Origin of the sequence: Sphingomonas sp. 22R3R2A-7, from assembly GCF_036856055.1 — a bacterium.
GTDB lineage: Bacteria > Pseudomonadota > Alphaproteobacteria > Sphingomonadales > Sphingomonadaceae > Sphingomonas.
Window position 1 is genome coordinate 519,076 of record NZ_JASPFR010000001.1, and the last position, 57,671, is coordinate 576,746.

Consider the following 57,671-nt stretch of genomic DNA (forward strand, 5'->3'; position numbering starts at 1 on the left):
GGCTGGAGGCGCGGACGCCGATCGTCGGGAAGACGACGGGCGACCTCACGCGCGAACTTGCCGCGATGGGCGGGCGACTGATGCTCGAGGTGCTTGGCGATCTCGACGCGCACCCGGCGCGCGTACAGCCCGACGCGGGCGTCACCTACGCGGCCAAGATCGACAAGGCCGAGGCGCGGATCGATTTCACGAAACACGCGGCCGAGGTCGAGCGGCTGATCCGCGCGATGAACCCGGCACCGGGGGCGTGGTTCGAGTACAAGGGCGAGCGCGTGAAGGTGCTGGCCGCCGACGTGCTGCCCTTCACCTTCCCGGGCAGCGAGGGGATGACGGTCAATGGCGAGCTGACGATCGCATGCGGCGACGGCGCGATCCGGCCGACGATCGTCCAGCGCGCGGGGCGCGGCGTGACGTCGGCGACGGAACTGATCCGCGGCTTCGCGATCCCCTCGGGTACGCAGCTTTGACGCGGTTCGCGCTGACGGTGGAATTCGACGGGCGGCCGTTCATGGGGTGGCAGCGGCAGAAGCACGGGCCGAGTGTCCAGGCGGCGCTCGAGGCGGCCGTGCTGAAGATGACCGGCGAGACCGCGTCAGTGCAGGCGGCGGGTCGGACCGATGCCGGCGTCCACGGAATGGCGATGCGCGCGCATGTCGACATCGCGAAGCCCGTCGCGGCGTTCCGGCTGATGGAGGCGCTGAACGCGCTGGTGCGGCCCGCGCCGGTGTCGGTGCTGGAGTGCGAGGTCGTCGACGACGACTGGCATGCGCGGTTTTCGTGCATCGGGCGGTCGTACGAGTACCGAATCGTCAACCGCCGCTCGCCGCTGACGTTCGAGGCGGGGCTGGCGTGGCAGGTGCCGCAGCCGCTCGATGCGGACGCGATGGCGGCGGCGGCGGCCGCGCTGGTCGGGCGGCATGATTTCACGACGTTTCGCTCGGCGCATTGCCAGGCGGACAGCCCGGTGCGGACGCTCGACCGGCTCGAGGTGGTGCGCGACGGCGAGCGGCTGTTCATCCACGCGGCGGCGCGGTCGTTCCTGCATCACCAGGTGCGGTCGATGGTCGGGTGCCTCGCGCTGGTGGGCATGGGACGCTGGGCGGTCGACGATGTGGCGAAGGCGCTGGCGGCGAGGGATCGGGCGATGCTGGGGCTGAATGCACCGCCCGACGGGTTGTACTTCGTGACGGCCGTGTATCCGCCGCCGTCATCGCGGACCTGATCCGGGACCCTGGGTCACGCAGCGCTGCTCCCGTTACCCTAAGTCCCGACTTTCATCCGGATGACGCGGGCGTCAGGACGGCTGAGCGTCGCGGACGAACTTTGCTGCGAGTTCGACATGCGTCGACCAGCGAAACTGGCCGACCGGCTGGATCCAGTCGATCCGCCACCCCGCCGTGCACAGGTCCTTCGCGTCACGCGCGAAGCTCGCCGGGTTGCACGACACGTACATGATGACGGGCGTCTTGGACTCGGCAAGCGCCGCCATCTGCTCGCGCGCGCCCGACCGCGGCGGGTCGATGACGACCGCGTCGAACCGGTCGAGCTCGGCGGTCGTCAGCGGGCGGCGGTACAGGTCGCGGTGCTCGGGATAGACCGGACGCTGCAACCGGTGCGCGGCCGCTTTCAGCGACGATAGCGCATCGCGTGCGCCCTCGGCGGCATAGACCTTGGCGGGGATCGCGAGCGTGAAGGTGCCGAGCCCCGCGAACAGGTCGGCGACCGTGGCGGGCTTGCCGATCGCCTCGAGCACGGCATTGGTCAGCGCAGCCTCGCCATCGGGAGTCGCCTGAAGGAACGACGCGGGCGGCAGCGGCACGGGGACGCCGCCGAGCGTGATCGTGACCGCGTCGGGCTCCCAGCGTGTCTCGGGCCCAAGGCCGTCGTCGAACGCGACACGCGCGACTTTGTGCGTCTCGCAGAACCGGGTGAGCGCTTCGGCGGCGGCGAGGCCTTCGGGCGCGAAGCCGGTGATGAGGATATCCGCGCCCTGGTCGGCGAGCGTCAGGTGGATGTCGGCGCGGCGGCGGAAGTTGAGCCGCCTGAGCAGCTGGCGGAGCGGCTCGACGAGTGCGAACAAGCGCGGATCGAGGATCCAGCATTCCTTGATGTCGACGATCGTGTGCGCCTTCTCGGCAGTAAAGCCGAGCGTGATCCTGCCCCCTTGGCCTCGGCATGAAGCGTTGCGCGGCGGCGACTGCGTTCGGGCGAGACGTGCGGCGTGCGCAGCGGGGCCGACAGCCCCTGCCCGTCGAGCGCGGAGGCGATCCGGTCGGTGACGAACTCGGCATAGCTCTGGTCGTCGAGATGCTGAAGCTGGCAGCCGCCGCAGGTCGGGAAATGGACGCAGGGCGGCGTCTGGTGGTGGACCCCGTGCGTCACCGTGCCATCGGGTGCGAGCGTGTCGCCGGGCGCGGTCAGCGCGGCATGGCGGCCGTCCGCGGTGATGCCGTCCCCGCGCGCGGCAACGCGGATGATGAGGTCGGGGGCGATGTCGGGCGTGATGTCGGAGGTCATGCCGACGCTCTGGCCGACCGGAGCGCATCCGCCAAGTCATCGGCGATAAATGCCGGTCCCGACCGGCGTGCAGCATTGCCATGCAACCACACCCCGGCACAGGCGGCGGCGAACGGATCGAGCCGTGCCGCCATCATCGCGGCGATCGCGCCGGCGAGCACGTCGCCCGTCCCCGCAGTCGAGAGCCAGTCGCTCGCACCGTGCGCGATCCGGACGCGGCCGTCAGGCGCGGCAACGACGGTGTCCGCGCCCTTGAAAACGACGACCGCGTCCGCGCGGACCGCGGCATCGCGCGCGCGCGTGATCTTGTCCGCATCGGATCCGCCGAAGAGCGCGTCGAACTCGCCCGCATGCGGCGTCAGGATGACGGGAAGCCCGAGTGCCGCGATCCGCTCGGGGTCGAGCAGGCGGAGCGCGTCGCCGTCGATGACGAGCGGGTGGCCTGCAGCGAGCGCCGCGTCGAGCCTGGCGCGCGCGCGATCGTCGCGGCCGAGCCCCGGGCCGATGACGACCGCGCCGATCCGGTCATTGGCGAGCGCGGCGTCGGTCAGTGGCGCGCGGACGAGCGCGTGCGGCGCGCCTGTGGTGTCGCCGAGCAGCGTCACATAGCCGGCGCCCGCGCGCATCGCGGCGTGGGCCGCCAGTTCCGCTGCGCCCGGCATGCCACCCGCGACGACCGCCACCATGCCGCGCGTATATTTGTGACAATCGGGGCCCGGCGCCGCGAGCACGGGCGGTGCGAGGACCGCGGCCTGGCTGGTGACCGGGACGCCGATGTCGAGCAGGCGGATCGTCCCGCAATAGCGCGCGGCGGGCTGGAGCAAATGCGCGGGCTTCACCGCACCGAGCGCGAGCGTGAGATCGAAGACGGGGGGCGTGCTGAGCGCGGTGCCCGTGTCGGTGGCGAGGCCGCTCGGCAGGTCGATCGCGATGCTGAGACCCGCGGCGTCGGCCAACACGCGAAGCTGCGCCGCCGCGACATCCAGCGGACGCGTCAGGCCGGTACCGAACAGCGCGTCGACGAGCACGGGGGCGGGTCTGGCATCGGCGAGTGTTTCGACGGGGCCGCACCACCCTGCTCTTGCCGCCTTCGCCGCATCGGTCCGGGGCTCGGACAGCGCCGCGACGCGGACCGTTGCGCCCAGGTCCGCGAGCACGCGCGCGGCGACATAGCCGTCGCCGCCATTGTTGCCGGGGCCGCACAGGATGAGAATGGCGTTCGCCCCCGCGAGGCGACGGACCGCGTGCGCGATGCGCGTGCCCGCACGGTCCATCAGCGTGTCGACCGAGACGCCGGTTGCGATCACCGCCTCCTCGGCCGCGCGCATCTCGGCAGCGGTCAGGACGGGCTGGCCCTCGATCGGAATCATGAGCCGGTCGCCCCCGCGCGGACCGTTGCCGGGAGACGGTAGCGCTCGGTACCCAGCGCGACATCGATGCTCCCCGCCCCGGGCACCGTGACACGCGCCTGCTCGGCCCCGTCGGCGGCGACGACACCGCGGCCGTCCGCCGTGACGCGCAACCGGCGAAACCCGCCACCGGGGTGACGGATGGTCAGGACGATGCCGTCAGGCCCCGCAGCCTGTTCAATCGTGCAATCGGCCACGAGCGCGGCGTTGCCCTTAGCACACGGGATATGCATCGCCGCCTGCGCGTCGTCGCGACGCTGCGCCGTCTCCGAAGCGCCCGGCTGCTCCTGCCCGCAAGATGCGAGCGGGAGCGAAAGAACAGCCACAAAATACTGCGATCGTTTAGATATCCGCGTAGACATGGGTTTCGGCTGCGGCTCCGGGGTGCGTGACCGCACCCTTGTACGCCGGACCGACGGTCTTGGCATAGCGCCAGAGTGCGCCAGAACCATAATCGGTCGGGCGCGGGACCCAGGCGGCACGACGCGCGGCCATCACGTCCTCGGGAACGTCGAGGTCGATCGTCCCCGCCTCCGCATCGATATGGATGATGTCGCCGTCCTCGACGAGCGCGATCGGGCCGCCATCGGCCGCCTCGGGGCCGACATGACCGATGCAGAACCCGCGAGTCCCGCCCGAAAAGCGCCCGTCGGTGATCAGCGCGACGCTCTCGCCCATGCCGAGACCGTAGAGCGCCGCGGTGGTCGACAGCATCTCGCGCATACCAGGGCCGCCCTTGGGCCCTTCGTAGCGGATGACGATGACCTCGCCCTCGTTGATCTCGCGGGCCTCGACCGCGGCGAACGTATCCTCCTCGCAGTCGAACACGCGCGCAGGGCCCGAGAACTGGAGGCGGTGCATCCCCGCGACCTTCACGATCGCACCATCGGGGGCGAGACTGCCGCGCAGGCCGACGACGCCACCCGTCGGGGTCAGCGGGGTGTTGATGTCGTAGATGACCTTCTGGTCGGGATTCCACGTCACCTGATCGATATTCTCGCCGAGCGTCTTGCCCGTGACCGTCATGCAACTGCCATCGAGAAAGCCGCCGCTGAGCATCGTCTTCATGAGCATGTAGACGCCGCCGGCCTCGTACATGTCCTTCGCGACATATTTGCCGCCGGGTTTGAGGTCGGCGATGTACGGGGTCGTCTTGAAGATCTCGGCGACGTCGAACAGGTCGAACTCGATCCCGGCTTCGGATGCCATCGCGGGCAGATGCAGCGCGGCGTTGGTCGAGCCACCCGTTGCGGCGACGACGCGCGCGGCGTTGATGAACGCCTCACGCGTGCAGATGTCGCGCGGGCGGATATTGTCCGCCAGACATTCCATGACCTGCGCACCCGCGGCCACCGCGATCTGTTCACGCGTCGTGTACGGTGCGGGCACCATGTTGCTGTTTGGAATGGATAAACCGATCGCCTCTGCGACGCAGGCCATCGTGTTGGCGGTATACTGGCCGCCGCACGCACCGTGACCGGGGCAGGCGACCTTCTCGAGCGCGTGGACTTCGGACAGCGGGCACGCACCCGCCGCATATTTGCCGACGATCTCGAACACGTCGACGACGGTGACGTCGCGCTCCTGATAGCGGCCGGGCAGGATCGAGCCGCCATAGACGAACACCGACGGGATGTTGAGGCGGAGCATCGCCATCATCATGCCGGGCAGCGACTTGTCGCAGCCGGCGAAACCGACGAGCGCGTCGTAGCAATGGCCGCGGACCGACAGCTCGACCGAGTCGGCGATGACTTCGCGGCTGACGAGGCTCGCCTTCATCCCCTGATGGCCCATCGCGATGCCGTCGGTGACGGTGATCGTGTTGAAGCGGCGCGGCATGCCGCCACCCTGGATCACGCCCGCCTGTGCGGCATCGGCCTGCGCGTCGAGCGTGGTGTTGCAGGGTGCGGAGTTGTTGCCGGCGGACGCGAGTGCGACGAACGGCCGGGCGATGTCCTCCTCGGGAATCCCCATCGCATAGTAATAACTGCGGTGCGGGGCGCGTTCGGGACCAACGGAGACGTGACGGCTCGGCAGGCGCGATTTATCGAATGTACGGGTCATGGCGACCGCCTATGTCGCGGGAAGGGGCATTCGCGCAAGAGAGTTGCGTCGATTTTTGACGCGAGCACGCAAAACTGTCCCGCCCTCGCAGAACGCAGCGGGGCTCATTCGCGCGAAACACGGGTCACGGTAGTATTAACTCTGGGTCCTGACTTTCGTCAGGATGACGGCGTCACAGTGCCTCGAGGGCCTTTGCCACGCCGTCCATCGTGAAGGGCTTCTGCAGGCGGGGGCGGTCGCGGAATTCGGGGGCGACGCCGTCGTCACCGCCGCCGGTGGCGAAGACGAACGGCACGCCCTGCGCCGCGAGCGCCTCGGCAACCGCGGTGCTCTTTTCCCCACCGCGCAAATTGACGTCGAGGATCGCGCCGTCGACGCCGCCCTGCGCGATTCGCGACAGGGCATCGGCGACCGTGTCGACCGACCCGGCCACCGCCTTGTCCAAGACCTCTAGAAAATCCTCGAGCATCATGGCGATCAAGGGTTCATCCTCGACGATGAGGATTTGCTGGGGAACGTTCATCGCACCGCCTTAGGCGGGATTGTTACAGTCTGCCAACACCTTGTTGCTTAACGTCCGGCAAGTACGTCGCGCGCCGCCTCGGCGAGCTGCTGCACGGAGAACGGCTTGGGGAGAAATTCGACATTGTCGAGGTCGATCGACTTGCGAAGCTGTTCCTCGGCATAGCCCGACATGAAGACGATCGGCAGGTCGGGATATTTCTCGCGCGCGTGGCGGACCATCGTCGGTCCGTCCATCGTCGGCATGACGACGTCGGTGATGAGCAGGTCGGGACGGCCGTTGCGCGCCATCACCTCGAGCGCGATCTCGCCATTCTCCGCCGTCAGCACACTGTACCCCTGCCGCGTGAGCGCACGCTCGGCGACCGCACGGACCATGTCCTCGTCCTCGACCAGCAGGATCGTCCCCGTGCCCCAGAGATCCGCGGGCTTGGCGGCGGGTTTGGGGAGCGTGAGCCGCGGCGCGGCAGGCGCGGCATGGACGGGCAGGAAGATGCTGAACGTTGCCCCCTGCCCCGGCTTCGATTCGGCGAAGATATACCCGCCAGACTGTTTGACGATACCGTACACCGTCGAGAGCCCGAGCCCGGTTCCCTTGCCGAACTCCTTGGTCGTGAAGAACGGCTCGAAGATCTTGGGCAATACGTCTGGCGGGATGCCGGCGCCGGTGTCCTGGACGATCAGCGCGGTATAGTCGGCGATCGGCAGGATGTCGGATGCCATCTGGCGGACCTCGGTCGAGGATACGCCGCGCGTGGTGATCGTGAGCGTCCCGCCGCCGCGGGGGTTGGCGGACAGGATCGCGTCGCGCGCGTTGACCGCGAGATTGACGACGACCTGTTCGAGCTGCCCCGGATCGGCGCGCACCGGTCCCAGATTGCGCCCGTGCATCATGTCGAGACGGACGGTCTCGCCCATCAGGCGCTTGAGCAAGTTGGAGACTTCGGAGACGACATCGGGAAGCTGGAGGATCTGCGGGCGCAGCGTCTGCTGACGGCTGAACGCGAGCAGCTGGCGCGTGAGCCCGGCCGCGCGATCTCGAATTGGTGCGGATCTGCTGGATGTCGTCATAATCGCTGTCGCCGGGCGAATGGCGCATCAGCATCAGGTCACAGTGCCCGATGATCGCGGTCAGGATGTTGTTGAAATCATGCGCGACACCGCCCGCCAGCTGGCCGACCGCCTGCATCTTGGTCGCCTGTGCAACCTCGCGCTTGAGACGCGATTCCTCCGAATTGTCCTTGAGGCTGAGCAGGACCGCGGCGTCGCCGAGCCCGCGCGCGCCGGCGATGGTGAGCGCGACGGGTTCGTCGGGGTGATCCTTGAGGCGAACCGCCATGTCGGTCGAATGCGTGACCCCGCCCGCGAACCGGCGGATCGCGTCGGCGACCGCGGCCTTGTCCTCGCGCACGACCAGATCGCCCGGATAGAGCGGCGGGACCGTGCCGTTGATGCCCGCGGCGCGCAGGAACGAGTCGTTCATCTGGATGAAGCGGCCGTCGCGGTCGACCAGCGCCATGCCAAACGGCATCAGGCTGACGAGATTGCTGACATGCGCCGACGCGCTGGCGCCGATCGCGGGAGCGTTCTCCTCCTCGTCGAGCAGCATGACGAGGACGGGGGCGTCGTCGCCCTCGATGAACGGGACCTGCAGGACGCGCAGCGGCGTGCCGATCAGCCCCTCATGCGCGAACCGGACGAGCCCCCGGCTATCGGTGACGAGGAACCGCGCGAAGTCCTTGCCCTCGATCAGGTCCTGCCCGTCGCCGAGCGCGCGCGCGCGGAGCACGCGATTGGTCGCGCGGATCCGGCCGTCCGCGGTGATGAGCGCGACCATGATCCCGCTGCTGCCGAGGCGATCACCGGTCGGCCCCGCGATCAGCCGCTCGACGGTCTGCGCAAGGTCGTATTCGGGCGCGGTCAGGAACCGCCAGACGAGCATGTCGGCCTCGTCGCCCGCGCGCGTGACCTCGGCCGACACGCGCAGGCCGTTGGCGACGAGCCGTTCGGCGATCGCGCGACCGTCGCGCCACGCGGTGCGGCCCGCGTCACCGAGCGCGGCGACGCCCGCGTCGTCGAGCGGCAGCCCGGGGGTGTCGGGAACCCGGCGAACAGCGCGTCATAGGCGTCGTTGGCGCAGACCAAGCGGCCGGCACGGTCGGTCACCGCGACCGCGTCGCTGCTCGCCTGCGCGATCGCCCGGGTGAAGTCCCAGTCGATCGCGCGCGGGTCGCTGCGGCGTTCGGGCGACAGCGCGTGCCACGCCCAAATCGCGCCGACGACGAGGATCGCCGCGCCGAGAAATCCTGCCGCGACCAGCATGTTGCCGATCAGGAACAGCACGAGCCCGGCCGCCCCCAGACCGACGATACCGGCGATCAGCCCCGCCGTACGAAGCGGCGATACGGGGGTGTTGAGCGGAAGCGAAACCATGCGCGGGTCTTCCGCCGTTCCGGGGTTCAGCGTCAAGCGCGATGTCCGCTCCCGCGCGTCACCAGATGCGGACCCGCTGATCCGGCGTCAGGTACAGCTTCTGCCCAGGCTTGGGCTGATAGGCCGCGTACCACGGGTCGAGATTGCGGACGACCGCGGCGCGCTGCTGCGAGGGCGAGTGCGGATCGGTAAGCAGCCGCTGGCGCAGATTGGCCTCGCGGTAGTTGCGCCGCCAGACCTGCGCCCAGCCGAGATAGAAACGCTGGTCCGCGCTGAACCCGCCGATGGCGGGCGGCGTCCGGCCGCCGAGCGACGTCATATACGCATCGTGCGCGACCGTCAGCCCGGCGAGATCGGCGATGTTCTCGCCCATCGTCAGCTGGCCCTTCACATGCAGTCCGGGAAGCGGCTCATACGCGTCATATTGCGCGCCGAGCTTGCCCGTCAGCGCGGTGAAGCGCGCGACGTCCTGCGGCGTCCACCAGTCGGTCAGCTGTCCCTTCGAATCATATTTCGAGCCCTGATCGTCGAAATGATGGCTCAGTTCGTGACCGATCACCGCGCCGATGCCGCCATAATTGACCGCCGGATCCGCCTTGGGATCGAAGAAGGGCGGCTGGAGGATCGCGGCGGGGAAGACGATCTCGACCATGCCGAAATTGGCATAGGCGTTGACCGTCATCGGCGTCATGCCCCATTCCCAGCGCTGGAGCGGCTTGCCGAGCTTGGCGACGTTGTCGCGGTGCTGCCACTCGTTCGCACGCCAGGCGTTGCCGAACGCGTCGCCCGCGGTGATCGTCAGCGACGAATAATCCTTCCAGCGGCTCGGATAGCCGATCTTGGGGGTGAACGCGGCGAGCTTGGCATGCGCCTTGACCTTGGTCTCGGGCGCCATCCAGTCGAGCTTGTCGATCCGTGCGTCCATCGCGGCGATGACGTTGCGGACCAGGCTGTCCGCGGCCGCCTTGGTCTCGGGCGGGAAGTATTTCGCGACGTAGATCTTGCTGACCTCGTCGTCGAGCGCACCGCTGGTGAACTGTACGCCGCGCTTCCACCGCGCCTCCTGCTCGGGCGTGCCGCCGAGGACGGTGCCGTAGAATGCGAACTGCTCGGCATCGAACGCCTTCGGCAGCACATCGGCATAATTGTCGAGCGAGCGCAGGATCAGCAGGTCCTTGAGGACGCCGATCGGCGCGGATGCGACGAGCTTGGCGATGCCGGTGATCGCGGAGGGCTGCGCGACGATGACGGTCGGGACGGGCGTGCCGATGCCCTTGAAATAGCCGGCGAAGTCGAAGCCGGGCGCCTTGGCGGCAAGATCGGCGACGGTCATCTTGTTGTAGGTCTTGGTCGCATCGCGGCTGTCGACGCGCGTCCAGCTGACCCTGGCGATCTCGGTCTCGAACGCGAGCAGCGCCGCGGCGCGCGCCTGTGCATCAGGTTCACCGGCGAGCGTCAGCATCTTGGCGATATGCGCCTGGTACGCGGCACGCGCCTCGACGAGCTTGGCGTCGGTGCTGAGGTAATAATCGCGGTCGGGCATGCCGAGCCCCGACTGGCCGAGCGACAGCGCGTACTGCTCAGGGCTCTTGTCGTCCTGCCCGACGCCGCTACCGAACGGCCCGCCGATCCCGGCGCGGTCCGCCTCGGCGAGCAAGGCGGGATAGCCTGCCCGGTCCTTGAGCGCGGCGATCCGGCCGAGCCATGGACGGATCGGCGCGAGCCCCTTCGCCTCGATCGCACCGGTGTCGAGGAACGTCGCATAGGCGCGCCCGATCTTGGACTGCGGATCCTTCGCAGCCGTGTCGAGGATACCGCGCGTGCGCGACTCCGACAGGTCGGACAGCAGATTGAACGAGCCGTAGTTCGACTTGTCCGCCGGGATCGGCGTCGCCTTCGCCCAGCCGCCATTGGCATAGGCATAGAAATCGTCGCCCGGCGCGACCGTCCGGTCCATGCCCTGCTCGTCGAAGCCGAACGCCCCGAAGGTGGGGCCCGCCTTTGCCGCAGGCTCGGCTGGAGCAGGCTCGGCTGCGGCGGGTGCGGCGGTGGTGGATTGCGAAAGCGCGGCGGTGACGCCGGTGAGCGCGGACGCGGCCAGCAGGCCGGCGACGAGAACGGTCTTCATCATTGTCTCCAGACTTCGTCGTCGTGACGAAGCGGGTCAGGGGCGGCGTCGAGCCCCGGCATCACGGGGCTCGACGCAGGGGTCGGTGCGTCAGTTACCAGACGCGGATGCGGTCGGCGGGTGCGAGGTAATAGGCCTGGCCCGGCTTGACGTCGAACGCGGCATACCAGGGGTCGAGGTTGCGCACGACATAGCTGCGCCACGCGCTGGGGGTGTGCGGATCGGTGGTCAGCTGCTGGCGGATCGACGCTTCGCGCGCCTTGTTCTGCCAGACCTGCCCGAAGCCCATGAAGAAGCGCTGGTCGCCGGTATAGCCGTCGAGAACCGGCGCGGGCTTGCCTGCGAGCGAGATCTTGTAGGCGTCATACGCGACGGTCACACCCGCGAGATCGGCCATGTTCTCGCCGAGCGTCAGCTCGCCGTTCACCTTCGCGCCCGCGATCGGCTCATAGGCGCCGTACTGCGCGACGACCTTGTCGGTGTATGCCTTGAAGCGCGTCACGTCCTGCGGCGTCCACCATTCGGCGAAATTGCCCTTCGGGTCGAACTTGCGGCCCTGATCGTCGAAATGATGGCTCAGCTCATGCCCGATCACCGCGCCGATGCCGCCATAATTGACCGCGGGATCGGCGTTCGGATCGAAGAAGGGCGGCTGCAGGATCGCGGCGGGGAAGACCACCTCGTTCATCACCGGATTGGCATAGGCGTTGACCGTCTGCGGCGTCATGAACCATTCGCTGCGATCGACCGGCTTGCCGATCTTGGCGAGCTGCCGATCATATTCGAACGCGGTCGCACGGTCGGCATTGCCGAGCACGTCGCCCGCCACGACCTTGAGCGAGGTGTAATCGCGGAACTTGTCCGGATAGCCGATCTTGGGCGTGAACGCCGCGAGTTTTGCGCGCGCCTTGACCTTGGTCTCGGGCGCCATCCATTCGAGCTTCGACAGGCGGATGTCCATCGCCGCGATCAGGTTCCGGACGAGCTCGTCGGCCTTCGCCTTGGCCTCGGGCGGGAAGTATTTCTCGACATAGACCTGGCCGACCGCCTCGCCGAGGCTGCCGTTGACGAGGTCGACGCCGCGCTTCCAGCGCTCCTTGAGCTGCGGCGTGCCCGACAGGACGGTGCCGTTGAACGCGAAGTTGGCATTGACGAACGGCGACGACAGCAACGGTGCCGACTTCGCGATCGTGTGGAAGGCGAGATATTCCTTCCAGGTCGCGATCGGCGTCGCCGCGACGATCTTCGCGGTGCCCGCCAGCGCCGAGGGCTGGCCGACAATCACGCGCGACTGGCTGCCGAGCCCCTGTGCGTCGAGCATCGTCTTCCAGTCGAAGCCGGGCATCTTGGTCGCGAGCGCCGCGACCATCTCGGGGTTGTAGCCCTTCTCGACCTGACGCTGTTCGGCGCGCGTCCAGTGGACCTGCGCGATCGCCTTTTCGAGATCGAAGATGCGCTTGGCGGCGCCGGCCGGATCGGGCTGGCCGGCAAGACGCATCATCGTCGCGACATAGTCCTGATATTTCGCGCGCGTCTCGACGAACTTGGGGTTGTCGACGAGGTAATAGTCGCGGTCGGGCAGACCGAGACCGCCCTGCCCCAGATACACCGCATAGACGGTGTTGTCCTTGAGGTCCTGCTGCACGCCGGCACCGATCGGGACGTCCATGCCGTTGCGCGTCGCGTCGCCGAACGCGCGCGCGAGATCGGTCTGCGTCCTGATCGCGGCGATCTTGGCGAGATAGGGCTTGAGCGGCGCTGCGCCCTTCGCCTCGATCGCCGGCGCGTCCATGAAACTGGCATAGGTGGTGCCGATCTTGTCGCGCACGCTGCCCGGCGCATTCTGCGTCTTGGCGGCCTCGTCGATGACGGCGCGCGTGCGCGTGTCGGACAGGTCGCGCAGGATCGCGAAGCCGCCCCAGCTCGAGCGGTCCGCCGGGATCTCGGTCCGCTCCATCCACTTGCCGTTGACGAAACGGTAGAAATCATTGCCCGGCAGGACCGACTTGTCCATCGCGGTGGTGTCGACCCCGAAGTCGCCGAGCTTGGGCTTGCCGGCCGGTGCAGCCGTCGCGCCCGGACCGGTCGCGGTCGGTGCGGGACCCTGGCTCTGGGCGAACCCGATCGTCGAAACGGAGGCAAGCAGAAGGGCAGCGAAAATCGGCGTGCGCATCGGTGATCCTTGAATAGATAAGGCCTGAAACTGGGCGTGTTGTACGCCGATAATACGCCTCGTCAATTCGGGATTCTAGGCGTTCCTGCCGACATGGCGATGACGCCATTTACGCGCGATCCACAGCCGCCAGCCGAGCGCGCTGAGCGCATACCCGCCGATCGAAGCGACGATCGTGATGACCAGCAGGCCCAGCGCGGTGGCCGGCCCGGCCTGCATCAGCCACGGGATCCAGTCTGCCTGCGCCGCGGCCTCGGCAACGGGCTGGCCGGGGACGTGCGCGTCGATCCGCAGCAGCCAGGATCCGATCCAGTAGGCCGCGATCCACAGCGGCGGTGTCGTCAGGGGATTGGTGATGAACGTCGTCAGCGCCGCGGTCGGCACATTGGCCCGGAACGGCAGCGCGAACAACGCGGCGACGGGGGTCTGTGCAACCGGGATGAGGATGCCTGCGACCATCCCGAGCGCGACGCCGCGCGGTACCGAACGCCGCGTGAAACGCCACAATTCGGGCGCGAGCACGCGGTGCGCGACGGGACGGAGCAGCCGGTTGCGCTCCATCGATCTCGCGGGTCGGCAGATTACGATGCGACCACGCCGCGAGGCGTCCGAAGATACCGACCGGCGTCCCGCTCACGGCCTATCCACGATCCCGCATGATCCGGCCCTGCTCGCGCTTCCAGTCCTGTTCCTTCACCGAGTCGCGCTTGTCGTGGTTCTGCTTGCCCTTGGCGAGCGCGAGCTCGATCTTCGCGCGGCCCTTGGAATTGAAATAGATCATCAGCGGCACGAGCGTCATGCCCTGGCGCGCGACGGCACCGTGCATCTTGTTGATCTCGCGCTCGTGCAGCAGCAGCTTGCGCGGGCGCTTGGGCTCATGGTTGAAGCGGTTGCCGTGGCTGAACTCGGGGATGTTCGAATTGACCAGCTGGACGGTTTTGCCCTTCACCTCGGCATAGGCCTCCGCGATCGAGCCTTCGCCACCGCGCAGCGCCTTCACCTCGGTGCCGGTCAGCGCGATCCCCGCCTCGAAGACCTGCTCGATGTAATAGTCATACCGCGCGCGCCGGTTCTCGGCGACGATCTTGGTCTTCTCGAAGGTGGGGGTTTGGGACGTGCCATGCGATGCGCGATGTAGGAGGTCGGAGCGCGAAGGGGAAGCGGGCGCGGTATCCCGCAGGATGTTAATTGTCGGTCCCCGCGCCATCCTGACTTTCGCCACGATGACGCAAGGGGATCAGGCCAGCCCTGCGTGGGCCAGCGCTGCATCGACTGCGGCGCGCGAGGCGTCGCCGGCGGGGGTCATCGGCAGGCGCAACGTCTCCGGGAACCCGGCCCGCACGCGCGCCATGGCATATTTCACCGGACCCGGCGACGCGTCGGTGAACAGCGCGTCGTGCAAGGGATATAGCTGATCCTGATAGGCGAGCGCCTTGACGAAATCGCCCGCCTGGCACGCCGCCTGGAAGTCCGCGCAGAGCCTCGGCGCGACGTTCGCGGTCACCGAGATGCAGCCCGTACCGCCCATCACGTTGAACGCCAGCGCGAGGTCGTCATTGCCCGACAGCTGGCAGAAGTCGGGCCCGCACGCCGCGCGGTGCTGCGACACGCGCGCGAGCACGCCGCTGGCATCCTTCACCCCGACGAACACGTCTGGAAACGCGGTCACGACGCGCGCCAGCGTCGCGGGCTGGATATCGGTCACGGTACGGCCGGGCACGTTGTAGAGGATGATCGGCAGCGGCGCGTCGGTCGCGAGCGCCTCGAAATGCCGGAAGATCCCCTCCTGACTCGGGCGGTTGTAATAAGGCGGGACCATCAGCGCAGCGTCGGCGCCGGCATCGCGCGCCGCACGCAGGTTCGCCGAAGCGACGCGCGTGTCGTTCGATCCTGCCCCCGCGATCACGGGCACACGGCCTTTCGCCTGATCGACGCAGACGCGGACGACGTGAAAATGCTCGTCATAGCTCAGCGTCGCCGCCTCGCCCGTCGTGCCGCACGCGACGAGCGCGGACGAGCCTTCGGCGATCTGCCATTCGACAAAATCGCGGTAGGTCGCCTCGTTGAAACTGCCGTCCGCGGCGAAGGGTGTGACGAGCGCCGGGATCGAGCCGGCAAACTGGGAACCTGAAACCATCGGTGTATCGCGCTCCTGCTGCGCTGAAATCGGGTATTTCGTTCAGGACAGATACGGGTTGAAGCGCTATCCTGTCCACATGGTAGCATTGGCGTTTAAATCGACGATCATTCTGGCGGCGCTCGCGGGCACCGCAATCGCGTCCGGGGCCGGGCAGGAAACGCTCGATCGGTATCGGACGCAGCTCGCCAATATGGGGCCGCAGGCACAGACGACCGCAGCGCCCGCGTTCAGCGATGGCGCGATCGCCGCGACGATCGCGCAGTGGCGCGCGTTGCAGCAGACCGACGCGTTGCCGTTCGACAGCTATGCCGGGTTTCTGATGGCGCATCCCGGCTGGCCGAACGAGACCGCCAATCGGCGCGCCGCGGAACGCAAGGCGGCGACCGGGGCGCCGGCGAACGTCGTCGCGTTCTTCACGCGCTATCCACCGCAGTCCGCGACGGGCAATCTCGCCTTCGCGCGCGCGCTGATGGCGTCGGGGCAGCGCGACCGCGCCTATGCCGCAGCGCGCACCGCGTGGCGATCGGGCGGACTGTCGCCGACCGACGAGGTCATGGTGACGACGGGCTTTGCCGGCGCGCTGACGCCCGAGGACCAGGACGCGCGGATGGACGCGCTGCTGTGGTCCGGGCAGACGAGCGCGGCGCAGCGGCAGATCATGCTGGTCAGCCCCGCGCGGCGTCCGCTGTTCGAGGCACGGCTCGCGTTCCGCACCAATGCCCCCAACGCCTCCGACCTGTCGGCAGCGACGCAGGAGACCTATCGCAGCGATGCGGGCTATGTCGCCGATCGCGCGCTGTGGCTGCGCAATGCCGGGGCGAGCCCGACCGCACGCGCCTGGCTCGCACGGCCGCGGTCGCTGACGACGCGTCCTGGCAATCCGGCGAAATGGTACGAGACGCTGGTGACCAACGCGCGCGGCGCGGCGAACGACGGCCAGTGGCAGACCGCGTACGACATCGCGCGGCAGATCGACGATGCCTATCCCGCCGGCGCGAACATCTCGGCGAAATCCTATGCCGAGCGTGACGAATATACCAATCTGGCGTGGCTTGGTGGCCAGGCGGCGATGAAGCAGCTCGGCCGACCCGCCGATGCGATGACGCTGTTCGACCGCTATGCGCGCGGGTCGAGCTCGCCCGTCGTCCGGTCGCGCGGCTATTACTGGGCCGGGCGCGCCGCCGAAGCAGCGGGGCGCGCCGCGGATGCCACCGCCTTCTATACGCAGGCGGCGGGCTATCGCGATCAATTCTATGGCCAGCTCGCGACCGAGCGGATGGGGCGCACGCTGACCCCGCCGCCGCCGATGGCGAGCCTCGCGATCGCACCCGCGGTGCGCGCGGCGTTCGACCAGCGCGAGACGGTCCGCGCGGTGCGGTTCCTCGGCCGGATCAACGACTGGCAGGATCAGACCGCGTTCGTGCGCCAGATCGCCGCGGACGCGACCAGCGATACTGACCATGTGCTGGCGGCCGAGCTGTCCAAGTCGATCAACCGCCCCGACCTCGGCGTGATGGTCGGCCGCAGCGCGCTGACCAACGGGCTGAGCGACTATTCGGCGGCGGGGTTCCCGACCGTCCCCGTGCCCGCGGGCTATGAGGACAATTGGACGATCATCCACGCGATCTCGCGGCAGGAAAGCCAGTTCGATCGCGCCGCGGTCAGCCATGCGGGGGCCCGCGGGCTGATGCAGCTGATGCCCGCGACCGCGCGCGAGCAGTCGGGGAAGATCGGTCTCAACTACGATCAGGCGGCGCTGACGAGCGATCCCAATCTGTCGATCATGCTGGGGTCGAGCTATTTCCAGCGGATATATGCGAACTATGGGAGCTATCCGCTTGCAATCGCGGCGTATAATGCCGGCGGCGGTAACGTGAACAAGTGGCTGCGCGCGAATGGCGACCCACGGACAAGCGCGGTCGACATCGTCGACTGGATCGAGGCGATCCCGTATCAGGAGACGCGCAACTATGTGCAGCGCGTGATCGAGAATGCGGTCGTGTACGATCTGATGAACCCCGCGCGCGCCAAGAGCCGCGTCGCGACGCGGACGTCCTGGTATCTCGGCAAGAACCGCCCCGGCTGATCGGCGCGCTTGTTCCTGCTGACAGATGACGATGGATCGCCCGAACTACATCACGCCCGCCGGCTATGCCGTGCTGCGCGCGGAATATGAGCAGCTTCTGGTCGGCGAGCGGCCAAAGCTCGTCGAGACGATCTCATGGGCGGCGGGCAATGGCGACCGGTCGGAGAATGGCGATTACATCTATGGCCGCAAACGCCTGCGAGAGATCGACCGGCGGCTCGGCTGGCTGTCGAAGCGGATGAAGGCGGCGAAGGTGATCGATCCCGCCGCGCAGGAGGACCGGTCGCGCGTGTGGTTCGGCGCGTGCGTGACGGTCGCCGACGAGGATGACGCGCACCGCACGCTGACGCTGGTCGGCGACGACGAGACCGATGCGGGCAATGGTCGGATCGGCTGGAATTCGCCGTTTGCGCGCGCGTTGCGCGGCGCGGGCGTTGGCGACGTTCGACGCGTCGACCTGCCCGCGGGCGAGCGCGAATATGAAGTGATGGCGATCCGCTACCCCTGACGATCGCGCGTGGCCGCATGGTCGGGGATGGCGTGCGCCGCGACCCGGCGGATCGAGCGTGGACGCGCGGACCGTGCGGGGCTAATCCCGGGTCCATGGCCGAAACCCCAACCCGCAACGTCGCCTTGCTGATCGATGCCGACAACGCCTCGTCCGCGACGCTCGATCCCGTGCTGACCGTCCTTGCAGAGCTTGGCACGGTCAACGTCCGCCGCGTCTATGGCAACTGGTCGAAGCCCGCGCTCAAGGGGTGGCGCGACATGTCGATCAAGCACGGCATCGAGCCGCAGCAGCAGTTCGACCTGACCAAGGGCAAGAACGCGACCGACATGAAGATGACGATCGACGCGATGGACCTGCTGTTCCGCGGGCGGATCGACGGGTTCGGGATCATGTCGTCGGACAGCGACTTCATGCCGCTGGCGATGCGCATCCGCCAGGATGGCGTGCCCGTCTATGGCTTCGGCACGAGCCGCACGCCCGAGGGGTTCCGCCAGGCGTGCACGCGCTTCATCGACGTGAGTGCGCTCGATGATGAATCGGAGCCGATGCCGCTGTCGCTGCCGCCCGCGATCGGGGGCGAGAAGGCCCCTGCCCCCACCGCGCCAACGGCGCGTCGGTCGCGCGGTGGCGAGCCGATCGGATCGGACCTGATCAAACTGCTGATCGACGCGTATAATGCAGGCAAGCGCGACGAGAAAGGTTATCAGAGCCTGACCGAGCTGGGCCAGCGCGCGGGCAACCGGTCGAGCTTCGACGCGCGGAATTACGGCTTCAACCATCTCTCCGAGCTGATCGAGGCGGTGCCCAATTTCCAGACCGAGCGCCGCGACGGCGGGCGGATCTTCGTCAAGCGGGTGCGCTGAGACGGGTTGAGGCCCGCACCGAGGTCCTCAGTCCAGGCCTTTGCAATCGCCGCCAAGTCTGGTGCCGCCACGCGGACTGCGCAGGCCAAGTTCGCGGCCGTCGAGCTTGGCGATGAGCGCGGTGCCGCTAGGCTTGCCGTCCTTGACGATCGCGACCGTCCACGCGTCGACGGCCCCCGTCGGCGTGGACACGCGCTCGCTGCCCGTCACCGTCAGGTCGAAGTGGCCGATACCGCTGTCATACTGGTAGAAGGGCAGCACGAAGGACCGGCCCGCGGCGAGCGGCAACGCACCGAACGTCACCCCCCAGAGATTACCGTCCCAGACCGGCGTCGGCACCGCGACGTCGATCGGAACGGTCGCCCCCTTTTCGACCCGGCGCCCCGTCACGCGCCCGGGCGCATAGCTGAGCGAAACGTGGTCGACCCCGTTGCGGCGGCTGTCGAACGCGATCGGCGTCAGGTCAGCGCGGGCGAGAACGAAATGGTCGCGCATCGCGAACTTCGCGGCGGGCACGCTTTGATTCACGACGATATCGAAGGCTGCCCTGCCGCCGATGCGGACGCGGCGGATCACCTGATGCGTCGCGCCGATGACCACGTCGCCCCCCGATGCCGCGTCAGGCCGGGTTATCGCAAAGCACTGATCGCCCGGCACGACCCGTGCTCCCTGCGGCGCCATCGTCACGGCCGCTGCCGCCATCATGCCCAAGATCATGCCCATGTCCCCGCCAATGCCCCCGCCCCACGACTACGCGGTCGAGTGTGCTATGGTCGAGCAACACACGTCAAGCCTCGGCGGGCGTCGCCTTTCGCGGATCGGCGATCTCGAGCGTCGCGCAGGTGCCCCTGCCCGTATTGGTGATCGTCGTCGCGCCGCCGAGCTGACGCCCCAGACTGTTGATCATCCGCATGCCGAGACTTTTGCGCGATGCCGCCTTGAGGTCGAAGTCCTCGGGAATGCCGACGCCGTCATCGACCACCGACAGGATGATCTCGGCCCTCGGTCGCGCGGATCGTGACGTGGATCACGCCGCCCGCCTCGTCATAGGCATATTTGATCGCGTTGGTGACGAGTTCGGTGACGAGCAGACCCATCGGGATCGCGGTGTCGGCGCTGATCAGGATCGCATCGATCTCGCAGTCGATACGGTGGTTCGGCGCCTGCTCGGCAAGACCCGTCGCGATCCCACAGACGAGATCGTCGAGCGCGACGATGCCGACCTGTTCGCCCCGCCAGAGCTGGTCGTGCGTCTGCGCGATCGCAGTGATGCGCGCCTGTGCGTCGCCAAGCAGCCGCGTGATGCGCGGATCGTCGTCCTCCTGCATCTGCAGGTTGAGCATCGCCGACACGAGCGCGAGGCTGTTCTTGACGCGGTGGCTCGCCTCGCGCGTGAGCAGTTCCTGGTGCTCCATCGCATCGCTCAACCGCTGTTCGGCCTGCTGGCGCTCGATCGCGACGCCGATCAGATTGGCGAAGCCCTGCATGAAGGCGAGATCGGCGGGCTCGAACTTGCCCTCGTCGGGGCTGTCGACCTCGAGCACGCCGAAGCGTTTTCCCGACGTCTCGACGAGCACGTTGATCGCGCGGCGGATCTGGTGCTGTGCCATGAAGTCGGGCGTCCGGAAACGCCCCTCATTTTCGAGATGGTTCGAGATGACGGGCTCACCCGTCTCCAGCGCGAAGCCAGCGGGCGAGCCGAGATCGGTGCGCATCTCGGTCGACCCGACGACGCCGGGCGCCCAGCCGATCCCCGCGCGGACCAGCAACGTGTCGCGCTCGGGGCGGTATTCGAGGAACTTGCAGTATTTCGACCGCATGCCTTCGCCGCAGAGTTCGGTAGCGCGCTGAAGCATCGGATCGAGATCGCGCGCGCGCAACGCCTCGATCCCGAAGTCGGCGAGGATCGACTGCTGGCGGAGGCGATACTGAAGCTCGCCCGCCCCCGGGGGAGCATCCCCTCCGGGTGAAATTTCGACGATCGGCACTCTCAACTCCGCTAAACTCTGCGCGCCTTGCGGCATGATACGGGCGCTTCGGGACGTCCGGCCGGTCATGCCGGGTTGCTGCTGTGACCGGGATGGTACCTCTTACCATTGTCCCGCGGGGCGTAAAGCTCCGGGTCGAGGTCGCTTGGCGCGGCGACCGTTGCCCGCCGCCGCCGGCCTTTGGGCGACGAGCCTGACGAACGCCAATGCCTTCCCGTCATCCTGGCGGACGTCAGGACCCAGAGCCATGAAGCGGGTTGCCCGTAATCCTGGATCCTGACTTTCGTCAGGATGACGGAGGGGTTTGGAGGTCAGGTGCCGGGATCCCCGTCGCGGGGAGACCGCTTTATCTACCGCAGCCTTTGATTGGCACGCGGCGGACTTGGTCCCGCAGTAAGTCGGCTTCTTGTCCCCCGATACGTCGGGCTGAGCGGCATGGCGAGTTAGCGTCAGGACTGATCAACACCATCCCCCTCCGTCATCCTGACGAAAGTCAGGATCCAGAGCCATGAAGCGGACCGCCTGTAACCCTGGATCCTGACTTTCGTCAGGATGACGAACATTGAGCCCAGCGGCAGAGAGCCACGTCGCGGGGCGACAGCTTCACCCGCCGCAGCCCGGTGACCCGGGTACGGCGGGCTGGGTCGTTCAGCGCGTCAGCTTCTTGTACGCCAGACGCGTCGGGCGGTCGGCGGCATCGCCGAGGCGACGGCGCTTGTCTTCCTCGTAGCTTTCATAATTGCCCTCGAACCATTCGACATGGCTGTCGCCCTCGAACGCGAGGATGTGCGTCGCGAGGCGATCGAGGAAGAAGCGGTCATGGCTGATGACCACCGCGCAGCCGGCGAACGTCTCGAGCGCCTCCTCGAGCGCACGCAGCGTCTCGACGTCGAGATCGTTGGTCGGTTCGTCGAGCAGGAGGACGTTGCCACCTTCCTTGAGCATCTTGGCCATGTGGACGCGGTTGCGCTCACCGCCCGACAGTTGGCCGACCTTCTTCTGCTGGTCCGGACCGCGGAAATTGAACGCGCCGACATACGCCCGCGTCCCCATCTCCTGCTTGCCGAAGCGGAAGATCTCGAGCTCGTCGGAGATTTCCTGCCAGACGTTCTTGTTCGGATCGAGATCGTCGCGGCTCTGATCGACATAGCCGAGCTTTACGGTCGAGCCGACCTCGATCGTGCCCTCGTCGGGGGTTTCCTGGCCGGTAATCAGCTTGAACAACGTCGACTTGCCCGCACCGTTGGGGCCGATCACGCCGACGATGCCGCCCGGCGGCAGCGTGAAGTCGAGACCGTCGAACAGCAGCTTGTCGCCGTAGGACTTGGTCAGGCCCTTCGCCTCGATCACCTTGCCACCGAGACGCGCGGGCAGCTGGATCAGGATCGCGGCCTTGCCCGCGACGCGGTTCTCCTGCTTCTCCATCAGCTCGTCGAATGCACGGATACGGGCCTTCGACTTGGTCTGGCGCGCCTTGGGGGTCTGGCGCATCCACGCCAGCTCGTCGGCGATCGCCTTCTGCTTGCCAGCCTCTTCGCGCTCTTCCTGGCTGAGGCGCTGCGCCTTCTTCTCCAGATAGCCCGAATAGTTGCTCTCGTAGGTGTAGTAGCGGCCGCGATCGAGCTCGAGCACCCAGTTGACGACGTTGTCGAGGAAGTAGCGGTCATGCGTCACGAGGATGACGTTGCCGGTATATTCCTTGAGGTAATTCTCGAGCCACGACACGCTCTCGGCGTCGAGATGGTTGGTCGGCTCATCGAGCAGCAGGATCTGCGGCTTCTCGAGCAGCAGCTTGCACAGTGCGACGCGACGCTTCTCACCGCCCGACAGGTTCTCGACCGACGAATCGCCTGGCGGGCAGCGCAGCGCTTCCATCGCCTGTTCGAGCTGGCTGTCGAGCGACCAGCCGTCGACCGCGTCGATCTTGGCCTGGAGATCGCCCATCTCCTCCATCAGCGCGTCGAAATCGGTGTCGTCCTGCGGATCGCCCATCTCGGCCGAGATCGCGTTGAAGCGGTCGACGAGGTCGGCGACGGGGCGCACGCCGTCCTTGACGTTGCCCATCACGTCCTTGGTCGGATCGAGCTGCGGCTCCTGCGCGAGATAGCCGACATTGACGCCGTCGGCTGCCCAGGCCTCACCGGTGAAATCGGGATCCATCCCCGCCATGATCTTCATGAGCGTCGACTTGCCCGAACCGTTGGGGCCGATGATCGCGATCTTCGCCGACGGAATGAACTGGAGGTGGATGTTGTTGAGGACGGGCTTTGCGGCACCGGGGAAGGTCTTGGTCAGACCCTTCATGACGTAGGTGTACTGGACGGCCATGTTGGTGCCGGGCTCCATGCTAGACTGAGGCGGGATTTGACGAGCGCAGATAGCGATGCGACGGGCCGTTGGCAAACGGGGAGCGGCGACATAGGCTTCGCCGATGATGAAGCGCACGCTCGCGGTACTGGCCGCCTCCACCCTGACCTTTCCCCTTATGGCACAGCGCACGGCTCCCCCGCCGCCCGCGCCGGTCGACGCCAAGGTCGCTGCGCTCCGCGATGCGGCGCTGAAGGACGAGGTCGCGTACGATATCGTCGAGGGGATGACGACCGAGATCGGGCCACGGCTGGCGGGAACCGAAGCCGAGGCGCGGGCGCGCGCCTGGTCGGTCGTCAAGCTCAAGGCGCTCGGGTTCAAGAACGTCCGGATCGAGCCGTACCAGATGCCCGTCTGGGTGCGCGGCATCGAGACCGCGTCGATCCTCTCGCCCTTCCCGCAGGCGCTCAAGCTGACCGCACTCGGCAATTCGGGTGCGACGCCTGCGGGCGGGCTGACCGCGCAGGTCGTCGTGTTCAAGACGTATGGCGACCTCGCGGCGGCGCCCGCGGGAAGCCTTGCGGGCAAGATCGCCTATGTCGGCAACGCGATGGAGCCGACGCAGGACGGGTCGAGCTATGGCGCCTATGGCCCTGCGCGCTTCGTCGGTCCGGCGATGGCGGCGAGCAAGGGCGCGGCCGCGATCGTGATCCGCTCGATCGGCACCGACCATCACCGCAACCCGCATACCGGCACGACCAACTTCCCCGCCGGCGTCACGCCGATCCCGTCGGCCGCGCTGTCGGTCCCCGATGCCGAACTGATCGAACGCATCGCGATGCGCGGCAAGCCGATCACGATGACGCTCGTCCTCACGCCGCGGATGACGGGTACGCACGAATCGGGCAACGTTATCGCCGAGGTCCCCGGGACCGATCCCAAGGCGGGGATCGTGCTGATCGGCGGGCATCTCGACAGCTGGGATCTTGGGACCGGCGCGATCGACGATGCGAGCGGCGTGGCGATCACCGCGGCGGCGGCCAAGCGGATCCTCGACGGCCCGCGCCCGCGCCGGACGATCCGCGTCGTCTGGTTTGGTGCCGAGGAAGTCGGCGGTTTCGGCGGCAAGGCCTATGCCGAGGCGCACAAGACCGAGCGCCACGCGACCGCCGGCGAATCCGACTTCGGTGCGGACCGCGTGTGGCGGTTCGAGACCAACCTGCCCGAGAGCGCGAAGCCGGTAGCTGATCGCCTCGCCTCCGCGCTCGCGCCGCTTGGCATCGCGCGGGGCGCGGGTGTCGGTGGCGACGGGACCGATGTCGGACCGACGATGGCGCTCGGCGTCGCGGCGATCGACCTCAACCAGTCGGGTACGCGCTATTTCGACACGCATCACACGCCCGACGATACGCTCGACCGGATCGATCCTGTGCAGCTGCAGCAGAACGTCGCGGCATGGACGACGATGCTCGCGATCGTCGCCAATGCACCCGAAGAAATCGGACCGGTTGTGCCTAGAAAGTGACCAATCGGTGGCTCGATTGCGTCATCGTCCTGTCGCAAACCTTGCCAGGAGATGAATTTAGCGGATTGACCGGCTGCGGAGGTCCGCTATTTGACGGGACTTCGCGACGGCAATCGGGTCGGCCGCGAGTGAAACTATGCTTGGGAGCATTCGAATGAAGAAGATCGTTCTGATCGCTGCTGCCGCCGGCCTGATGTCCGTCGCAGCATGCAGCAAGTCGCCAGAAGCAGCCGCAGTTGAGAACAACGCGGACATGCTGGCAGACAACATGGAAATGCAGGCTGACAACATGGACGCCATGGCGGACAACACCTCGAACGCAGTCGCAACCGACGTGCTCGAGAACGCAGCCGACAACATGAACGCAGCAGCAGACAACGTCCGCGAAGCTGCCGACGAGAAGACCGACAACATGAACTAAGACTGTGTCGGGCGCTCGCGCCCGACAGGTTTTGGTGTCGGAAGGGCGTCCCCGCGGGGGCGCCCTTTTCTTTTGTGGTCTTTTGCTTTCCCAAAGCTTGCGCTAACGCAGGCGACGGTGGGGCCTGTAGCTCAACGGTTAGAGCTGGCCGCTCATAACGGCTAGGTTGCGGGTTCGATTCCTGCCGGGCCCACCAACACCCCTGCAACCAGCCCGTTCAACCTTCTTCAGCTTCCCGCCGTCGCGTTGGGATTGTCGGGGCCGCTATAGTCGATGTGCGACTGCCCGCCATGCTGATGGTCGAAGCCGTCATTGTCGGGGTCGCCCTTGACCTGGTCCTTGTCCTTGAACGCGCCGCCGCCGCTCTCGCCGCCGCCCGTGCGCCCCGTCTCGACATCGCCCGACATTTTCGCGTCGTCCTTGTCGGGAACCGCCTGCATCGGCTGCTTGCCATCGTCTGCCATCATCATTCTCCTCACAGGATCAACGGGCCGCAGCGCGCTTTGATCCTTGCCGAGCGCCGGGTGCACTATGCCGAACAGGAAAGCCGCGGTTCCGCGCGATGAATGATAGCGTTATCCCCTCGGCATTTGCCCCGCACGACGACGGACGACGTCTCAGGCCGGTTTAGCACGACTCGGCAGGGCGGATCGGAGCGGGACGATCATGATGCGCGCGCGTTGTGGGCCGCGCAGAACGGACCGGCTTGCTACGGATGCGTGCAGGCGTCAGACGGAGGAGGACGAGTGCCGCGCGGATAGTCCGCGATATGCGCCGCACCCCTTGACGATCGGGCAATCGCCGATACGATAGCGGTAACATAAGTGGAGAGGGAAATTGATGTCGCATATCGCCGCGCCGGTCGAATCGGCGCTGCCCGCAGATTGGCGGAGTGCGCTCCTGCTGGGTCGGATCGACCTGGGTGACGGTCCTACCCCCGTGCTGGTCAGGGATGGACAGATTTTCGATATGTCGGGCGTCGCGCCGACCGTCTCCGCGCTGGTCGCCGGTGGCGATTTCGACACGACAGCGGGCCGCCCGCTCGGCGCGCTCGAGACGCTCGCGCTGTCCGCGGCGACCGACGCCCCCGCCCGCCTGCTGAGCCCGATCGATCTGCAATGCGTCAAGGCGGCAGGCGTGACGTTCGCGGTGTCGGCGATCGAGCGCGTGATCGAGGAACGCGCCCGCGGCGACGCGAGCAAGGCCGCCGAGGTACGCGGCCGGCTTGAATCGCGGATCGGTGGCAGCGTCCGTCTGGTCGTCCCCGGATCGGAAGAGGCCGCGGCGCTCAAGCAGGCGCTCATCGACGACGGCATGTGGTCCCAATATCTTGAGGTCGCGATCGGCCCCGACGCCGAGATCTTCACCAAGAGCCCGACGCTGTCGACGGTCGGCTGGGGCGGGCCGATCGGGATCCGCTCCGATTCGACGTGGAACAACCCCGAGCCCGAGGTCGTGCTGCTCGTCGATGCGCAGGGGACCGTCGTCGGCGCGACGCTTGGCAACGACGTCAATCTGCGAGATTTCGAGGGGCGGTCGGCGTTGCTGCTAAGCAAGGCAAAGGACAACAACGCGTCCTGCTCGATCGGGCCGTTCATCCGCCTGTTCGACGACGGCTTCACGCTTGACGACGTCCGCGCGAGCGAGATCACGCTGAAGATCGAGGGCGAGGACGGCTATGTGCTCGACGGCCATAGCTCGATGCGCGAGATCAGCCGCGACCCTGAGGACCTGGTCGTTCAGGCGATGAGCGAGCACCATTATCCCGACGGTTTCGTGTTGTTCCTCGGCACGTTGTTCGCCCCGACCAAGGACCGGGACGAACCGGGCCGCGGGTTCACGCACAAGATGGGCGACGTGGTGTCGATCTCCAATCCGAAGCTCGGATCGCTGGTCAACCGCGTGACGACGTCGCGCGATGCGCCCGCTTGGACGCTCGGCATCAGCGGGCTGATGAACAATCTGGCCCGTCGCGGGCTGTTAGACGCATGATAATCGACCAGACGGAGACCCCAGTGCTGCAGCAAACGACCGCTATCGGCGGCAAGGCGATCTATCCGAGCCTCGCCGACAAGCGCGTCATCGTCACCGGTGGCGGATCGGGTATCGGCGAAGGCCTGGTAGAGGCCTTCGTGGCGCAGGGCGCGCGCGTCGCGTTCGTCGACGTGGCGGACGATGCCAGCCACGCGCTGCTCGCGCGGCTGACCCCCGGCGCGGTGCACGAGCCCCTCTACCGCCACTGCGATCTGACCGACATCGCCCAGCTCAAGTCAATCTTCGCCGAGATCGAGACAGTGCTTGGCGGTGTCGACATCCTGATCAACAATGCCGGCAACGATGATCGCCACGGGATCGACGAGGTCACGCCGGACTATTGGGACCAGCGGCTGAACGTCAATCTGCGGCACCAGTTCTTTGCGGCGCAGGCGGTGGTGCCGGCGATGAAGCGCGCAGGCGGCGGCGTCATCCTGAATTTCGGATCGATCAGCTGGCACCTCGCGCTCCCCGATCTGGTTCTGTACCAGACGTGCAAGGCGGCGATCGAAGGTCTGACGCGCGGGCTCGCGCGCGATCTCGGCCGCGAGGGCATTCGCGTCAATACGGTCGTCCCGGGCAACGTCCAGACTCCGCGCCAGGAGAAATGGTACACCCCCGAAGGCGAGGCCGAGATCGTCGCGGCACAATGCACCGATGGCCGCATCCAGCCGAGCGACGTTGCCGCGCTGGTGCTGTTCCTGTCGTCGGACGATGCGCGGATGTGTACGGGTCATGATTATTTCATCGACGCGGGATGGCGCTGATTCATGGATGAGGGATTGATGGAGAAGGACGCCCGTTCGATCCTGACGGTCGGCGCGGAACTCGGCGAGGGACCAGTCTGGTCACCGCGCGATACGGGTCTGTGGTTCGTCGATATCAAGGCGCCCTGCGTCTATCGCCACGACCCCGCGACCGGCGCGCTCGATCGATGGGACGCACCCGATCATGTCGGCTGGATCCTGCCCGCGGACGACGGAAGCTGGGTCGCCGGCCTTGCCACGGGCGTTCACCGGTTCGATCCTACGGATGGCAGCTTCACGCTGTTGAACGCCGTCGAGGACGATCTGCCGCGCAACCGGCTCAACGACGCGGCGATCGATCCGGCGGGCCGGATCTGGTTCGGGACGATGGACAATGACGAGGCGAACCCGACGGGCCGGTTCTATTGCTGGCAGGCCGGCGTGGTCACGCCCGCGCCGGTCGCCCCCATCGTCATCACCAACGGCCCCGCGATCGCGCCCGACGGCCGGACGGCGTATCTCGTCGACACGCTTGGGCTGTCGATCGACGCGCATCCGATCGATGCCGACGGCGTCATCGGCGAAGGCCGGCGTTTCCTGACGTTCGACGGCCAGACGGGGTATCCCGACGGGGCGATCTGCGATGCCGAGGGCGGCGTCTGGGTCGGGTTCTATGGTGGCTGGGCCGCGCGGCGGTTTGCACCCGATGGCAGCATGACGGCCGAGGTCCGCTTCCCCGTCGCCAATATCACCAAGATCGCGCTTGGCGGCGAAGACGGCAAGACCGCCTACGCGACCACTGCGCGGCAGGGGCTGTCGGCGGATGCGCTGGCGGATCAGCCGCTCGCCGGCAATGTCTTCACGTTCCGTGTCGACGTGGGCGCCGCGCCGGTGACGCCGGTGCGCCTCACCACCTGAACGACGAATACCCAACGCACGAATACAGCGCGCCGTCAGAGCGCGTACCATCTGGAAGGAAGCCTTAATGAACGGCACGGCAACTGCCACGGACCCGGGCATCGACGCAGGTCGCGTCAACGGGACGTTGATCGGCCTGATCGTCGCGGTCGCGACCGTCGGCGGATTCATGTTCGGATATGATTCGGGCGTGATCAACGGGACGCAGAAGGGGATCGAGGCGGCGTTCGGGCTCGGCCGGTTCGGGATCGGCGTCAACGTCGGCGCGATCCTGGTCGGGTCGTCGGTCGGTGCGTTTGCCGCAGGCCGGCTGTCCGACGTGATCGGTCGCCGCAACACGATGATGCTGGCCGCGGTCCTGTTCATCATCAGCGCGCTCGCGGCAGGCGCGGCGGATACGTCCGCTGTGTTCATCATCGCGCGGATCATCGGCGGGTTCGGCGTCGGCGCGGCGAGCGTCACCTCGCCCGTCTATATCTCCGAGGTCGCTCCGGCTAATATCCGCGGACGGCTGACGAGCATCCAGCAGGTCATGATCATCTCCGGCCTGACCGGCGCGTTCGTCGCCAATTTCGCACTTGCGCGGATCGCCGGCGGATCGACCGCCGAATTCTGGCTGGGCTATCAGGCGTGGCGCTGGATGTTCTGGCTTCAGGTCATTCCCGCAGCGATCTATTTCGTCGCGCTGTTCTTCATTCCCGAAAGCCCGCGCTACCTCGTCGTCAAGGGGCATGACGCGCGCGCCGAGACCGTGCTGACGCGGCTGTTCGGCAATGCCGAAGCACGCCGCAAGGTCGCGGAGATCCGCGCGTCGCTCGCGGTCGATCATCACAAGCCGCGGCTGTCCGACCTGATCGACAAGAAGACCGGCAAGATCCGCCCGATCCTGTGGGCAGGTATCGGCCTCGCGGTGTTCCAGCAGCTCGTCGGCATCAACGTCGTCTTCTATTATGGCGCGACGCTGTGGGAGGCGGTCGGCTTTACCGAGGACAATGCGCTCCAGATCAACATTCTGTCGGGCGTCCTCTCGATCGCGGCATGCCTGCTGACGATCGCGCTGATCGACAAGATCGGGCGCAAGCCGCTGCTGCTCGTCGGCTCGGCCGGGATGACCGTCACGCTGGGTATCGTCGCCTGGGCGTTCTCGAACGCGATCCCCGCGGCGTCGGGCGTCGGCGTCACGCTGCCCGGCAACACCGGGCTGATCGCGCTGATTGCGGCCAACCTGTACGTGATCTTCTTCAACGTCAGCTGGGGCCCGGTGATGTGGGTGATGCTGGGCGAGATGTTCCCGAACCAGATCCGCGGGTCGGCGCTCGCGGTATCGGGCTTCGCACAGTGGATCGCCAACGCGGTGATCTCGGTGAGCTTCCCGTCGCTCGTGCTGTCGCCGGGTCTGGCGATCACCTATCTCGGCTATGCGATTGCCGCGCTCGTTTCGTTCTTCTTCGTCCAGAAGATGGTCACCGAAACCCGCGGTCGCGAACTCGAGGACATGGTCGGTTGACGATGCGACTGGCATGCGGCGCGTGGGAGCTCGACCTGCTCCCCGCGCTGGGGGGCGCGATCGCTGCGCTGCGGCGGGACGGGGCCGACATCTTCCGCCCTACCCCGCACGCCGCGCGGCACCCGCTCGAGGCCGCGTGCTTCCCGCTGGTGCCCTATGCGAACCGGATCGCCGATGGCCGCTTCAGTTTCGAGGGCGAAGGGCTCGTCGTCCGGCGCAACGTCGCGGACCAGGCGCATCCGCTGCACGGCACGGGGTGGCTCCAGCCCTGGACCGTCGGACAGAGCGACGAGCGATCCGCGACGCTCCGCTATCGTCACGGCGCAGATGATGGCTGGCCGTGGGCGCATGATGCGGAGCAGCGGATCGTGCTCAGCGATGAGGGGCTGCACGTGACGCTGTCGCTCACCAACACCGGCGATCGGGCGATGCCCTTCTCGCTTGGTCTTCATCCCTATTTCACCAAGGCAGGGGTTTCGTGCCTGCGCTTCAATGCGGAGCGGGTATGGCTGATCGATGACGCGTTTCTGCCGACCGAGCCGGCGCCGGCGGACCGGATCGGCGACTGGGCCGCGGGCGAAACGGTCGAACGGACGAGCCTGATCGACAACAGCTATGAAGGCTGGTCGGGAAACGCGACGATATCGCGCGACGATGGCGATCTGCGTCTGGCCGGTACGAGCACGCCGTTCCTCCACGTCTTCACGCCGCCGGGCGAGCCGTATTTCTGCGTCGAGCCCGTGACCGCGATGCCCGACGCGTTCAACCGCGCCGTGCCCGCCGTTCTGCAGCCGGGCGAGAGCCACGCGATCACGATGACACTGACCGCCGTATAGCCGAGAGTTGGGGGCCGCCCGAAGGAGGGGGACGAACGCCCCCTCCCCCTAATGCCCGTCCCTAGTGGTTGTGCCGCGGTGTCTTGGCTGCGATCCCGCGATACTTGACTGCGAAGTCGAGCACGCCGCCCTGCGCCAGCTGCCCCGTCTTCTCGCGGTACAGTTCTTCCCACGGCGAATTGCTGGGTGGGATCGGCGGTGCGGGCTCGGTCTTGCGGCGCGCGATCTCGTCGGGATCGACGAGCGCATTGCAGGTGCCGGCGTCGAGGTCGATGCGGATCATGTCACCGTCGCGCAGCCATGCGAGGCCGCCACCGACCGCGCTTTCGGGCGAGACGTTGAGGATCGACGGGCTGTCCGAGGTACCCGATTGCCGACCGTCGCCCAGCGTCGGCAGCGTCAGCACGCCCTGCTGGATCAGGGCGTCAGGCGGCTGCATGTTGACGACCTCGGCCGAGCCGGGCCAGCCGATCGGTCCCGAGCCCCGAATGACGAGGATGCACTGCGCGTCGATGCCGAGCGCCGGGTCGTTGATGCGGTGATGATAGTCGTCCGACCCGTCGAACACGACCGCGCGCGCTTCGAACCGGTTCTCGGCGCCGGGGGTCGACAGATAACGCATCCGGAAGGCGTCGGAAATCACCGAGGTCTTCATGATCGCATGGTCGAACAAATTGCCCTTGAGCACGAGGAACCCCGCGCGCTCGAGCAGGGGGTCCTCGAGCGTGTGGATCATCTCGCGGTCGTTCGTGACACGGCCGCCGAGATTGTCGCCGACGCTGTGTCCGGTGATCGTCAGGCAGCTCGTATCGAGCATCCCCGCCTCGGACAGCTCGTGCATCACCGCGGGGACACCGCCCGCACGGTGAAAGCGCTCGCCGAGATATTTGCCCGCGGGCTGCATGTTGACGATCAGCGGGACGTCGTAGCCGTGGTCCGCCCAGTCCGCCATGTCGAGCTCGACGCCCGCATGCTGCGCCATCGCCATGATGTGCGGCTGCGCATTGCTCGATCCGCCGATCGCGCTGACGACGCGGATCGCGTTCAGGAACGCCGCGCGCGTCAGGATCTTCGACGGGCGCAGGTCTTCATACGCCATGTCGACGATCCGCCGGCCGGTCTCGTACGCCATCTGGCCGCGTTCGCGGTACGGCGCGGGGATCGCGGCGCACCCCGTCAGCGACATGCCAAGCGCCTCGGCGACCGCGTTCATCGTCGAGGCGGTACCCATCGTGTTGCAATGCCCGGCGGACGGCGCGCTGTCGGTGGCGCGCTGGAGGAACTCCTCCTCGTCGATCTCACCTGCGGCAAGCTTGCGGCGGCTGCGCCAGATCACGGTGCCCGACCCGACGAGTTCGCCGTCGTGCCAGCCATCGAGCATCGGACCGCCCGACAGCACGATCGCCGGAATATCGACCGTCGATACCGCCATGATCCCCGCGGGGGTCGTCTTGTCGCATCCAGTAGTCAGCACCACCGCATCGATCGGGTAGCCGTAGAGCGTCTCGACGAGCGTCATATAGGCGAGGTTGCGATCGAGCGCGGCGGTCGGGCGACGGCAATTCTCGAAGATCGGGATCGTCGGGAATTCCATCGGGATCCCGCCCGCTGCGATGATCCCGTCGCGCGTCCGCTTGGCGAGTTCGACGTGAATGCGGTTGCACGGCGACAGGTCGCTGCCGGTCTGCGCGATCCCAATGATCGGCTTGCCGCAGCGAAGCTCGGCGGGGGTCAGCCCGTAATTCATGAAGCGTTCGAGATACAGCGCGGTCATGTCCGACCGGGCGGGGTCGGCGAACCAGTCGCGGGAACGGAACGGCCTTGCCGGTACGCGATCCAAGATATCTCTCCTGTTATAACCTTATGAGAGCGCTACCGTCACTGACGGCGCAGTCAAGCGATAGCGTGACGGCGGGCGGTCAACGCGACGAAAAAGCGTGTCAAAACAATGTCGCGCCGGATCATTGCCCGGCCGTCGGGGCTAGTCCCTGCTCGATTTGTGCTGCGCGCGAGTCGAGGGGCGGCGACGCGGCGCGGCGTCGGACTGGCGGCGGATCAGCGTGTAGTCGAGCAGGACGTGCCGCGCGCGCTCGGTCTTGCCGTTGCGCGCCGAACGGACAATCCCGACGAGCAGTTCGACCGCGGCGCGCGACATCGTCGCGATCGGCTGATGGATGGTCGTGAGCTCGGGCCAGATCGTCGTCGCGAGCGCGCTGTCGTCGAACCCGCAGACGGTCAGGTCGCCGGGCACGTCGAGCCCGCGACGATGCGCGACCGCAACCGTCGCTGCGGCCATGTCGTCGTTGCTCGCGAAGATCGCGGTCGGCGGGTTCGGCGCGTCCATCAGATGCTCCGCCGCATCGAGACCCGAGCGATAGGTGAACAGGCCTTGCGCGATCAGCGTGTCGTCCGCGGCGACGCCGTGCTCGGCAAGCGCCGCGCGATAGCCCTCGAGCCGTTTGGCGCTGGCGGTCTGGTTCGGGTTGCCGATGATGAAGCCGATCCGCGCATGACCGAGCCCGATCAGATGCGCGGTCATGGCGTGCGCGGCCTGCATGTCGTCGATGCTGACCGACGCCGCCTCTTCAGGCGCGCGCCCGGTCGCGACGACGACGGTGGGGATATTGGCGTTGAGCAGCACCTCGAGCACGCCCTTGGAGTCGCAGAGCGGTGGCGGCAGGACGACGCCGTCGATCCCGCTGCGCACCAGCCGTTCGGCGACCTCGACGTCATGGTCGCCGATTTCACATTTCTCGACGATCAGCTGGATGTCGCTGCGCCCCGCCTGGTCGAGACTGCCGACGAGGAATTCGCTGAGATAGCTCGCGCTGGGGTTCGAATAGAGCAACGCGATCCGCAACTGCGCCGCACCCGCAAGACTGCGCGCGGCGGGATTGGGGGCGTAATTGAGCTGTGCGATCGCGACGTTGACCGCCTCGCGCGTGGTTTCGCGAACATTGGTATCGGCGTTGATGACGCGCGACACGGTCATCGGCGATACCCCGGCGAGCAGCGCCACGTCCGAAATGGTCGGCGCGCCGCCCTGCCGCTTGGTGGTACGAGTTTTGCGAACACTGGTCGTCATCGTTGAAACCCTAGCATGCCGCGCACTGCCGGAAAGCCCCATATTCCGTGCCGAAATCGCACGTGACGCCGCCACCTGCCGATCGCGCACCATCGCATGCAGACAATGGTAGCGGTAGCATCCATTCTTGCTATGATGCGTTTGTGATGGTGTGACGGGAGAACGATGCGCCGCGGACGATACGCGTTTCGCCCTGACGGGTGGAAACGGTGCGGCAGGACCCTCAGATAGTGTCCAAAGCAACGGCGCGCACCCGGCGCTCGTAGCAACGGGGCGATGGCGGATTATCCCACCGTCACGGGTCGGGCGCTCCGCGTCCGCCCCTGCGACATCACGGCCTCAATCGAATTCCTAGGAGAATGATATCATGGACGGCAGTTTCCTGATCGGCGCGCGTGCGGTCACCAGCGACACGACGTTCGAGGGCATCGATCCCGCGACGAACGACACGCTCGATACCGCGTTCGCCGTATCGTCCCCCGAAAACGTCGCCGAAGCATGCGCGCTGGCGGACGCCGCGTTCGATGCATTCCGCGAGACCGATCCGGCAGACCGCGCGACCTTCCTCGAGACGATCGCGTCCGAGATCGAGGCGATCGGTGAAGAGCTGGTGGCGCGTGCCATCCTCGAAAGCGGGCTGCCCCGGCCGCGTCTCGAAGGCGAGCGTGGCCGCACCACCGGCCAGCTTCGCATGTTCGCAAAGCTGCTCCGCCAGGGCCGCTATACACAGGTGACGATCGACTCCGCGCTGCCCGACCGGACGCCCCTGCCCCGCTCCGACCTGCGCCAGCGCCGGATCGCGGTCGGCCCGGTCGCGGTGTTCGGTGCATCGAACTTCCCGCTCGCCTTCTCGGTTGCCGGCGGCGACACGGCGTCCGCGCTCGCAGCGGGTTGCCCCGTCGTGGTCAAGGGGCACCCCGCGCACCCCGGCGCGACCGTGATGGTCGCGCGCGCGATCCAGGCGGCGGTCGCGAAATGCGGCCTGCCCGAAGGCGTGTTCTCGCTGGTCCAGGGTCCATCGAATGCGCTCGGCGCCTCGCTCGTCGTCGATCCGCGGATCAAGGCGGTCGGCTTCACCGGATCGCGCGCGGGTGGTCTCGCGCTGGTCGAGCTCGCCAACCGGCGCGCCGAGCCGATTCCGGTCTATGCCGAGATGAGCAGCATCAACCCGGTCATCCTGATGCCGGCGGCGCTCGCGGCGCGCGGCGAGGCGCTGGCCAGGGGCTATGTCGGGTCGCTGACGATGGGTTCGGGCCAGTTCTGCACCAACCCCGGCATCGTCGTCGCGCTGGACGGGCCCGATCTCGACGCGTTCGCGGCGACCGCGGCGGAAGCGCTGAGCGCCGCCCAGCCGCAGGTCATGCTGACGCCCGGCATCCATGCCGCCTATGACAAGGGCGTCACCGCGCTCGAAAGCCATGCCGAGATCGCGACGCTCGCGCGTGGCGCCGAGGGTACGGGCTGCAACCGCGGCCGCGCAGCGCTGTTCTCGACGACCGCGGACGCGTTCATGGCGGACGTGGCGCTTTCGCACGAGGTGTTCGGTGCGGCATCGCTGATCATCCGCTGCCGCGACATGGCGCAGCTGCGCGATGTGCTCGCAGGTCTCGAGGGGCAGCTGACCGCGACGCTGCATCTCGACGAGGCGGACCACGACGCGGCGGCAACGCTCGTCCCGCTGCTCGAGCGCAAGGCCGGTCGCATCCTCGCCAATGGCTGGCCGACGGGTGTCGAGGTGTCGACAGCGATGGTGCATGGCGGCCCCTTCCCCGCGACGTCGGATCCGCGCGGGACGTCGGTTGGCACCGCGGCGATCGAGCGCTTCCTGCGCCCGGTCTGCTATCAGGACCTGCCCGATGCGTTGCTGCCGCGCGCCGTCAAGCACGCCAACCCGCTGGGGCTCGAGCGCGTGATCGACGGCGTCGTCGAGGCCGCGTAACCACCGACCGCGCGCCGGTCCCCCACGGGACCGGCGCGCGGCTACCGGTCGCGGTCAGCGCCGATAGCGCTCGAGCATCGCCAGCGCGCCGACCTGTGCGAGTTGGTCGACCGCGGCGACCAGCGTCGCACGCAGGTCGGCATCGGTGGTGAACCCGAGCAGCCCAAGCAGCGCATCGACGCGCGCACCCGTATCCGCCGTGCCCGCGACCGCGCTCGCCAGCCGATCCGCGATCGGATCGTCGATCGCGAACGCCTCGCCCAGATCGGTCTGTCCCGATTGCCAGCGGATCCACGCCGCGACGGCAAGCGCGAGCGTATCGACGGCAAGGCCCTTTGCCCGCCGCTCGGCGATCGGCGCGAGCAGCCGCTGCGGAAGCTTCTGCGAGCCATCCATCGCAATCTGACGCGTCCTGTGCTGAAGCGCAGCATTCGCGAACCGCGCCATCAACGCCGCGCGATAGGCGGTGAGATCGAGCGCGGCGGGCGGATCGAGCGTCGTCGCGCTTTCATCCCACAAGGCCTCGACAAACGCGCGGGCCGCGGGAATCGCGACAACCTCGTGCACGAAGTCGAGGCCGGCGAGTCCGCCCAGATAGGCGATCGCCGAATGCGCGCCGTTGAGCAGGCGCAGCTTGGCGTCCTCCCAGGGGGCGACGGCGTCGGTCAGCTGAACGCCGAACGCCGCAAGGTCGGGGCGCGCGCCGGCAAACTTGTCCTCGACCACCCATTGCAGGAACGGCTCGGCCTTCACCATCGCCTGATCGGTGACGCCGAGCGTCTGGCCCAGCCGCGCGATATCGTCGTCGGTGGTGGCAGGAACGATCCGGTCGACCATCGTCTGCGGGAAGGCGACCTCGGCGGCAATCCACGCGGCAAGCGCCGGATCATGCGCCTGCGCCATCGCGAGCACCGCGCTGCGCAACAGCGTCCCGTTGTGCGGCAGATTGTCGCACGACATCACGGTCAGCGGACCGAGCCCCGCGGCGCGACGCGCAGCGAACCCGGCGACCAGCAGCCCCGGCACCGTCCGCGGACGGTCGAGCGACGCGAGATCCTGCACGATGTCGGGATCACCCGCCTGCAGCGATCCGGTTGCCCGATCGAGCTTGTATCCCTTCTCGGTCACCGTCAGCGTGACGAGGTGCGTCTCGGGCGATGCGATCGCCGCGACGACCGCGGAAGGATCGTCCGGCCCGACGAGGACGTCGACGATCGCGCCGATGACCTGCAGACGCTCGTCGCTGCCGTCACGTTCGACCACCGTGTACAGTCCGTCCTGTGGAACGAGCTGGTCGCGGACCTGCGGGGATCGCAGCGACACGCCGATGATCCCCCAGCGCAGATCACCGCTTGCGAGCGCGGCCTCGAAGATCGTCGCCTGATGCGCGCGATGGAACGCGCCGATGCCGAGATGCACGACGCCGGGCCTGACCGACGCGCGGTCATAGGCGGGGCGGACGACGCGCGCGGGCAGCCGGTCGAGCGTGGCCTGCGACAGCCTCACAGCTTATACGCCTGCTTGACGAGATCATAGGCGAGCGCGCGCGCGACCTCATGCGCCTCGTCCTCCTCGAGCCGGTGCTCGGCGACGAGATGCGCGAGAAACCCGCAGTCCATCCGCCGCGCGACATCGTGCCGCGCTGGGATCGAGAGGAACGCGCGCGTATCGTCGTTGAACCCGACCGTGTTGTAGAAGCCCGCGGTCTCGGTCGCGCGCTCGCGGAACCGCCGCATTCCCTCCGGGCTGTCATGGAACCACCAGGGCGGCCCCAGCCGCAGCGCCGGATAATGCCCGGCAAGCGGGGCGAGTTCACGCGAATAGGTGTCCTCGTCGAGCGTGAACAGGATGAGCGTCAGCCTGGGATCGTTGCCGAACCGGTCTAGCAGCGGCTTCAGCGCGCGGACGAATTCGCCGGGCAGCGGGATGTCGCCGCCCTTGTCGCGGCCGAAGCGCGCGAGCACCTGCGCATTGTGGCTGCGCGAGACGGCGGGGTGAAGCTGCATCACCATGCCGTCCTCGACCGACATCGCCGCCATCTCGGTCAGCATCTGCGCGCGGAAGAGCTCCGCTTCCGCAGGCGTCGGGTCTGCCATGACGCGTGCATAGAGTGCCTCGGCTTCGGCGGGGGTCAGATCCGCGGTCGCCGCCGACGGGTGGCCGTGATCGGTCGAGGTCGCGCCCGCCACGCGGAACCGCGCACGGTGGAACCGGTGCGCGGCGAGATAGCCCGCATAGCTGCCGACGTCTTCGTTCGCGGTCTCGCCGAACCGGCGGACGTTGGCGGCGAAGCCCGGCGTGTCGGGATCGACGACCGGGTCGGGGCGATAGGCGGTGACGACCCGCCCCTGCCACCCACTCGCGCGGATCGCGGCATGGTGCTCGAGCGGGTCGAGCGGGCTCTCCGTGGTCGCGATCAGCTCGATCCCGAACCGGTCGAACAGCGCGCGGGGGCGGAATTCGGGCGTCTTCAGCGCGGCGTCGATCGTGTCGAAATACAGGTCCGCGGTCGAGGGTTCGAGGCGGACGTCGATCCCGAACGCCTCGGCGAACACCCAGTCGAGCCACATCCGCGACGGCGTGCCGCGGAAGAGGTGATAGTTGTCGGCGAAGATCCGCCAGATTGTGCGCGGGTCGCTTTCCGTGAGGCTGCCGTCGACCGTCGGCACGCCCAGCGCATCGAGCGGCACGCCCTGGCTATAGAGCATGCGGAACACGTAATGATCGGGCACGATCAGCAGCGATGCCGGATCGCTGAACGCCTCGTCGCGCGCGAACCAGGCCGGGTCGGTGTGGCCGTGCGGGCTGACGATCGGCAGGTCCTTCACGCCCGCATGCAGCGCGCGCGCGATATCACGGGTGCGAGCGTCGGCGGGAAACAGGCGGTCGGGGTGCAGGCGTAGCGGCTGGTTCATGCAAGGCGTTCCGGATCGACGGGGGTATAGTGCGGTATGAGCAGGTGGATAACCAGCAACGCGACGAGATAGGCGCAGCCGGCAACCGCGAAAATCGGTCCATAGCTGCCGACCCCGGCGAGGATCGTGCCTGCGAACTTGGCCATCAGCATGCCACCGCACGCGCCGGCGAGCCCGCCCAGACCGATCACCGATCCACCCATCCCGCGCGGAAACAGATCGCCGGGGATCGCATAGACGTTGGCGGAGAAGCCCTGGTGACACGCGCACGCCAGCCCGATCGCCGCGACCGCCCACCATAGCCCGGGGGCCTGCGCCGCGAAGATGATCGGCAGCGCGAACAACGCGCACACGAACAGCGCGGTCTTGCGCGCGCGGTTCGGCGTCGCGCCCTTGCTGAGCAGCCGCGACGAGAACCACCCGCCCGCGATCGATCCGACATCAGCGAGCACATACACCGCGACCAGCGGCGGACCGAAATCGAGCATCTTCACGCCGTATTGCCGGTTGAAGAAATCAGGCAGCCAGAACAGGAACGTCCACCACACCGGATCGATCAGGAACCGCCCGAGCATATACGCCCAGGTCTGCCGCAACCGCAGCAATGTGCGCCAGCGGACGGGCTTGGCGGGCGGCACGGGATCGGCCTCGATCCACGCCAGTTCCTCGGGAGTCACGCGAGGGTGCTTGCGTGGCGTGCGGTAGAAGGCGAGCCATGCGACCAGCCAGATCACCGTCAGCGCGCCGGTTGCGACGAACGCCATCCGCCAGCCGAACGTCACCGCGATCACCGGCACCAACAGCGGAGTCAGGATCGCGCCGACGTTCGAGCCTGCGTTGAAGATGCCGATCGCCAGCGCGCGCTCGCGTTGCGGAAACCATTCGTTGGTCGCAGCCAGCGCGGCGGGGAACGCGCCGGCCTCGCCGATCGCCAGCGGGATACGCGCGAAGATCATCATGCCGGCGCTGGTGAACAAGGCGTGCGCGACATGGCCGATCGTCCACAAGGTCACCGCGACCGCATAGCCGATCTTGGCGCCTACCCGGTCGACGAACCGGCCGAACAGCACATAGGCGATGCCGTACGCCGCCTGGAACGCGATCGCGAGATCGGCATAGCCCTGCTCGCTCCAATCATAGCGCGCCTGGAGTTCGGGCTTGAGCGTCGGCAGCACGAGCCGGTCGATGTAGCTGAGCGCCACCGCGGCGAACAGCAACGCGCAGACGATCCAGCGGACTTTGCCGCGCGGCTTTTCGAGCGCGGCGGCAGCGCCGCCGTTCACCAGTTGCACAGCGTGCCGTCTTCCAGACGCGCGACCGGAAGATAGGCGCGCTTATAGTCGTAGGTCACCGCCAATTCCTCGTCGATGTCGACGCCCAGCCCCGGCGCGTCGCCCGGATGCATCATGCCGTCGTCGAAGCTGTACGCATGCGGGAAGACCGCGTCGGTCTCTTCGGTGTGCGGCATATGCTCCTGCACGCCGAAATTGGGCACAGACAGCCCGAAATGCAGCGCCGCCGCCATCGCCACCGGCGACAGGTCGGTCGCGCCGTGGCAGCCGGTCCGCACCTGATACAGGTCGGCGAGCGCGGCGATCCTGCGGAGATGCGTGATACCGCCGGCATGCACGACGGTCGCGCGGATGTAATCGATCAGCTGGTTCTGGATCAGGTCCTTCGCGTCCCAGATCGAGTTGAACACTTCGCCCACCGCGATCGGCGTCGTGGTGTGGTGACGGATCAGCCTGAACGCCTCCTGGTTCTCGGCCGGCGTCGGATCCTCGATCCAGAACAGGTTATACGGCTCAAGCGCCTTGCCCAGCCGCCCCGCCTCGATCGGCGTCAGCCGGTGGTGGATATCGTGGAGCAGGTGGACGTCCCACCCCATCGCCTCGCGCGCGGCCTTGAACAGCTCGGGGACAACACGCAGATATTTTTCGGTCGACCAGACGCTCTCGCTCGGCAGGTCGGCGTCCGCAGGCTCGTAGCGCGCACCGTGCTTGGCGACGCCGTAGGTCGAGGCGAGCCCCGGTACGCCGCATTGCAGCCGGATCGCCTTGTAGCCCTTGGCCTGCTCGGCCCTGGCGACCGCGATCGTGTCCTCGATCGTCGTGCCGTTGGCGTGCGCATAGACCATGCAGGCATCGCGCGCCGCGCCGCCAAGCAACTGATAGACCGGCATCCCCGCCAGCTTGCCCTTGATGTCCCAGAGCGCGGTGTCGACCGCTGCGATCGCCGCCATCGTCACGGGCCCGCGCCGCCAATAGGCGCCCTTGTAGAGATACTGCCAGACATCCTCGATCCGGTGCGCGTCGCGGCCGATCAGGCACGGCACGACGTGATCGGTCAGATAACTCGCGACGCTCAGTTCGCGGCCATTGAGCGTCGCGTCGCCAATACCCGTGGTGCCGTCGTCGCATTCGATCTTCAGCGTGACAAAATTGCGCCCCGGGCAGGTGACGATGACGCGGGCGGAAACGATTCTGGGCATTGCAGACCTTCAGACGATTTCGAGAATTGCGGTCTTGAGGTGCGCGGAATCGGCACCGACCATGATGTCGAACAGCCCCGGCTCGACGACTTCGCGCATCGCGATGTCGAAGAACCGGAACGCATCGGCGTTCAGCGTGAAGCTGAGCGTGCGTCGCTCGCCGGCGGCCAGCGTGACGCGCTCGAAACCCTTGAGCTCGAGGATCGGGCGGGCGACCGATGAGACCTGGTCGCGGACATAGAGCTGGACGACCTCGTCGCCGGCGCGTGCACCGACATTGGCGACCTCGACCGCGACCGTAACCGAGCCGGCGATCCCGATCCGCGGCGCCGACAGGCGCGGCGCGCCGATCTCGAAGCGGGTGTAGCTGAGCCCGAAGCCGAACGGGAACAACGGCGCGGTGGTGTCGAACAGATAGCCGCGGCGGGCGGACGGCTTGGCGTTGTAGAATACCGGCAGCTGGCCGACGCTGCGCGCCACCGTCACCGGCAGCTTGGCGCCGGGATTGACGTCGCCGAACAGCACGTCGGCGATCGCGGTGCCGCCCTCCTGCCCCGCATACCAGCATTCGAGAAACGCGTTCGCGCTCTCGACCGCAGCGGGCCAGGACGGGGGCGCCCGTTGATCGCGACCACGATCACCGGCTTTCCCGTCGCCTTCATCGCGGCGACAAGCGCATTCTGTTCACCGAGCAGGTCGAGGCTCGTGCGGTCGCCGAGGTGATTGCGCGCATAGCCTTCGCGGCTCGTCTGCTCGGTATCCCCCACCGCGACGAGGATGAGGTCCGCGCTGGTCGCGACGGCGACCGCCTCGTCGATCAGCTGCCGGTTCTTCGCCGGATCCGCGAGCAGCACTTCGTTGGCGGAGCGGTCCTCGCTCTGCGTGATGAAGACGCCCTGCGCATGGACGACCTCGGCCTTGCCTTTCAACCGCGCACGCACGCCCTCGAGCAGCGACACCGTCGCCTTCGGGATCGACGAATAGCCGCCGAGCCGGCCGACCGCGGCATTCGGACCAATGACTGCGACGCGCTTGTGCGCGCCCGCGGTCAGCGGAAGGATGCCGTCGTTGACGAGCAGCGTGATCGAGCGATGCGCCGCCTCAAGCGCCAGCGCGCGCGCCTCGGCATTGCCCGTCAGCCGGGCCGCGGCCTTGGGATCGACCGTCGCGCGCTCGAACATCCCCGAGCGGATCTTCATCGTCAGCATCCGGCGGCACGCGGCATCGACCGCAGCGAGCGAGACCTTGCCCGCGCGAACCTGATCCGCGAGCGAGCGATAGGCCAGCCCGTCCGGAAGATCCGAATCGACCCCCGCGGCGAGTGCGAGCCGAGCGGCCGCGTCGCGATCCGCGGCGATGTGATGTAGCGATGCGAGTTCGCCGATCGCCGCATAATCGCTGACCACCGCCCCGTCGAAGCCCCATTCGCCGCGCAGCACGTCCTGCAGCAGCCAGGTGTTCGCATGGCTCGGCACGCCATCGATCTCGTTGTACGAGGGCATGACCGCACCCACCCCGGTACGCGTGACGACCGCACGAAACGGCGGGAAGAAGAAGTCGCGCAGCTCGCGTTCGGCGAGCGGCGCAGGCGCGACGTTTTCACCGCTTTCGGGCTGGCCGTGCCCGGTCATGTGCTTGAGCGTCGCGAACACCTTGTCGGGGGCCAGCGTCTTGCTCTCGCCCTGCAGCCCGATCACCGCGGCGACGCCCATCTCGCCGCACAGATACGGGTCTTCGCCGAACGTTTCCTCGATCCGGCCCCAGCGCGGGTCGCGCGCGATGTCGACGACCGGGCTCAGTGCGAGGACGGTGCCGTGCGCACGGACTTCGCGCGCGATCACCGCATTCACCCGCCGCACCAGCTCGCGGTCGAAACTGCCCGCCAACGCGATGGCCTGCGGAAAGCTGGTCGCCTCGGGGGCCATGAAGCCGTGCAGCGCCTCCTCGTGGAACAGGATAGGGATGCCGAGCCGCGAGCGTGTCGTCGCCCAAAGCTGCGCGGCGTTGACGAACGCGATCGTGTCTGCCGGCGCGCGCCACCGGCCCGTGACGTCGTTGCCCGTGTTGGTCAGCGTCGCCGCGCCGCCACGGTCGGAGGGACGTGCGATCTGGCCGATGCCGTTCGGATACGCGCTGTCCGCACGCGCCGGGTCGAACCGGAGCGCGGCGTCCATCACGTCCTTCTTGGTCGTCGACAAGGTGATGAGCTGCGCGACCTTTTCGTCGAGCGTCATGCGCGCCATCAGGTCCTGAACGCGCAGGTCGACCGGCGCCCTGGGGTCGCGGTAGACGAGCCGCTCCGCAGTTGCCGCCAGCGCGACTCCGGGGGTCAGTGCGGCGGCGGACGCTGAGCCCAGCCATCGCAACACAGCCCGCCTGTTGGTGGGTATCGCGCCAGTCTTGTCGCCAAACAACCGTCTTCTCCTGTCTCTAAACGCGGCATTGCTGTCGACACCGTCGTCGTGATAGCGATAACAATGTCCGACAAACCATTCCGTTGTCAATGCGGAGCCGGTCGGCGGGAGAGGAAAGAATGAGGCTGATTGGTTGGCTTGGGTTTACCGTTGCCGCGCTTGTCGCCGGCACGACCGCGGCGCAGGCCGAGGATGGATATGACCTCTGGATGCGCTATCGCGCGGTGTCGCCCGCCAAGGCGGCGACGCTGCATCGCGACGCGCAGGCGGTCGAGATCCGCGGCGACAGCGCGACGCTTCGGGCCGCTGCCGACGAGCTGCGCCGCGGGCTGACGGGTGCCGCCTCGCTGCAGGGTAGCAGCACGACCGCGATCATGCTCGCGACCGCGTCCGACCGCGACGTCGCGTCGCTCAGACTGCCGCTGACATCGCTCGGGGACGAGGGGTATGTCGTGCGCGCCGCATCGATCGGCGGCCGACGTGTGACGCTGATCACCGCGAACACCGATCGGGGCGTGCTGTACGGCAGCTTCGCGCTGCTGCGCCATCTCCAGACCGGCGGGACGCTGGCAGGCGTCGCGCTGTTCTCGGCACCGCGCGTCAAGTTGCGCGTGCTCAATCACTGGGACAATCTCGATGGCGTCGTCGAGCGCGGCTATGCGGGGCAGTCCTTGTGGGACTGGTGGACGCTCCCCGACTTCAAGGATCCGCGCTATACCGATTACGCACGCGCCAATGCGTCGATCGGGATCAACGGGACGGTCCTGAACAACGTCAACGCGAAGCCCGAGAGCCTGTCGCCCCGCTATATCGCGAAGGCCGCGGCGCTGGCCGACGTCTTCCGCCCCTATGGGATCAAGGTGTATCTGTCGGCGCGCTTTTCGGCGCCGATCGAGCTTGGCGGGCTGAAGACGGCCGATCCGCTCGATCCGCAGGTGGCGGCGTGGTGGAAGGCCAAGGCCGACGAGATCTATCGCGCGATCCCGGATTTCGGCGGGTTCCTCGTCAAGGCAAACAGCGAGGGACAGCCGGGCCCGCGCGACTATCACCGCAGCCATGCGGACGGCGCCAACATGCTCGCCGCCGCCGTGGCACCGCATGACGGCATCGTGATGTGGCGCGCGTTCGTCTATGCCGAGACGGATCCCGACGATCGCGCGAAACAGGCCTATACCGAGTTCAAGCCGCTCGACGGCAGGTTCGCCAAGAACGTCATCGTCCAGGTCAAGAACGGCGCCATCGATTTCCAGCCACGCGAGCCGTTCCATCCGCTGTTCGGCGCGATGCCCAGGACGCCGCTGATGATCGAATTCCAGACGACGAAGGAATATCTCGGTTTCGCGACCCACCTCGCCTATCTCGGACCGATGTTCGCCGAGACGCTGGCGAGCGACACGATGGCCAGGGGCAAGGGATCGACCGTCGCACGCGTGGTCGACGGATCGCTTGAGGGGCATGCGCTGACCGGCATGGCGGGCGTCGCCAATATCGGCCGTGATCGCGACTGGGCCGGTTCGCCGTTCAACCAGGCGAACTGGTACGCGTTCGGACGCATGGCCTGGGATCCGACGATCGGCGCCGAGCCTGTCGCACGCGAATGGGCGGCGATGACCTTCGGCGCCTCGCCCGCGATCGTCGGTCCGGTAACCGCAATGATGATGGGATCGCGCGAGGCGGTCGTCGACTATATGACGCCGCTGGGTCTCGCGCATGTGATGGCGACGGGGCATCATTATGGCCCCGGCCCCTGGGTCGCCGAGCTGAAGCGTCCCGAGTGGAACCCGGTCTATTATCACCGCGCCGACAAGGCCGGGATCGGGTTCGACCGGACCAGGACGGGCAGCAACGCGGTTGCGCAATATGCCCCGCCGGTCGCGCGCGGCCTCACGGATCCGGCGACCACGCCCGAACGCGACCTGCTGTGGTTCCACCATGTCGCCTGGGACCGGCCGATGGCGTCCGGGCGGACGCTCTGGGCGGAGATGGTGCATGATTACGACCGCGGCGTCGGCTATGTCGGCGGCATGCGGCAGCAATGGAACGCGCTTCGGAGCGAGATCGACGCGGAGCGCTGGACGAAGACCGATCGCTTCCTCGCGATCCAGGAACAGGAGGCGCGCTGGTGGCGCGATGCGTCGCTGAGCTACTGGATGTCGGTCAACGGCCTCGCACTGCCCGCGGGTGCCGCACCGCCTGCGCACGACCTCGCGTGGTACAAGGCGCAGAGCTTCCCCTATGCGCCGGGCAACCCGCAATGACCCGCGATCGCATCGCATCCGCCAGCGGACGCGCCACGACGCCGTGGATCGCGGCAGCGCTGCTCGCCACCGCATTGGCGGCGACCGGGCTTTCCACCGGCGCCGCTGCCCGAAACCCCGCACAGGCACCCGCCATGCGTTCGGCAGCCGCGCAACCGTCCGAGCCTCGATGGATCACGACCTGGGGAACGTCGCAGCTCGTTCCGGAAGGCGAGAACGCGCTCCCCGCCGACCGCGCGAGCGACGTCACGCTGCGCCAGATCGTACGGGTGTCGGCGGGTGGCGACGTGGTCCGCGTCCGGTTGTCGAACGTCTTCGGCGCACGACCACTGCCGATCGGCGCCGCTCACCTTGCACACGCAGCCGCCCCGGGGACGCCGCGTATCGACGGCGGCACCTCCCTCACCTTCGCGGGACGGCCGGACACGGTGATCCCCGCGGGTGCGGAGCTCTATTCGGATCCGGTCACGCTGCACGTCGCGGCGGGCGCGGACGTCGCGGTCAGCCTGTACCTGCCGGATGCGCCCACGCCGCAGACCGGGCATCCCGGCGCGCGGGCAACCAGCTTCACGCTTCGCGGTGCGCATGCGGCGGATGTCGCGCTCGCCGGAGCAAAGCCGACGACGCGCTGGTATGCGCTCTCGGATATCGAGGTCATGGCGCCCGTCGCGCCGGACACCAATTCGGGCACGATCGTCGCGATCGGCGACTCGATCACCGACGGCTATGGCGTGCTGCCCGAGCGTAATTCGCGGTGGACCGACGTGCTGGCGATACGGCTCCGCGCCAGCCCGGCGACCCGTGTGATCGGCGTCCTCAATGCAGGGATTGGCGGCAACCGTATCCTGCTCGACGGGCTCGGGCCCAATCTGCTCGCGCGGTTCGATCGCGACGTGATTGCGCGAAGCGGCGTTCGCTGGGCGATCGTGCTCGAGGGGATCAACGATCTCGGCACGCTGACCCGCGACGCGCCCGCGACCACGGCACAGCACCGCGCGCTGGTCGCGCAGATCGTCGCTGGCTACACGGAAATCGTCACCCGCGCGCACGCGCATGGCATCAAGGTCGTCGGCGGCACCGTCATGCCGTTCGGCGGAAACGACTATTATCATCCCGGTGCCGAGAACGAGGCCGATCGTCAGGCGGTCAACCACTTCATCCGGACGTCCGGCCTATTCGACGCGGTGATCGATTTTGATGCATTGATGCGTGATCCTGCGCGTCCGGACCGGCTGGCCACAGCCTATGATTCGGGCGATCATCTTCACCCGTCAGAGGCCGGCTACCGTGCGATGGGCGAGGCGATACCCCTGGCACTGTTCACGCCCGCAGCGTCCGGCGCCAAAGACCGAATTCGCCGTCGCTGACGCACCAGACCTGTCTTGCCGCAGCCGCCGGTTTGAGTATGGTAGCGCTATCCGATGCTCAATTTTTCGACAGATCTCGATAGAAGATCGTATATCTAGGAAGGATTCAAAGCTCATGACCGTCCGTAGACTGACGCTTTTCGCGACCATGTTTCCCGTCCTGCTCGCCGGCGGTCTGGCGATCGCTCAGACGGGCAAGGCGCCGCCGGTCGCTGGCAAGGCCAACGCCGGCGGCGAACCGCGGAGTCCCGATGGCAGGCGCTATCTGGCGCAGCCGCTGGTGACCAAGATCTTCGCGGCCGACCCGTCGGCGCATGTCTTCAATGGCAAGATCTACGTCTATCCGAGCCACGACATCGATTCGGGGATCCCCGACGATGATCTCGGCAGTCAATATGCGATGCGCGACTACCGTGTGCTCAGCATGGACCGTCCCGGCGGCCCCGTGACGATCCACCCCGTCGGCATCGATGTCGGACAGATCCCCTGGGCGTCGAAGCAGACCTGGGCTCCGGATGCCGCGTACAAGAACGGGACCTATTATCTCTACATGCCCGCGCGCGACAAGCAGGGCGTGTTCCGCATCGGCGTCGCGACGTCGAAGTCGCCGACCGGCCCGTTCAAGGCCGAGCCGCTGCCCATCCGTGGCAGCTTCTCGATCGATCCCGCGGTATTCAGCGACACGGATGGCGAAAGCTATATGTATTTCGGCGGTATCTGGGGCGGGCAGCTGCAGCGCTGGGCCAATGGTCGCTTCGACGCCAATGCGGGCGACACCGACCTGAAGCAGGACGACAAGCCCGCCCTCGCCCCCAAGGTCGCGCGGATGTCCGCGGACATGAAGCAGTTCGCCGAGGCCCCCCGCGACGTCCAGATCGTCGACGAGGCGGGCAAGCCGATCCTCGGCGGTGACCACGAGCGGCGGTTCTTCGAAGCGTCATGGCTGTTCAAGCGCAGCGGCAAATATTATTTCACCTACTCGACGGGCGACACGCATTTCCTCGCCTATGCGATCGGTGACAATCCGTATGGCCCGTTCCGCTATACCGGGCATATCATGACGCCAGTCCAGGGCTGGACGACGCACCACTCGATCATCGAGTTCAAGAACCGCTGGTGGCTGTTCTATCACGACACGCAGTTGTCGAACCGCAACAACCTGCGCTCGGCGAAGATGACCGAGATGACGTTCCGTCCCGACGGGACGATCAACCCGATCGACCCGTTCAAGGACTGAGCGCGCGCCACCGCCCTGACCGGCGGTGGCGGTCCCATTCGTGATGCCGACAGGCGACGCTACGTCCTATTACCGGGCGCGGCGTTGCTTTGCCCACGCTGCGCGGAGCGGATGGGAACGGCCGCGAGCGGTTTGAATCCGCGCCACGTCGCGCGATGCGATCAAGCAAGTCGAAGCATATTAAAGTAATTGTTTATATCATTCAGTCCGTCCGGAGGGCGACGGCGCGAATCGCCGATCCGCTGAAGTGATGGTAAGAACTGACACCCTATTTATTGCATCGCAACATCGGTTTTCGCTGCATCGCCACGCCGACATTATTGTCACGTATCAAGAAGATCGTGTTTTGCCGCAGTATTCACGTCACTGGCGGCGAGATTCCCGTTGACACGCCGCGCCGCTATGTTAGCCCTAACACACCAAGCCGATCAGAGCTTGTCGATACCAGTGCTACGCCGCTGATGGGGAGAGAATGATGAGGGGTTCTGCAGTGTTGAAGGTGCTCGCGCGCTCGAGTTCAGTTGCGGCTGTCGCCGTGTGCCTGATCCATCCGGCCGCCGGCATGGCGCAGACGGCGCTGGCCACCGAAGCAGGATCGCCTGCAAGCACCGCCCAGCCGGCCAATCCCCCGCTGGAACTGGAACCGTCGTCGCGCAGGAGCCCGTCCAGGCGCAACAGTCGCAGGGCGACGACTCCGAAATCGTCATCACCGGGATCCGCGCCAGCCTTGGCCGCGCGATCGACATCAAGCGGAATTCGGCGGGCGTCGTCGACGCGATCTCGGCCGAAGATATCGGCAAGTTCCCCGACACCAACCTCGCCGAGTCGTTGCAGCGTGTCACCGGCGTGTCGATCAGCCGCGCGAACGGCGAAGGGTCGCAGGTGGCCGTTCGCGGCTTCAGCGGCGGCTTCAACCTCGTCACGCTGAACGGCCGGCAGCTTCCGGCGACGAGCATCGACACGAGCACCGGCAACGCGTTCGCGACCGGCACGGGTCGCTCGTTCGACTTCCAGAACCTCGCATCCGAGGGTGTCGCCACGCTCGAGGTCTACAAGACCGGGCGCGCGAACATTCCGTCGGGCGGCATCGGTGCGGCGATCAACGTCGTCACCCGCCGACCGCTGTCGGCGAACGAGAGCGGCCTTTCAGGGTCGATCGGTGCCAAGGCGCTCTATGATACCTCGATCGACAAGGCCGAGAGTGATCCGAGCAAGGTCACGCCCGAACTGTCCGGGCTGATCAACTACAAGAACCCGAACGAGACCTTCGGCGTCAACGTCTTCGGCAGCTATCAGCTGCGCAATTCCGCGTCGGTTCAGTCCAACCCCAATTACTGGAACATCGTGCCGCTGGCCGATTTCCTCAACACCGCGGGTGCGTATATCCGGCCGACGACGACGATCACCAATCGGCCGACGACCCCCTACGTTCAGATCCCCAACGACAGCCGCTACCAGTTCTCGGAGAACCGCCGCGAGCGCCTGAACGGTCAGGCCAACATCCAGTTCAAGCCGAGCGACCGTTTCGAGATCTCGATCGACGGCATGTATGCGCGCAACAAGCTGAGCGAAGAGCGTAGCGAGCAGACCAACTGGTTCCAGCGGCCGTTCACCGAAGTCACCTTCGACGACAACAAGCAGATGCAGAGCGCGGTCATCCTCGCCGAGGCAATCCAGGCGGACAAGGGCTACGAGCAGCAGCGGTTCGCGACCAAGACCGAGCTCTATTCGGTCGGCGGCAATGTGAAGTGGGACTTCACCGACAATCTGCGGCTGACGCTCGACGCCAACCACGCCAAGTCGACGACCAATCCGGACAATTCGAACGGAACCTCGGCGACGACGATCTCGATCGGCGCCCCGGTACGCTCCTCGCACAAGGTCGACTTCACCACCGGCTTCCCGCAGCAGTCCGAGACGATCAACGATTGCCGTGCGACCAACGGCAACCGCGGTGGCAACTGCAACAACATCCTCGATGTCGGTGATTTGGGCAGCCAGGTCGCGCGTAGGATCACGTCGACCCAGAAAGCGCGGATCAACCAGTTCGGCGGCGACGTCGCCTGGGACCTCGGCGGGGGCAGCAAGTTCAACGTCGGTGGCAACTATATTGACGCGAACATGCGCTCGACCACGGTCAACAGCATCCAGACGCTGGGCGACTGGGGCATTACCGACACCGGCCGCGTCGAGGAGCTCGCCGGCGATCTCGTCGACACCTTCTGCCTCACCTGCAAGTTCGACAAGTACGACCCGAAGTCGACGGGGTCCGCGCTGGTCGCATTCCGCGCCAACGCGGTTGATCTGCTCGACGTCTTCGAGCCTTTCTATGCCGCACGCGGCAATGCGGTTTCGCCAAGCCCGTCCGCGGACGATCGCGTCGGCGAGAAGACGTGGGCGACCTATGGTCAGATGACCTGGGCCGGCGAACTCGGGGGACGTCGCGCCAACGCGCTGATCGGTGTGCGGTACGAAAAGACACGGGTCACGTCGATCGGCATCCAGTCGGTCCCGAGCGGGATCCGCTGGTCGCAGGACAATGACTTTGCGGTCGATGGCGGACCGCCCAGCGGCGCCGTCACCGTCAAGGCAAGCTACGACAATCTGCTGCCGTCGCTCGATTTCAACATCGAACCGATCGACAACGTCATGGCGCGTGCCTCGTTCAGCCGAACGCTCGCCCGTCCGGACTACGGCAATCTGTTCGCCTCCGTCAGTGCAGGGGCACCCAACCGTCCGACCGCGCTTGGTGCCGCGCCCGCCGGCGCAAACCGCCAGGATCCGGCGCTGTTGCCGCTGGTCTCGGACAATTTCGACGTATCGCTCGAATGGTATTACAAGCCGACAAGCTTCGTGTCGGTTGGTTTCTTCAACAAGGACGTGCGCAACTTCATCGGCAACCAGGTGACCAGCGGCAATCTGTTCGGGCTGCGTGACCCCGGTTCAGGTGCGGCCGGTTCACGGTCGGGCATCGCGCTCGACTATCTCAGGACCAATGGCCTGCCGCTCAGCGACATCAACCTGTTCTCCTATACCGCGTTGCTGACGCAGAATAACGGCAACCAGGCGGCAGCGTCCGCCGCGTTCCAGCGCAATATCGATCCCGCGACGGGCGGCCTGAGCACGCAGTTCGTCGTCGATCTGGCGAATTCGGTCGATATCGTTGCCGATGCCAATGATCCCTTGTTCAACTTCGCGATCAGCGGGCCGGTCAACAACCGCGAGGGCAACATCCACGGGTTCGAGGTCGCCTGGACCAACTTCTTCGGCCAGACGGGCTTCGGCTTTGCGGTGTCGTACACCAAGGTCAATGGCGACGTGAACGTTGACCCCTATGCCGATCCCAACGTCAACATCTTCGCGTTGACCGGCCTGGGCGACAGCGCCAACCTGACCGCGATCTACGACAAGGACGGCCTCTCGGCGCGCGTCTCGTACAACTGGCGCGACAAATATCTGTCGGGCACCAACCAGGGCGGCAACCGCAACCCGCTGTTCACCGCGGCGTTCGGGACGCTCGATGCGAGCATAAGCTACGACATCGCGAAGAGCTTCTCGATCTCGCTTGAGGCGGTCAACCTGACGAGCGAACCCTTCCGCCAATATGCCCGCACCGAGACGAACCTCGTCTATGTGCAGGAACTCAAGCCGCGCTTCTATCTCGGCGCGCGGTACCGCTTCTGATCACCGGCCGGCGTGTGCTTCGGCGCACGCCGGACGATGGAAGGGCCGCAGCACCGTGCCGCGGCCTTTTCCTGTTGTCCGCCGCCCCCTGGCTGATAGACCCGGACGAAAAATGGGACCGGAGCGGATGAACCCCGTACAGATCAACAACATCGACCACGCCGATCTGCGCGTCAGCCCGCGCGCCGGGGCCGCGTTCAACGATGCGGCGAATCAGGCGCTGGTCTTCCCCGCCGAATTCGAGGAACTGCAACGCGAATTCGCGATCGTCTTCCGCCGTCGCGACGAGGGTCTTCAGGCCTATGCGCTGCTGGGGCTCGATCGGGACGAGAATCTCTTCCTCGCCGACGACATGTGGACGAGCCGCTACGTCCCCGCGAGTCATCGGCGCGGGCCCTTTTCGATCGGCATGGTCCGCGCCGCGCACGGTGATATCGGTGACGGTGACGGTGACGGAGAGGCGATGCTCCACGTCGACCTCGACGATCCGCGCGTCGGTGACGAAATGGGCCTGCCGCTGTTTCTCGAGCATGGCGGCAATACGCCGTATCTCGACCATGTCACCGGCGTGTTGCGTTTGCTCTACGAAGGGATGGAGACCGCGCCGGCCGCCTACACCGCGCTCGACGACGCTGGCCTGCTCGCGCCGGTCACGCTCACCATCGATGTCAGTGACGAGCGCCGCTACACCGTGCCCGACGTGCTCGTCGTCGACCTCAAGCAGCTCGCGACGCTGAGCGGTGCGCCGCTCGAGCACCTCCACCGCTCGGGCATCCTGCGGCTTGCCATCCTCGCCGCGGCATCGCTCGGCAACATCCAGCATCTGATCGCGCGCAAGCACCAGCTGCTCGCGCAGATCGGCTGATGACGGTGCCCGCCATCGCCCGCCGGACGCGCGTGATCGAAGGGGCGGACGCGCGGACGCTGCCCGTCGCCGAGTTGATCGCCGAGGGCCGCCCGACGATCCTGCGCGGTCTTGCCCGCGACGTGCCGCTCGTCGCCGCGGCACGTCAGGGTCCCGCCGCGGCGGTTGCCTGGCTCAAGCAGTTCGATGGCGGACAGCCGGTGACGGCCTATATCGGCGACCCCGCGATCGGTGGGCGCTTCGGGTACAATGCCGCGTGCACCGCGCTTAATTTCGCGCGCGAACGCGGATCGCTGTCCGCCTATCTCGACCAGTTGCTCGCCAGCGTCGACGATGCCGACGCGCCAAGCATCTATATCGGCTCGACCGATATCGACCAGTATCTCCCGGGTCTCAGGGACGAGGCCGTGCTCCCGTTCGGCGATCCCCAACTGCTTGCCCATCCGCCGCTGGTGAGCATCTGGATCGGCAACCGCACGATCGCGTCGGCGCATCACGACATGTCGAACAACATCGCGGTGACGCTCGTCGGGCGGCGGCGGTTCACGCTGTTCCCGCCCGATCAGGTCGCCAATCTCTATCCCGGCCCGCTCGAGCCGACGCCCGCCGGCCAGGTCGTCTCGATGGTCGATTTCGACGCGCCCGACTTCGTCCGCCATCCAGGCTTTGCCGACGCGCTCGATGCGGCCGAGGTGGCGGAGATGGAGCCCGGCGACGCGCTGATCTATCCTGCTTTGTGGTGGCATCAGGTCGAGGCGCTCGATCCGTTCAACGCGATGATCAACTATTGGTGGAACCCGACGCCGCGTTTCATGGACACACCGCAGAATACGCTGCTGCACGCGCTGCTCAGCCTGCGCGACCGGCCCGACCATGAGAAGCGGGGGTGGCAGGCGCTGTTCGACTATTATGTCTTCGGCGACTCGGCGCGCGCCGGTGCGCATTTGCCGACGGATGCGCGGGGCGCGCTCGCCCCGCTCGACGCGATCGCCGCGCGCCGGCTGCGCGCCACGCTGTTGCAACGCCTCAATCGATGAAGGGACATTCGATGGATACCCCAGCGAAGACCCGCGTGGTCATTGCCGGCGGCGGCACGGCCGGATGGCTCGCCGCGGCGCTGTTCATGCGGCAGCTGCGCCCGCTGGTCGACGTCGTGCTCGTCGAGTCCGAAGAGATCGGCACGGTCGGCGTCGGCGAGGCGACGATCCCGACGGTGCAGGCGTTCCACGCGCTGATCGGCGTCGACGAGCGCGAATTCATGGCGGCGACGGGGGCGACGTTCAAGCTCGGGATCGCGTTCGAAGGCTGGGCGCGCGCGGACGATCGCTATATCCATTCGTTCGGCGACGTCGGCCGTGCCACGTGGATGGGTGACTTCCAGCATTTTTGGCTCGAGGCGCAGGCGAACGGCGATGCCGGCCCATTCAGCGACTATTGCCTCGAGCTCCAGGCTGCCGAGGCCGGCCGGTTCGCGACCGGGCAGACCGGTCGCCGCCTGAACCACGCCTATCATTTCGACGCAGGCCGCTATGCCAAATATCTGCGCGCGCGGTGCGAGGCGGCGGGGCTGACGCGCCGCGAGGGGCGGATCGCGCGCGTCGACCGCGATCCCGGGACCGGGCATATCACCGCGCTCGCGCTCGACGACGGCAGCCGCGTCGAGGGCGACATCTTCCTCGACTGCACGGGGTTTCGCGGGCTGCTGATCGGCGATGCGCTCGGCGTCGGTTATGAGGATTGGGGACACTGGCTGCCCGCCGATCGCGCGCTGGCGGTGCAGACGACGTCGGTCGAGCCGGCCCGCCCCTATACGCGTGCGATCGCGCACGACGCGGGCTGGCAATGGCGGATCCCGCTCCAGCACCGCGTGGGCAACGGCATCGTCTATGACAGCGATTTCCTGTCCGACGACGCGGCGCGCGAGCGGCTGCTGGGCTCGGTCGAGGGCACCCCGCTCACCGAGCCGAAGCTGATCCGGTTCACGACGGGCCGGCGACAGCGCGCATGGGAGGGGAATTGCATCGCGCTCAGCCTCGCGAGCGGGTTCGTCGAACCGCTCGAGTCGACGAGCATCCACCTCGTGATGGTTGCGCTGACCCGGCTTCTACAGGTGTTCCCGTTCGACGGGATCAATCCCTCGGTCGTCGCGCGGTACAATGACCAGTCGCGGCGCGAGCTCGAGGGGGTGCGCGACTTCATCATCCTGCATTATCACCTCAATCAGCGCAGCGAGCCGTTCTGGAAACGCTGCGCAACGATGCCGATCCCCGACACGCTCGCGCAGCGGATCGCGCTGTTCGTCGAGGGCGGGCAGGCGTTCCAGTCAGGCGACGACCTCTTCCGCGTGAGCTCCTGGTCGCAGGTGATGCTGGGGCAGCGGCTGACGCCGCAGAACTGGCACCGGCTCGCCCGGCTGATGCCCGCCGATCGGCTCGCGCAGTCGCTCGCCGAGCTGAAGGCGGGGATTGCCGCGGAGGTCGCGAAATTGCCGCAGCATCAGGCGTTTCTCGCAGGCTATTGCCCCGAGGCGACCGCCCGCCCCGCCGCAGCCGCCTGACCTGCCCGGGCTTTCCGGGGTCGATCCCCCGCCCCTGACGCTCTAGGGTCCGGACGCCACGCGATGGGTGGGGCGTCCGGGAGAATGAGACATGGCGACGACAGCGCGCGGTACGCACCGTTATAACCGGGGCGCGGTGGCGTTTCACTGGATCATCGCGGCGCTCGTGCTGGTGCAGATCTATATCGGCTGGACGTTCGCCGATCTTGCCCGCGGCGACGCGCGGACCGAGTGGTTCAACTGGCACAAGACGGTCGGCTTCGCGATCCTGCTGCTGAGCATCGCGCGGTTCGGCTGGCGCATCGCCAATCCCCGCCCCCGCTGCCGGACGTGCTGCCGGCATGGGAGCGGACGCTGGCGCGGATCAATCACACGCTGTTCTACGTCATCCTGATCGGCCTGCCGCTGACGGGGTGGATGTATCTGTCGACGGGCAAGCCGTCGCTGACGAGTGCGACGACGCCGCTGATCGGCGGGCTGTCCTGGCCGTTCATCCCCGGGTTGCCGCGCGGTGCGCATGGCGGGTTCGAACAGGCGCATGTCGTGCTCGTCTGGGTGACCTACGCGCTGCTGATCCTGCACGTCGGTGCGGCGCTCAAGCACCAGTTCGTCGATCGCAGCCGCGTCGCCAACCGGATGCCGCCGTTCGGCACGCGCGAGGGCTAGCGCGCCGACACCGGCGTCGTGCCGCGGCCTGGGCGACGCAGCGAGGCGAGCGCATAGGCAGCGAACCCTTGCAGCTTCTGTCGTGCGCGGAAGACGTGGAAATGCCGGATATAGGGGAACGGCCGCGCCGAGGTCCGGACATCGGCGAGCATCAGCCGCAGATCCTCGCGGATCGCGGCAAGGATGCGGCGGTCGGTCAGGATGTGCTTGGCGTAGAGCGCGCCGTCGCCAAAACCATAGCCCGCCAGCAGCGCGACCACGTCGGCGGGACGTCGGCGGCCGTGATGATGATCGACGACGAAGCTCGGATCATAGTCGACACTGATCCCGCGGCCGAGCGCGCGGAACAGGAAGTCGGTATCCTCCGCCGAGACGAACCGCGCACCGCCGCCGAACCGCTCGTCGAACGGCCCGACCGCGGTAAGGACGTCGCGCGTAAACGCCAGATTGGCGCCCATGACGAAGCCGCCGGGAAACGCGCCGCGCGGCGCGGTCATCGGGTGATCCTCGAGCTTGATCGTCACGGGCAGGTCGGCGGGATCGCCGGGCAGGATCCGCCCGCCGATCACTGCAAGCCGATCGACCGCCGCGAACCGCTCGGCGAGCGCGGCGAGATAGCCGGTGTGGAGCACGCAATCGTCGTCGGTCATCGCGACGATCCGCCCCTGCACGCGGGCAAGCCCGGCGTTCCGCGCGCGCGAGAGGCCCGCACGTGGCTCTGCGACGCAGACGACAGGGAATTGCTGCGTGCCGGCCCATACCTCAAGGCGATCGGCGGTATCGTCGGTCGAGCCATTGTCGACGATCACGACCTCGAGCGCGATATGTGCCGCCGCCCTCGCGGCTCGCGTGATCGAGTCGAGCGTCCGCGACAGCGACACGCCGCGGTTGCGCGTGCAGACCAGCAGACTGATCTCGGTCATGCGAGCGCCGAACCCGCTGACGTCGTCGTCGCGCGATCCCCGATCAATGGCGACGCGACGGTCCAGGCGTCGATATAGCGCGCGAGCTTGCCATAGTCGTTGTCGAGCACGTGGTGCGGGATGTCGAGCAGCAGCGCGAGGA

At 67.2% G+C, this 57,671-nt stretch carries 40 protein-coding genes, 1 tRNA gene and 6 pseudogenes (2 of these 47 only partly in view); 22 read left to right on the forward strand and 25 right to left on the reverse strand.

The annotated features are described in order from the left end of the window. Nucleotides 1-467, forward strand: a pseudogene (fmt, locus tag QP165_RS02400) (methionyl-tRNA formyltransferase) (it extends 447 nt beyond the left edge of the window). Further along, complete coding sequence (gene truA, locus QP165_RS02405; RefSeq protein ID WP_333993577.1) at nt 464-1,222, forward strand: tRNA pseudouridine(38-40) synthase TruA; 759 nt, start codon at nt 464-466, stop codon at nt 1,220-1,222. Before fmt ends, truA begins: the two are co-directional and overlap by 4 nt. A 72-nt stretch (nt 1,223-1,294) precedes the next feature. On the opposite strand, the pseudogene QP165_RS02410 reads toward truA, so the two are convergent. The 11 genes and pseudogenes from QP165_RS02410 to dapA all read right to left on the reverse strand — a co-directional run bounded on the left by QP165_RS02410 (nt 1,295) and on the right by dapA (nt 15,383). Then, nucleotides 1,295-2,517: pseudogene (locus tag QP165_RS02410) on the reverse strand (class I SAM-dependent RNA methyltransferase). Beyond that, complete coding sequence (locus tag QP165_RS02415; RefSeq protein WP_333993579.1) at nt 2,514-3,887, reverse strand: NAD(P)H-hydrate dehydratase; 1,374 nt, start codon at nt 3,885-3,887, stop codon at nt 2,514-2,516. The pseudogene QP165_RS02410 and the gene QP165_RS02415 overlap by 4 nt, the downstream one beginning before the upstream one ends. Further along, the gene (locus QP165_RS02420; protein ID WP_333993581.1) at nt 3,884-4,252 is read right to left on the reverse strand and encodes a hypothetical protein; all 369 of its coding nucleotides are present in this window, start codon (nt 4,250-4,252) and stop codon (nt 3,884-3,886) included. Before QP165_RS02420 ends, QP165_RS02415 begins: the two co-directional genes overlap by 4 nt. 16 nt (nt 4,253-4,268) lie before the next feature. After that, nucleotides 4,269-5,990, reverse strand: coding sequence for a dihydroxy-acid dehydratase (gene ilvD, locus QP165_RS02425; protein ID WP_333993582.1), 1,722 nt, complete (start codon nt 5,988-5,990; stop codon nt 4,269-4,271). A 172-nt stretch (nt 5,991-6,162) separates the two neighbouring features. Beyond that, on the reverse strand, nt 6,163-6,513 hold the full coding sequence (locus tag QP165_RS02430; RefSeq protein WP_056023383.1) for a response regulator: 351 nt from the start codon (nt 6,511-6,513) through the stop codon (nt 6,163-6,165). A gap of 47 nt (nt 6,514-6,560) precedes the next feature. After that, a pseudogene (locus QP165_RS02435) lies at nt 6,561-8,945 on the reverse strand (response regulator). Nucleotides 8,946-9,003: 58 nt separating this feature from the next. Then, complete coding sequence (locus QP165_RS02440; protein WP_333993585.1) at nt 9,004-11,073, reverse strand: M13 family metallopeptidase; 2,070 nt, start codon at nt 11,071-11,073, stop codon at nt 9,004-9,006. Nucleotides 11,074-11,167: 94 nt separating this feature from the next. After that, nucleotides 11,168-13,246 (reverse strand): M13 family metallopeptidase, encoded by a 2,079-nt coding sequence (locus tag QP165_RS02445; RefSeq protein WP_056023385.1) that lies wholly within the window; start codon nt 13,244-13,246, stop codon nt 11,168-11,170. Nucleotides 13,247-13,321: 75 nt separating this feature from the next. Further along, nucleotides 13,322-13,807, reverse strand: a complete 486-nt coding sequence (locus QP165_RS02450) for a DUF2062 domain-containing protein (RefSeq protein WP_056024292.1) — start codon at nt 13,805-13,807, stop codon at nt 13,322-13,324. A gap of 79 nt (nt 13,808-13,886) precedes the next feature. Beyond that, nucleotides 13,887-14,368: pseudogene (gene smpB / locus QP165_RS02455) on the reverse strand (SsrA-binding protein SmpB). A 115-nt stretch (nt 14,369-14,483) separates the two neighbouring features. Continuing rightward, on the reverse strand, nt 14,484-15,383 hold the full coding sequence (gene dapA, locus QP165_RS02460; protein WP_333993588.1) for a 4-hydroxy-tetrahydrodipicolinate synthase: 900 nt from the start codon (nt 15,381-15,383) through the stop codon (nt 14,484-14,486). Between the two features lie 79 nt (nt 15,384-15,462). Between dapA and QP165_RS02465 the strand changes: the two genes are divergently transcribed. The 3 genes from QP165_RS02465 (at nt 15,463) to QP165_RS02475 (ending at nt 18,846) form a co-directional block, all read left to right on the forward strand. Then, nucleotides 15,463-17,472 carry a lytic transglycosylase domain-containing protein gene (locus tag QP165_RS02465; protein ID WP_333996914.1) on the forward strand — a complete coding sequence of 670 codons (2,010 nt, stop codon included), beginning with the start codon at nt 15,463-15,465 and terminating at the stop codon, nt 17,470-17,472. A gap of 31 nt (nt 17,473-17,503) precedes the next feature. Further along, on the forward strand, nt 17,504-17,980 hold the full coding sequence (gene greB, locus QP165_RS02470; protein WP_333996915.1) for a transcription elongation factor GreB: 477 nt from the start codon (nt 17,504-17,506) through the stop codon (nt 17,978-17,980). Nucleotides 17,981-18,075: 95 nt separating this feature from the next. Further along, the gene (locus QP165_RS02475) at nt 18,076-18,846 is read left to right on the forward strand and encodes an NYN domain-containing protein (protein ID WP_056023398.1); all 771 of its coding nucleotides are present in this window, start codon (nt 18,076-18,078) and stop codon (nt 18,844-18,846) included. A 27-nt stretch (nt 18,847-18,873) separates the two neighbouring features. Here QP165_RS02475 and QP165_RS02480 read toward each other — a convergent pair whose 3' ends face one another. From QP165_RS02480 to ettA, 4 genes are all read right to left on the reverse strand, one after another. After that, nucleotides 18,874-19,563, reverse strand: coding sequence for a DUF3108 domain-containing protein (locus QP165_RS02480; protein WP_333993590.1), 690 nt, complete (start codon nt 19,561-19,563; stop codon nt 18,874-18,876). Between the two features lie 70 nt (nt 19,564-19,633). Continuing rightward, entirely contained in the window at nt 19,634-19,828 is a 195-nt protein-coding gene (locus QP165_RS02485; protein WP_333993591.1) for a hypothetical protein, read from the reverse strand. Then, nucleotides 19,818-20,834: a sensor histidine kinase gene (locus tag QP165_RS02490; RefSeq protein ID WP_333993592.1), complete on the reverse strand. Its 1,017-nt coding sequence runs from the start codon at nt 20,832-20,834 to the stop codon at nt 19,818-19,820. The genes QP165_RS02485 and QP165_RS02490 overlap by 11 nt, the downstream gene beginning before the upstream one ends. A gap of 648 nt (nt 20,835-21,482) precedes the next feature. Continuing rightward, entirely contained in the window at nt 21,483-23,162 is a 1,680-nt protein-coding gene (ettA, locus tag QP165_RS02495) for an energy-dependent translational throttle protein EttA (protein WP_056024301.1), read from the reverse strand. A gap of 106 nt (nt 23,163-23,268) precedes the next feature. Between ettA and QP165_RS02500 the strand changes: the two genes are divergently transcribed. From QP165_RS02500 to QP165_RS02510, 3 genes are all read left to right on the forward strand, one after another. After that, nucleotides 23,269-24,666: a M20/M25/M40 family metallo-hydrolase gene (locus tag QP165_RS02500; protein ID WP_443019350.1), complete on the forward strand. Its 1,398-nt coding sequence runs from the start codon at nt 23,269-23,271 to the stop codon at nt 24,664-24,666. A 154-nt stretch (nt 24,667-24,820) separates the two neighbouring features. Further along, a complete protein-coding gene (locus tag QP165_RS02505; protein ID WP_056023407.1) occupies nt 24,821-25,087 on the forward strand; it encodes a hypothetical protein in 267 nt (88 codons plus the stop codon). Between the two features lie 120 nt (nt 25,088-25,207). Further along, nucleotides 25,208-25,283 (forward strand) — tRNA-Ile (locus tag QP165_RS02510). A 31-nt stretch (nt 25,284-25,314) separates the two neighbouring features. On the opposite strand, the gene QP165_RS02515 is transcribed toward QP165_RS02510, so the two are convergent. Continuing rightward, nucleotides 25,315-25,551, reverse strand: coding sequence for a hypothetical protein (locus tag QP165_RS02515; protein WP_333993597.1), 237 nt, complete (start codon nt 25,549-25,551; stop codon nt 25,315-25,317). 376 nt (nt 25,552-25,927) lie between these two features. Between QP165_RS02515 and QP165_RS02520 the strand changes: the two genes are divergently transcribed. The 5 genes from QP165_RS02520 (at nt 25,928) to QP165_RS02540 (ending at nt 31,128) form a co-directional block, all read left to right on the forward strand. Next, entirely contained in the window at nt 25,928-27,079 is a 1,152-nt protein-coding gene (locus QP165_RS02520; RefSeq protein ID WP_333993599.1) for a fumarylacetoacetate hydrolase family protein, read from the forward strand. Then, the gene (locus tag QP165_RS02525) at nt 27,076-27,888 is read left to right on the forward strand and encodes an SDR family NAD(P)-dependent oxidoreductase (RefSeq protein WP_333993600.1); all 813 of its coding nucleotides are present in this window, start codon (nt 27,076-27,078) and stop codon (nt 27,886-27,888) included. The genes QP165_RS02520 and QP165_RS02525 overlap by 4 nt, the downstream gene beginning before the upstream one ends. 3 nt (nt 27,889-27,891) lie before the next feature. Then, complete coding sequence (locus QP165_RS02530) at nt 27,892-28,785, forward strand: SMP-30/gluconolactonase/LRE family protein (RefSeq protein ID WP_333993601.1); 894 nt, start codon at nt 27,892-27,894, stop codon at nt 28,783-28,785. A 67-nt stretch (nt 28,786-28,852) separates the two neighbouring features. Next, nucleotides 28,853-30,292: a sugar porter family MFS transporter gene (locus tag QP165_RS02535; protein ID WP_333993603.1), complete on the forward strand. Its 1,440-nt coding sequence runs from the start codon at nt 28,853-28,855 to the stop codon at nt 30,290-30,292. Between the two features lie 2 nt (nt 30,293-30,294). After that, on the forward strand, nt 30,295-31,128 hold the full coding sequence (locus tag QP165_RS02540) for an aldose 1-epimerase (RefSeq protein ID WP_333996916.1): 834 nt from the start codon (nt 30,295-30,297) through the stop codon (nt 31,126-31,128). Between the two features lie 61 nt (nt 31,129-31,189). Here the strand turns inward: QP165_RS02540 and QP165_RS02545 are convergent, their stop codons facing one another. Beyond that, nucleotides 31,190-32,971: an IlvD/Edd family dehydratase gene (locus QP165_RS02545; RefSeq protein WP_333996917.1), complete on the reverse strand. Its 1,782-nt coding sequence runs from the start codon at nt 32,969-32,971 to the stop codon at nt 31,190-31,192. A gap of 138 nt (nt 32,972-33,109) precedes the next feature. Next, the gene (locus QP165_RS02550; protein WP_333993605.1) at nt 33,110-34,213 is read right to left on the reverse strand and encodes a LacI family DNA-binding transcriptional regulator; all 1,104 of its coding nucleotides are present in this window, start codon (nt 34,211-34,213) and stop codon (nt 33,110-33,112) included. Between the two features lie 364 nt (nt 34,214-34,577). On the opposite strand from QP165_RS02550, the gene QP165_RS02555 reads away from it, so the two are divergent. Then, nucleotides 34,578-36,152, forward strand: coding sequence for an aldehyde dehydrogenase (NADP(+)) (locus QP165_RS02555; RefSeq protein ID WP_443019351.1), 1,575 nt, complete (start codon nt 34,578-34,580; stop codon nt 36,150-36,152). A 54-nt stretch (nt 36,153-36,206) separates the two neighbouring features. Here the strand turns inward: QP165_RS02555 and QP165_RS02560 are convergent, their stop codons facing one another. The 5 genes and pseudogenes from QP165_RS02560 to QP165_RS02580 form a co-directional block, all read right to left on the reverse strand. Further along, nucleotides 36,207-37,658: a mannitol dehydrogenase family protein gene (locus QP165_RS02560; protein WP_333993607.1), complete on the reverse strand. Its 1,452-nt coding sequence runs from the start codon at nt 37,656-37,658 to the stop codon at nt 36,207-36,209. Then, nucleotides 37,655-39,067: a glucuronate isomerase gene (gene uxaC, locus QP165_RS02565; RefSeq protein WP_333993608.1), complete on the reverse strand. Its 1,413-nt coding sequence runs from the start codon at nt 39,065-39,067 to the stop codon at nt 37,655-37,657. The genes QP165_RS02560 and uxaC overlap by 4 nt, the downstream gene beginning before the upstream one ends. Then, a complete protein-coding gene (locus tag QP165_RS02570; protein ID WP_333996918.1) occupies nt 39,064-40,353 on the reverse strand; it encodes an MFS transporter in 1,290 nt (429 codons plus the stop codon). The genes uxaC and QP165_RS02570 overlap by 4 nt, the downstream gene beginning before the upstream one ends. Beyond that, the gene (gene manD, locus QP165_RS02575) at nt 40,347-41,558 is read right to left on the reverse strand and encodes a D-mannonate dehydratase ManD (protein WP_333993609.1); all 1,212 of its coding nucleotides are present in this window, start codon (nt 41,556-41,558) and stop codon (nt 40,347-40,349) included. Before manD ends, QP165_RS02570 begins: the two co-directional genes overlap by 7 nt. A 9-nt stretch (nt 41,559-41,567) precedes the next feature. Then, a pseudogene (locus QP165_RS02580) lies at nt 41,568-43,948 on the reverse strand (glycoside hydrolase family 3 N-terminal domain-containing protein). A 143-nt stretch (nt 43,949-44,091) separates the two neighbouring features. Here QP165_RS02580 and QP165_RS02585 point away from each other — a divergent pair. From QP165_RS02585 to QP165_RS02620, 8 genes and pseudogenes are all read left to right on the forward strand, one after another. Then, nucleotides 44,092-46,230, forward strand: a complete 2,139-nt coding sequence (locus QP165_RS02585) for an alpha-glucuronidase family glycosyl hydrolase (RefSeq protein ID WP_333993610.1) — start codon at nt 44,092-44,094, stop codon at nt 46,228-46,230. Further along, nucleotides 46,227-47,597 carry an SGNH/GDSL hydrolase family protein gene (locus tag QP165_RS02590; protein ID WP_333993612.1) on the forward strand — a complete coding sequence of 457 codons (1,371 nt, stop codon included), beginning with the start codon at nt 46,227-46,229 and terminating at the stop codon, nt 47,595-47,597. The genes QP165_RS02585 and QP165_RS02590 overlap by 4 nt, the downstream gene beginning before the upstream one ends. A 115-nt stretch (nt 47,598-47,712) precedes the next feature. Further along, a complete protein-coding gene (locus QP165_RS02595) occupies nt 47,713-48,834 on the forward strand; it encodes a glycoside hydrolase family 43 protein (protein ID WP_333993613.1) in 1,122 nt (373 codons plus the stop codon). Nucleotides 48,835-49,371: 537 nt separating this feature from the next. After that, the gene (locus QP165_RS02600; protein ID WP_333993614.1) at nt 49,372-52,518 is read left to right on the forward strand and encodes a TonB-dependent receptor; all 3,147 of its coding nucleotides are present in this window, start codon (nt 49,372-49,374) and stop codon (nt 52,516-52,518) included. 127 nt (nt 52,519-52,645) lie between these two features. Beyond that, on the forward strand, nt 52,646-53,383 hold the full coding sequence (locus QP165_RS02605) for a SapC family protein (protein WP_333993616.1): 738 nt from the start codon (nt 52,646-52,648) through the stop codon (nt 53,381-53,383). After that, nucleotides 53,383-54,420, forward strand: coding sequence for a cupin-like domain-containing protein (locus QP165_RS02610; protein WP_333993618.1), 1,038 nt, complete (start codon nt 53,383-53,385; stop codon nt 54,418-54,420). The genes QP165_RS02605 and QP165_RS02610 overlap by 1 nt, the downstream gene beginning before the upstream one ends. Nucleotides 54,421-54,431: 11 nt before the next feature. Beyond that, nucleotides 54,432-55,940, forward strand: coding sequence for a tryptophan halogenase family protein (locus tag QP165_RS02615; protein WP_333993620.1), 1,509 nt, complete (start codon nt 54,432-54,434; stop codon nt 55,938-55,940). Between the two features lie 91 nt (nt 55,941-56,031). Continuing rightward, nucleotides 56,032-56,606 (forward strand): annotated as a pseudogene (locus QP165_RS02620) (cytochrome b). Here the strand turns inward: QP165_RS02620 and QP165_RS02625 are convergent. Both QP165_RS02625 and QP165_RS02630 read right to left on the reverse strand, forming a co-directional pair. Next, nucleotides 56,603-57,529, reverse strand: coding sequence for a glycosyltransferase family 2 protein (locus QP165_RS02625; RefSeq protein WP_333993622.1), 927 nt, complete (start codon nt 57,527-57,529; stop codon nt 56,603-56,605). The pseudogene QP165_RS02620 and the gene QP165_RS02625 sit on opposite strands and share 4 nt — an antisense overlap. After that, a protein-coding gene (locus QP165_RS02630; RefSeq protein WP_333993624.1) for a polysaccharide pyruvyl transferase family protein crosses the window boundary here: on the reverse strand, nt 57,526-57,671 show its 3' portion. It continues 781 nt past the right edge of the window; only the last 146 of its 927 coding nucleotides appear in the window; the start codon falls outside the window, past its right edge; the stop codon is at nt 57,526-57,528. Before QP165_RS02630 ends, QP165_RS02625 begins: the two co-directional genes overlap by 4 nt.

Bases quoted from the DNA above. Each gene is read 5' to 3' on its own strand.
- QP165_RS02415 (WP_333993579.1), bottom strand. From the start codon at position 3,887: ATGATTCCGATCGAGGGCCAGCCCGTCCTGACCGCTGCCGAGATGCGC.
- ilvD (WP_333993582.1), bottom strand. From the start codon at position 5,990: ATGACCCGTACATTCGATAAATCGCGCCTGCCGAGCCGTCACGTCTCC.
- QP165_RS02430 (WP_056023383.1), bottom strand. From the start codon at position 6,513: ATGAACGTTCCCCAGCAAATCCTCATCGTCGAGGATGAACCCTTGATC.
- QP165_RS02440 (WP_333993585.1), bottom strand. From the start codon at position 11,073: ATGAAGACCGTTCTCGTCGCCGGCCTGCTGGCCGCGTCCGCGCTCACC.
- QP165_RS02445 (WP_056023385.1), bottom strand. From the start codon at position 13,246: ATGCGCACGCCGATTTTCGCTGCCCTTCTGCTTGCCTCCGTTTCGACG.
- QP165_RS02450 (WP_056024292.1), bottom strand. From the start codon at position 13,807: ATGGAGCGCAACCGGCTGCTCCGTCCCGTCGCGCACCGCGTGCTCGCG.
- dapA (WP_333993588.1), bottom strand. From the start codon at position 15,383: ATGGTTTCAGGTTCCCAGTTTGCCGGCTCGATCCCGGCGCTCGTCACA.
- QP165_RS02465 (WP_333996914.1), top strand. From the start codon at position 15,463: ATGGTAGCATTGGCGTTTAAATCGACGATCATTCTGGCGGCGCTCGCG.
- greB (WP_333996915.1), top strand. From the start codon at position 17,504: ATGGATCGCCCGAACTACATCACGCCCGCCGGCTATGCCGTGCTGCGC.
- QP165_RS02475 (WP_056023398.1), top strand. From the start codon at position 18,076: ATGGCCGAAACCCCAACCCGCAACGTCGCCTTGCTGATCGATGCCGAC.
- QP165_RS02480 (WP_333993590.1), bottom strand. From the start codon at position 19,563: ATGATCTTGGGCATGATGGCGGCAGCGGCCGTGACGATGGCGCCGCAG.
- ettA (WP_056024301.1), bottom strand. From the start codon at position 23,162: ATGGCCGTCCAGTACACCTACGTCATGAAGGGTCTGACCAAGACCTTC.
- QP165_RS02500 (WP_443019350.1), top strand. From the start codon at position 23,269: ATGAAGCGCACGCTCGCGGTACTGGCCGCCTCCACCCTGACCTTTCCC.
- QP165_RS02505 (WP_056023407.1), top strand. From the start codon at position 24,821: ATGAAGAAGATCGTTCTGATCGCTGCTGCCGCCGGCCTGATGTCCGTC.
- QP165_RS02515 (WP_333993597.1), bottom strand. From the start codon at position 25,551: ATGGCAGACGATGGCAAGCAGCCGATGCAGGCGGTTCCCGACAAGGAC.
- QP165_RS02520 (WP_333993599.1), top strand. From the start codon at position 25,928: ATGTCGCATATCGCCGCGCCGGTCGAATCGGCGCTGCCCGCAGATTGG.
- QP165_RS02525 (WP_333993600.1), top strand. From the start codon at position 27,076: ATGATAATCGACCAGACGGAGACCCCAGTGCTGCAGCAAACGACCGCT.
- QP165_RS02530 (WP_333993601.1), top strand. From the start codon at position 27,892: ATGGATGAGGGATTGATGGAGAAGGACGCCCGTTCGATCCTGACGGTC.
- QP165_RS02535 (WP_333993603.1), top strand. From the start codon at position 28,853: ATGAACGGCACGGCAACTGCCACGGACCCGGGCATCGACGCAGGTCGC.
- QP165_RS02540 (WP_333996916.1), top strand. From the start codon at position 30,295: ATGCGACTGGCATGCGGCGCGTGGGAGCTCGACCTGCTCCCCGCGCTG.
- QP165_RS02550 (WP_333993605.1), bottom strand. From the start codon at position 34,213: ATGACGACCAGTGTTCGCAAAACTCGTACCACCAAGCGGCAGGGCGGC.
- uxaC (WP_333993608.1), bottom strand. From the start codon at position 39,067: ATGAACCAGCCGCTACGCCTGCACCCCGACCGCCTGTTTCCCGCCGAC.
- manD (WP_333993609.1), bottom strand. From the start codon at position 41,558: ATGCCCAGAATCGTTTCCGCCCGCGTCATCGTCACCTGCCCGGGGCGC.
- QP165_RS02585 (WP_333993610.1), top strand. From the start codon at position 44,092: ATGAGGCTGATTGGTTGGCTTGGGTTTACCGTTGCCGCGCTTGTCGCC.
- QP165_RS02590 (WP_333993612.1), top strand. From the start codon at position 46,227: ATGACCCGCGATCGCATCGCATCCGCCAGCGGACGCGCCACGACGCCG.
- QP165_RS02595 (WP_333993613.1), top strand. From the start codon at position 47,713: ATGACCGTCCGTAGACTGACGCTTTTCGCGACCATGTTTCCCGTCCTG.
- QP165_RS02605 (WP_333993616.1), top strand. From the start codon at position 52,646: ATGAACCCCGTACAGATCAACAACATCGACCACGCCGATCTGCGCGTC.
- QP165_RS02610 (WP_333993618.1), top strand. From the start codon at position 53,383: ATGACGGTGCCCGCCATCGCCCGCCGGACGCGCGTGATCGAAGGGGCG.
- QP165_RS02615 (WP_333993620.1), top strand. From the start codon at position 54,432: ATGGATACCCCAGCGAAGACCCGCGTGGTCATTGCCGGCGGCGGCACG.
- QP165_RS02625 (WP_333993622.1), bottom strand. From the start codon at position 57,529: ATGACCGAGATCAGTCTGCTGGTCTGCACGCGCAACCGCGGCGTGTCG.